The sequence below is a fragment of the Streptomyces sp. NPDC096046 genome, from assembly GCF_040303285.1.
Taxonomy (GTDB): Bacteria; Actinomycetota; Actinomycetes; order Streptomycetales; family Streptomycetaceae; genus Streptomyces.
In genome coordinates this window covers 1-56,210 of the sequence record NZ_JBEOSZ010000020.1, presented here as the reverse complement: position 1 = coordinate 56,210, position 56,210 = coordinate 1, and the positions used below count along the sequence as shown (strand labels likewise).

Annotated in this window: 50 protein-coding genes and 1 tRNA gene; 26 read left to right on the top strand and 25 right to left on the bottom strand. The window is 71.0% G+C overall.

Annotated elements, in window-relative coordinates; translation table 11 throughout:
• Positions 1-372: 372 nt before the first annotated feature.
• From ABTX62_RS19205 to ABTX62_RS19195, 3 genes are all read left to right on the top strand, one after another.
• A tRNA-Leu gene (locus ABTX62_RS19205) sits at positions 373-459 on the top strand.
• A gap of 133 nt (positions 460-592) precedes the next feature.
• Positions 593-1,819, top strand: a complete 1,227-nt coding sequence (locus tag ABTX62_RS19200; RefSeq protein WP_352117266.1) for a 4-hydroxybenzoate 3-monooxygenase — start codon at positions 593-595, stop codon at positions 1,817-1,819.
• 156 nt (positions 1,820-1,975) lie between these two features.
• Complete coding sequence (locus tag ABTX62_RS19195) at positions 1,976-2,884, top strand: Bax inhibitor-1/YccA family protein (RefSeq protein ID WP_352117265.1); 909 nt, start codon at positions 1,976-1,978, stop codon at positions 2,882-2,884.
• Between the two features lie 70 nt (positions 2,885-2,954).
• On the opposite strand, the gene ABTX62_RS19190 is transcribed toward ABTX62_RS19195, so the two are convergent.
• Positions 2,955-3,185 (bottom strand): DUF4287 domain-containing protein, encoded by a 231-nt coding sequence (locus ABTX62_RS19190; protein WP_030844794.1) that lies wholly within the window; start codon positions 3,183-3,185, stop codon positions 2,955-2,957.
• A 101-nt stretch (positions 3,186-3,286) separates the two neighbouring features.
• Between ABTX62_RS19190 and ABTX62_RS19185 the strand changes: the two genes are divergently transcribed.
• A complete protein-coding gene (locus ABTX62_RS19185) occupies positions 3,287-3,598 on the top strand; it encodes a hypothetical protein (protein WP_352117264.1) in 312 nt (103 codons plus the stop codon).
• Between the two features lie 96 nt (positions 3,599-3,694).
• Here the strand turns inward: ABTX62_RS19185 and ABTX62_RS19180 are convergent, their stop codons facing one another.
• From ABTX62_RS19180 to ABTX62_RS19170, 3 genes are all read right to left on the bottom strand, one after another.
• Entirely contained in the window at positions 3,695-4,477 is a 783-nt protein-coding gene (locus tag ABTX62_RS19180; RefSeq protein WP_283974290.1) for a hypothetical protein, read from the bottom strand.
• 273 nt (positions 4,478-4,750) lie between these two features.
• A complete protein-coding gene (locus ABTX62_RS19175) occupies positions 4,751-5,968 on the bottom strand; it encodes an acetyl-CoA C-acetyltransferase (protein ID WP_352117263.1) in 1,218 nt (405 codons plus the stop codon).
• Between the two features lie 131 nt (positions 5,969-6,099).
• Positions 6,100-7,125, bottom strand: coding sequence for an SGNH/GDSL hydrolase family protein (locus ABTX62_RS19170; protein ID WP_352117262.1), 1,026 nt, complete (start codon positions 7,123-7,125; stop codon positions 6,100-6,102).
• Positions 7,126-7,284: 159 nt separating this feature from the next.
• On the opposite strand from ABTX62_RS19170, the gene ABTX62_RS19165 reads away from it, so the two are divergent.
• On the top strand, positions 7,285-8,673 hold the full coding sequence (locus ABTX62_RS19165) for a cystathionine beta-synthase (RefSeq protein WP_352117261.1): 1,389 nt from the start codon (positions 7,285-7,287) through the stop codon (positions 8,671-8,673).
• A gap of 361 nt (positions 8,674-9,034) precedes the next feature.
• On the opposite strand, the gene ABTX62_RS19160 is transcribed toward ABTX62_RS19165, so the two are convergent.
• Both ABTX62_RS19160 and ABTX62_RS19155 read right to left on the bottom strand, forming a co-directional pair.
• Positions 9,035-9,397: an MmyB family transcriptional regulator gene (locus ABTX62_RS19160; RefSeq protein WP_352117260.1), complete on the bottom strand. Its 363-nt coding sequence runs from the start codon at positions 9,395-9,397 to the stop codon at positions 9,035-9,037.
• 142 nt (positions 9,398-9,539) lie between these two features.
• On the bottom strand, positions 9,540-9,962 hold the full coding sequence (locus ABTX62_RS19155) for a hypothetical protein (protein WP_352117324.1): 423 nt from the start codon (positions 9,960-9,962) through the stop codon (positions 9,540-9,542).
• A 175-nt stretch (positions 9,963-10,137) separates the two neighbouring features.
• On the opposite strand from ABTX62_RS19155, the gene ABTX62_RS19150 reads away from it, so the two are divergent.
• Both ABTX62_RS19150 and ABTX62_RS19145 read left to right on the top strand, forming a co-directional pair.
• Positions 10,138-10,980, top strand: coding sequence for a MurR/RpiR family transcriptional regulator (locus ABTX62_RS19150; protein WP_352117259.1), 843 nt, complete (start codon positions 10,138-10,140; stop codon positions 10,978-10,980).
• 90 nt (positions 10,981-11,070) lie between these two features.
• The gene (locus tag ABTX62_RS19145; RefSeq protein WP_352117258.1) at positions 11,071-11,655 is read left to right on the top strand and encodes a hypothetical protein; all 585 of its coding nucleotides are present in this window, start codon (positions 11,071-11,073) and stop codon (positions 11,653-11,655) included.
• Between the two features lie 488 nt (positions 11,656-12,143).
• Here the strand turns inward: ABTX62_RS19145 and ABTX62_RS19140 are convergent, their stop codons facing one another.
• A complete protein-coding gene (locus tag ABTX62_RS19140) occupies positions 12,144-13,517 on the bottom strand; it encodes a type III PLP-dependent enzyme domain-containing protein (RefSeq protein WP_352117257.1) in 1,374 nt (457 codons plus the stop codon).
• A gap of 127 nt (positions 13,518-13,644) precedes the next feature.
• Between ABTX62_RS19140 and hutU the strand changes: the two genes are divergently transcribed.
• Genes hutU through hutI form a run of 4 tightly spaced genes read left to right on the top strand, consistent with a single transcriptional unit; the run spans position 13,645 to position 19,215 of the window.
• Entirely contained in the window at positions 13,645-15,324 is a 1,680-nt protein-coding gene (gene hutU, locus ABTX62_RS19135; RefSeq protein WP_352117256.1) for a urocanate hydratase, read from the top strand.
• A complete protein-coding gene (locus ABTX62_RS19130) occupies positions 15,321-16,538 on the top strand; it encodes an allantoate amidohydrolase (RefSeq protein WP_352117255.1) in 1,218 nt (405 codons plus the stop codon). Before hutU ends, ABTX62_RS19130 begins: the two co-directional genes overlap by 4 nt.
• On the top strand, positions 16,529-17,920 hold the full coding sequence (locus tag ABTX62_RS19125) for a formimidoylglutamate deiminase (protein WP_502997978.1): 1,392 nt from the start codon (positions 16,529-16,531) through the stop codon (positions 17,918-17,920). The genes ABTX62_RS19130 and ABTX62_RS19125 overlap by 10 nt, the downstream gene beginning before the upstream one ends.
• Positions 17,917-19,215, top strand: a complete 1,299-nt coding sequence (gene hutI / locus ABTX62_RS19120; RefSeq protein WP_352117254.1) for an imidazolonepropionase — start codon at positions 17,917-17,919, stop codon at positions 19,213-19,215. Before ABTX62_RS19125 ends, hutI begins: the two co-directional genes overlap by 4 nt.
• A gap of 107 nt (positions 19,216-19,322) precedes the next feature.
• Here the strand turns inward: hutI and ABTX62_RS19115 are convergent, their stop codons facing one another.
• A complete protein-coding gene (locus tag ABTX62_RS19115) occupies positions 19,323-20,249 on the bottom strand; it encodes an RNA polymerase sigma factor SigF (protein ID WP_352117253.1) in 927 nt (308 codons plus the stop codon).
• 239 nt (positions 20,250-20,488) lie between these two features.
• Here ABTX62_RS19115 and ABTX62_RS19110 point away from each other — a divergent pair, with 239 nt between their 5' ends.
• The 4 genes from ABTX62_RS19110 (at position 20,489) to ABTX62_RS19095 (ending at position 24,304) form a co-directional block, all read left to right on the top strand.
• The gene (locus tag ABTX62_RS19110; protein WP_031102780.1) at positions 20,489-20,866 is read left to right on the top strand and encodes an STAS domain-containing protein; all 378 of its coding nucleotides are present in this window, start codon (positions 20,489-20,491) and stop codon (positions 20,864-20,866) included.
• A 243-nt stretch (positions 20,867-21,109) separates the two neighbouring features.
• Positions 21,110-21,661: an ATP-binding protein gene (locus tag ABTX62_RS19105; RefSeq protein WP_283974302.1), complete on the top strand. Its 552-nt coding sequence runs from the start codon at positions 21,110-21,112 to the stop codon at positions 21,659-21,661.
• 737 nt (positions 21,662-22,398) lie between these two features.
• Positions 22,399-23,100 carry an LPXTG cell wall anchor domain-containing protein gene (locus ABTX62_RS19100; RefSeq protein ID WP_352117252.1) on the top strand — a complete coding sequence of 234 codons (702 nt, stop codon included), beginning with the start codon at positions 22,399-22,401 and terminating at the stop codon, positions 23,098-23,100.
• 214 nt (positions 23,101-23,314) lie between these two features.
• Positions 23,315-24,304, top strand: a complete 990-nt coding sequence (locus ABTX62_RS19095) for a hypothetical protein (RefSeq protein ID WP_352117251.1) — start codon at positions 23,315-23,317, stop codon at positions 24,302-24,304.
• 61 nt (positions 24,305-24,365) lie between these two features.
• Here the strand turns inward: ABTX62_RS19095 and ABTX62_RS19090 are convergent, their stop codons facing one another.
• On the bottom strand, positions 24,366-25,871 hold the full coding sequence (locus ABTX62_RS19090; RefSeq protein WP_352117250.1) for a peptide MFS transporter: 1,506 nt from the start codon (positions 25,869-25,871) through the stop codon (positions 24,366-24,368).
• Positions 25,872-26,385: 514 nt separating this feature from the next.
• On the opposite strand from ABTX62_RS19090, the gene ABTX62_RS19085 reads away from it, so the two are divergent.
• Together ABTX62_RS19085 and ABTX62_RS19080 are read left to right on the top strand one after the other, a co-directional pair.
• A complete protein-coding gene (locus ABTX62_RS19085; RefSeq protein WP_352117249.1) occupies positions 26,386-27,063 on the top strand; it encodes a response regulator transcription factor in 678 nt (225 codons plus the stop codon).
• Between the two features lie 29 nt (positions 27,064-27,092).
• Entirely contained in the window at positions 27,093-28,367 is a 1,275-nt protein-coding gene (locus ABTX62_RS19080; protein WP_352117248.1) for a sensor histidine kinase, read from the top strand.
• Between the two features lie 211 nt (positions 28,368-28,578).
• On the opposite strand, the gene ABTX62_RS19075 is transcribed toward ABTX62_RS19080, so the two are convergent.
• Positions 28,579-29,082 carry a GtrA family protein gene (locus ABTX62_RS19075; RefSeq protein WP_352117322.1) on the bottom strand — a complete coding sequence of 168 codons (504 nt, stop codon included), beginning with the start codon at positions 29,080-29,082 and terminating at the stop codon, positions 28,579-28,581.
• 163 nt (positions 29,083-29,245) lie between these two features.
• Here ABTX62_RS19075 and ABTX62_RS19070 point away from each other — a divergent pair, with 163 nt between their 5' ends.
• The 4 genes from ABTX62_RS19070 (at position 29,246) to ABTX62_RS19055 (ending at position 33,454) form a co-directional block, all read left to right on the top strand.
• Positions 29,246-30,385 (top strand): 5-(carboxyamino)imidazole ribonucleotide synthase, encoded by a 1,140-nt coding sequence (locus ABTX62_RS19070; protein ID WP_352117247.1) that lies wholly within the window; start codon positions 29,246-29,248, stop codon positions 30,383-30,385.
• Positions 30,386-30,405: 20 nt separating this feature from the next.
• The gene (gene purE, locus ABTX62_RS19065; protein ID WP_451521478.1) at positions 30,406-30,909 is read left to right on the top strand and encodes a 5-(carboxyamino)imidazole ribonucleotide mutase; all 504 of its coding nucleotides are present in this window, start codon (positions 30,406-30,408) and stop codon (positions 30,907-30,909) included.
• A gap of 5 nt (positions 30,910-30,914) precedes the next feature.
• Positions 30,915-32,102: a dipeptidase gene (locus ABTX62_RS19060; protein ID WP_352117246.1), complete on the top strand. Its 1,188-nt coding sequence runs from the start codon at positions 30,915-30,917 to the stop codon at positions 32,100-32,102.
• A 215-nt stretch (positions 32,103-32,317) separates the two neighbouring features.
• A complete protein-coding gene (locus ABTX62_RS19055; RefSeq protein ID WP_352117245.1) occupies positions 32,318-33,454 on the top strand; it encodes a dipeptidase in 1,137 nt (378 codons plus the stop codon).
• A 129-nt stretch (positions 33,455-33,583) separates the two neighbouring features.
• Here the strand turns inward: ABTX62_RS19055 and ABTX62_RS19050 are convergent, their stop codons facing one another.
• Both ABTX62_RS19050 and ABTX62_RS19045 read right to left on the bottom strand, forming a co-directional pair.
• Positions 33,584-33,976, bottom strand: coding sequence for a VOC family protein (locus ABTX62_RS19050; RefSeq protein ID WP_352117244.1), 393 nt, complete (start codon positions 33,974-33,976; stop codon positions 33,584-33,586).
• Positions 33,977-33,990: 14 nt separating this feature from the next.
• Positions 33,991-34,362, bottom strand: a complete 372-nt coding sequence (locus ABTX62_RS19045; RefSeq protein ID WP_352117243.1) for a VOC family protein — start codon at positions 34,360-34,362, stop codon at positions 33,991-33,993.
• Positions 34,363-34,478: 116 nt separating this feature from the next.
• Here ABTX62_RS19045 and ABTX62_RS19040 point away from each other — a divergent pair, with 116 nt between their 5' ends.
• Positions 34,479-35,009: a CGNR zinc finger domain-containing protein gene (locus tag ABTX62_RS19040; protein ID WP_352117242.1), complete on the top strand. Its 531-nt coding sequence runs from the start codon at positions 34,479-34,481 to the stop codon at positions 35,007-35,009.
• A 147-nt stretch (positions 35,010-35,156) separates the two neighbouring features.
• Here the strand turns inward: ABTX62_RS19040 and ABTX62_RS19035 are convergent, their stop codons facing one another.
• Positions 35,157-36,500, bottom strand: coding sequence for a UDP-glucose dehydrogenase family protein (locus ABTX62_RS19035; protein ID WP_283974628.1), 1,344 nt, complete (start codon positions 36,498-36,500; stop codon positions 35,157-35,159).
• Positions 36,501-36,688: 188 nt separating this feature from the next.
• Between ABTX62_RS19035 and ABTX62_RS19030 the strand changes: the two genes are divergently transcribed.
• Positions 36,689-37,846 (top strand): acyl-CoA dehydrogenase, encoded by a 1,158-nt coding sequence (locus ABTX62_RS19030; RefSeq protein WP_352117241.1) that lies wholly within the window; start codon positions 36,689-36,691, stop codon positions 37,844-37,846.
• 555 nt (positions 37,847-38,401) lie between these two features.
• On the top strand, positions 38,402-39,001 hold the full coding sequence (locus tag ABTX62_RS19025) for a hypothetical protein (RefSeq protein WP_352117240.1): 600 nt from the start codon (positions 38,402-38,404) through the stop codon (positions 38,999-39,001).
• Here ABTX62_RS19025 and ABTX62_RS19020 read toward each other — a convergent pair.
• From ABTX62_RS19020 to ABTX62_RS18990, 7 genes are all read right to left on the bottom strand, one after another.
• Positions 38,998-39,522 carry a hypothetical protein gene (locus tag ABTX62_RS19020; RefSeq protein WP_352117239.1) on the bottom strand — a complete coding sequence of 175 codons (525 nt, stop codon included), beginning with the start codon at positions 39,520-39,522 and terminating at the stop codon, positions 38,998-39,000. The two genes, ABTX62_RS19025 and ABTX62_RS19020, sit on opposite strands and share 4 nt — an antisense overlap.
• A gap of 96 nt (positions 39,523-39,618) precedes the next feature.
• The gene (locus tag ABTX62_RS19015) at positions 39,619-39,843 is read right to left on the bottom strand and encodes a DUF397 domain-containing protein (protein ID WP_352117238.1); all 225 of its coding nucleotides are present in this window, start codon (positions 39,841-39,843) and stop codon (positions 39,619-39,621) included.
• Between the two features lie 534 nt (positions 39,844-40,377).
• On the bottom strand, positions 40,378-41,208 hold the full coding sequence (locus ABTX62_RS19010; RefSeq protein WP_352117237.1) for a helix-turn-helix domain-containing protein: 831 nt from the start codon (positions 41,206-41,208) through the stop codon (positions 40,378-40,380).
• Positions 41,205-41,729, bottom strand: a complete 525-nt coding sequence (locus ABTX62_RS19005) for a DUF6879 family protein (RefSeq protein ID WP_352117236.1) — start codon at positions 41,727-41,729, stop codon at positions 41,205-41,207. The genes ABTX62_RS19010 and ABTX62_RS19005 overlap by 4 nt, the downstream gene beginning before the upstream one ends.
• Positions 41,713-41,904, bottom strand: coding sequence for a hypothetical protein (locus tag ABTX62_RS19000; protein ID WP_352117235.1), 192 nt, complete (start codon positions 41,902-41,904; stop codon positions 41,713-41,715). Before ABTX62_RS19000 ends, ABTX62_RS19005 begins: the two co-directional genes overlap by 17 nt.
• Positions 41,905-42,277: 373 nt before the next feature.
• Positions 42,278-43,483 carry a phospholipase D-like domain-containing protein gene (locus ABTX62_RS18995; protein ID WP_352117234.1) on the bottom strand — a complete coding sequence of 402 codons (1,206 nt, stop codon included), beginning with the start codon at positions 43,481-43,483 and terminating at the stop codon, positions 42,278-42,280.
• A gap of 282 nt (positions 43,484-43,765) precedes the next feature.
• Positions 43,766-45,076, bottom strand: a complete 1,311-nt coding sequence (locus ABTX62_RS18990; RefSeq protein WP_352117233.1) for an LCP family protein — start codon at positions 45,074-45,076, stop codon at positions 43,766-43,768.
• 92 nt (positions 45,077-45,168) lie between these two features.
• Here ABTX62_RS18990 and ABTX62_RS18985 point away from each other — a divergent pair, with 92 nt between their 5' ends.
• Positions 45,169-45,753 carry an acyl-CoA thioesterase gene (locus ABTX62_RS18985; RefSeq protein ID WP_352117232.1) on the top strand — a complete coding sequence of 195 codons (585 nt, stop codon included), beginning with the start codon at positions 45,169-45,171 and terminating at the stop codon, positions 45,751-45,753.
• Positions 45,754-45,760: 7 nt separating this feature from the next.
• On the opposite strand, the gene ABTX62_RS18980 is transcribed toward ABTX62_RS18985, so the two are convergent.
• A complete protein-coding gene (locus tag ABTX62_RS18980; RefSeq protein WP_352117231.1) occupies positions 45,761-47,242 on the bottom strand; it encodes an LCP family protein in 1,482 nt (493 codons plus the stop codon).
• A gap of 127 nt (positions 47,243-47,369) precedes the next feature.
• Between ABTX62_RS18980 and ABTX62_RS18975 the strand changes: the two genes are divergently transcribed.
• On the top strand, positions 47,370-48,407 hold the full coding sequence (locus ABTX62_RS18975; protein ID WP_352117230.1) for a glycosyltransferase family 2 protein: 1,038 nt from the start codon (positions 47,370-47,372) through the stop codon (positions 48,405-48,407).
• Positions 48,408-48,505: 98 nt separating this feature from the next.
• Here the strand turns inward: ABTX62_RS18975 and ABTX62_RS18970 are convergent, their stop codons facing one another.
• From ABTX62_RS18970 to ABTX62_RS18955, 4 genes are all read right to left on the bottom strand, one after another.
• On the bottom strand, positions 48,506-50,161 hold the full coding sequence (locus ABTX62_RS18970) for an LCP family protein (protein ID WP_352117229.1): 1,656 nt from the start codon (positions 50,159-50,161) through the stop codon (positions 48,506-48,508).
• 226 nt (positions 50,162-50,387) lie between these two features.
• A complete protein-coding gene (locus ABTX62_RS18965) occupies positions 50,388-52,139 on the bottom strand; it encodes an LCP family protein (RefSeq protein WP_352117228.1) in 1,752 nt (583 codons plus the stop codon).
• A 233-nt stretch (positions 52,140-52,372) separates the two neighbouring features.
• Positions 52,373-54,115, bottom strand: coding sequence for an LCP family protein (locus ABTX62_RS18960; protein ID WP_352117227.1), 1,743 nt, complete (start codon positions 54,113-54,115; stop codon positions 52,373-52,375).
• Between the two features lie 241 nt (positions 54,116-54,356).
• A complete protein-coding gene (locus ABTX62_RS18955; protein WP_352117226.1) occupies positions 54,357-55,571 on the bottom strand; it encodes an LCP family protein in 1,215 nt (404 codons plus the stop codon).
• Positions 55,572-56,210: the final 639 nt, after the last annotated feature.

Genomic DNA, 56,210 nt, shown 5'->3' with positions numbered 1-56,210 from the left:
TTCCATCGTCCGGGTCCCGCGCCGCCGTGTAGTCACCCGTTGTTCCCGTTTCGGAGGCCGCCTCCAGTCGGACCGCGCGGGGCAGTGTCATACCTGGGGATGACGAACACCCTTCAGGGACCCGGGTGTCGGGAACCGATGGTTCCGGGTGTCGAGAACAGGTGGAGTGCCCTCGTTCGGGCGGTGAAATTCCGTCATTCCGCATACGCGGACGGGCGCCGCACGTAAGGCTATTGGCAAGTGCGGATGGCGTGTTCCGTGTGCTGATGCACCCTCAGACGTCAATAAAATAAGACAACATCGGTCCACGCTTCCGCTGTTCGGGGGACCCGTCCCGATAGTCTCGGGCACTCGATGCGGAGCCCACGGCCTGCCCGGATGGTGGAATGCAGACACGGCGAGCTTAAACCTCGCTGCCCCTTCGCGGGCGTGCCGGTTCGAGTCCGGCTCCGGGCACCATCCGATCCCTGCGTGGTCCATTGAAGAGTTCACGGCGCGCCCGTTGACAGCGGCCGCATGCCGTCGGAGACTCACAGGATATTGGTGAAGAAGATTTCACCTGACGAACGCAGATGGGAAAGAGGGTCGTCCGATGCGCACCACCGTCGGCATCATCGGAGCGGGTCCCGCCGGCCTCCTCCTGGCCCGGCTGCTGCACAACGCCGGCATCGACGCGGTCGTCCTGGAGAGCCGCGACCGCTCCTACGTCGAGCGGCGGCAGCGCGCCGGGATCCTGGAGCAGGGCACGGCGGACGTGTTGCGCGCGGCCGGTGCCGGGGAGCGCATGGACCGCGAGGGGCTGCGCCACGACGGCATCGAACTGCGCTTCGGCGGCAGACGCCACCGCGTCGACTTCCCCGCCCTCACCGGCGGCAGGTCCGTGACCGTCTACGCCCAGACCGAGGTCTGCAAGGACCTCATCGCCCTCCAGCTCCAGGAGGGCGGGCCCCTGCTCTTCGAGGCCGAAGCGCTGGCCGTGGAGGACGCCGACACCGACACCCCGCGCATCCGCTTCCGGCACGAGGGCCGCGAGGGCGTCCTGGAGTGCGCCTACGTCGTCGGCTGCGACGGCTTCTGGGGTGTGGCCCGCAAGGCGATCCCCACCGCACTCACCCAAGCCTTCGAACGTACGTACCCCTTCGGCTGGCTCGGCATCCTCGCCGACGTGCCGCCCTCGCACGACGAGCTGGTCTACGCCCGCCACGACCGCGGCTTCGCCCTGCTGTCCATGCGCCCGCCCGTCACCCTCCACCACCCTTCCGGGGAAGCCCCTTCGCTCACCGTCGGATCCTTCGTCTCCCGCCTCTACCTCCAGGTGCCCGACGGCACCGACGCCGGTGCGTGGAGCGACGAGGAGATCTGGGACGAACTGGAACGCCGGTTCGAGACCACCGACGACTGGCACCTCGCGCGCGGCCCGATCACCCAGAAGTCGGTCACCCCCATGCGTTCCTACGTCCACGAACCCATGCGGCACGGCCGCCTCTTCCTCGCCGGTGACGCGGCACACATCGTCCCGCCGACCGGGGCCAAGGGCCTCAACCTCGCCGTCGGCGACGTCGTGACCTTCGCGCGGGCCCTGACCCACCGACAGCAGACCGGATCCCCGGCCCTGCTCGACGCCTACTCCGCGACCTGCCTGCGCCGGGTCTGGCAGGCCGAACGGTTCTCCTACGACATGACGACCCTCCTGCACCGCGCGCCCGGCGCGACCCCCTTCGAGGACCGGCTCCAGCTCGCCCGGCTGGAGCGGATCGCGACCTCCCGCGCCGCCGAGACCGACCTGGCCGAGGCGTACACGGGATTCCCTATCGGGTGAGCCGGGAGTGGCCCCCGTGGTGAGGGGAATCGCGAAGCCACGTAGCGTGTTGGGCAGCACGACGAGGGAAAGATCCTCCCCAAGCAGTAGGGTCATTCCTTTGCCTACCTATTACTCTTGAGCCAAGGCCACGCCTGGTGGCCATGGAGGAGTGAAATGAGGAGCAGAAACCCGGTCTTCTCGCGACGGGGGTTCAGCCGCGACAACGGCTACGCGGGCTTCAACACCGCGCCGCAGGCCGGGGGTCCCGCTGTCGCCACCCAGGGCAACCCGTACGCGCAGCCGACAGGCGACCAGTACGCGCAGAACCCGTACGCGCAGAACCCTTACGCCCAGCAGGACCAGCAGTACGGCGCGCCGCCGCAGGCTCCGGCCACCACCGGCCGGATGACCATCGACGACGTCGTCCTGCGCACGGCGAGCACGCTCGGTGTGCTCATCCTCACCGCGGCGCTCTCCTGGGCCCTGCTGCCGATCGACGACGCCAACATCGGCCGTACCTACGGCATCGGTATCGGCGCCGCGCTGATCGGCATGGTCCTGGCGTTCGTGCAGGCCTTCAAGCGCAAGGCCTCGCCCGCGCTGATCCTGACGTACGCCGCGTTCGAGGGTGTCTTCCTCGGCGTCGTGTCCAACATCGTCGACAACCGCATCGCCGACGGCGCGGCCATGCAGGCAGTGATCGGCACCATGGCGGTCTTCGCCGGTGTGCTGATCGCCTACAAGGCCGGCTGGATCCGCGTCAACCGCCGCTTCTACGGCTTCGTGATGGCGGCCGCGCTCGGCTTCATCCTGCTGATGGTCGTGAACCTGCTGTTCGCGGTGTTCGGCGGCGGTGACGGCCTCGGCTTCCGCAGCGGTCCCCTCGGCATCGTCTTCGGTGTCGTCGGCATCATCCTCGGTGCCTGCTTCCTCGCCCTGGACTTCAAGCAGGTCGAGGACGGCGTCGCCTACGGCGCCCCGCGCGAGGAGGCGTGGCTCGCGGCCTTCGGCCTCACGCTGACGCTCGTGTGGATCTACCTGGAGTTCCTGAGGCTCATCTCGATCCTCAACAGCAGCGACTAGTTCCGACGGTCGTCGCGCGAAGGGCCCCGGCTCCGGCCGGGGCCCTTCGTCGTCTGCGGGACGGTGCGCGCTAGCGGAGTTTGCGCGCGGCCCTCCTCAGGTCGTACTCGTGGATGATCGCCTTGGCGTGGCCGTACGCGAGGTTGTGTTCGTGCCGGAGCCAGCTGACCTTTTCCTCGAAGCGGAAGAGCGCCGGGCCGTCTTCGACGGTGCGCAACCAGTCGGAGATCTCACGACCGGTGCAGTGCGGAATGCGGGCGAGCATGTTGCGGTGGGTCTCTTCGGAGAAGACTTGGGACATCGGCGCCTCCGGACGCTGGGATGTAAGCCGGTCCTTCAGGTCACCGTGCCTGAGTGTTCGCCCGTTGGCAACAGTCCGGGTGCGACGCGTACGCTCGCGGCGTGGTTGATACGACGCCTTTGACCCGTGCGGTGGAGCACTTCGCCGATCGTTTGAGGGCCGCGCCCCAGAGCCGGCTGCAGCGTGGTGCTGCCGCGGAGGCTCTCGGGCTGGCCCGGGAGTTGGCCCGCAGGGCGCAGCGGCTGGAGGCCCCGGACACGGAGCCTCGGGAGATGCCGGATGCGGGGATGTTTGCGGCAGCAGATCAGATCACCGTCGCCGGGAATGATTTGGCGGTGGTGATTCCCGCCGACGCCGATGTCGACGACGCCGTGCGGGTGGTGGAGGAGGCGCAGAAGCGGGCAGGGGTCTGAGCGTCGTACGCGGGTGCCGCCGGTCCGTGGGCGCCCGCGCCCGAGCGGCGGAGCCGCATGTCGACACCGACCCCGCGCCCCTGGCCGGGCGCTTCCCTACAGGGACGCGATGACCCGGTCCGCCAGGATGTAGACGTTCTCCTCGCCGCACTCGAACGTCAGCGTGTAGGCGCCGGAGACGCCGGAGCCGCCCAGCAGGGTCGGTGTCACACCCGTGCGCAGGGCGGTGGCGAGGCGTTCGGCGGTCTCGCGGTGGCCCGGCGTCATGCACAGGGTCGTGCCGTCGGCGAAGACGTAGACGTCCAGGGTGCCCAGCGGGCCGGGACGGACGTCCGTCAGCTCGACGCGGGAGGAGGCCAGCCCCTCCAAGGTGGCGACGGTGCGCTCGTGGTCGTTCACGACCGGCGACTGCGTCGGTACGAAGTCCGGGTGGGAGGGATGGCGGCGGCGGGCCGCGGCCAGCTCCGGGGACTCGCCGACCGGCTCCTCGGCATCCGCGCCGGGCTCGGACACCGGCTCCAGACCCGCGAAGTCGGCCTGCCGGGGCAGGAACAGATCGGTCTCGGGCAGACCCAGCAGGGAGGGGGCGTCGGAGGCGTCACGGGCCTCCTGGGCGGCCCAGAACGCCCGCGCCTCGGCCAGCTCCCGCTCCCGTTCCTCGGCGAGCGCCGCCGCGACGGCGGCACGTATCTCATCGGTGTCGGCAGCGGTGCGGGCCGCGGGCAGCAGCGCACGGGTGGTGGCGGCCCGGTTCTCGGCCAGCGCGGTGTGCAGGGCCGCGACCTGACGGCGCAGCTGCAGGACGGTGCGCAGGACGGCGACGCCCACGGCGCCCGTGGCGGCCGTGGTGACCAGCAATGCGATCGGCATGGCGCTCACTGACGTACTCCCGGTTCAAAGTCGACCCCCGACTTCCTACATCAGCTTGAAGGGCGGACTAACCACCTGTCAGTGCGTAACGTCACGAAACGGACAGAGCTTCGGTCCCGGGGGAGAGGGTGGGACTGCTGTGACCTGGGCTCCTCTTCAAGGAGAGGGAGATAGGTCACATCCTGAGGGAGATTGGATCACAAAACAGCCCAGAACTCCGGAGTTTCCGGAGTTCTGGGCCAATGCCTCACAGAGCGTGCTATGGCGGCTACCGTACGGCGATCAGCTGAGGCGCTCGATGACCATGGCCATGCCCTGGCCACCGCCGACGCACATCGTCTCCAGGCCGAACTGCTTGTCGTGGAACTGGAGGGAGTTGATGAGCGTGGTGGTGACGCGGGCGCCGGTCATGCCGAAGGGGTGGCCGACGGCGATGGCACCGCCGTTGACGTTCAGCTTCTCCAGCGGGATGCCCAGGTCGCGGTAGGAGGGGATCACCTGGGCGGCGAACGCCTCGTTGATCTCGACCAGGTCGATGTCGTCGATGGTCAGCCCGGCCCGACGCAGGGCCTGGTTGCTGGCCTCCACCGGGCCGAGGCCCATGATCTCGGGCGACAGGCCGGAGACGCCGGTCGACACGATCCGGGCGAGCGGGGTGAGGCCGAGCTCGCGGGCCTTGGTGTCGGACATGATCACGAGGGCGGCGGCGCCGTCGTTGAGCGGGCAGCAGTTGCCGGCGGTGACCATGCCGTCGGGGCGGAAGACCGGCTTGAGGCCCTGCACGCCCTCCAGGGTGACGCCGGCGCGGGGGCCGTCGTCCTTGGCGACGACCGTGCCGTCGGGGAGGGTCACCGGGGTGATCTCGCGCTCCCAGAACCCGTTCTTGATGGCTTCCTCGGCGAGGTTCTGCGAGCGGACGCCGAACTCGTCCATGTCCTGGCGGGTGACGCCCTTGGCGCGGGCCAGGTTCTCGGCGGTCTGGCCCATCGCGATGTACGGGTCGGGCAGCAGGCCGTCCTCGCGCGGGTCGTGCCAGGTCGAGCCCTCGGACTGGGCGGTGGCGACGGTCCGGGCCTCGGCGTCGGCGAAGAGCGGGTTGTGTGTGCCGGGCATGTCCGAGCTGCCGAAGGCGTACCGGGAGACCATCTCCACGCCGGCCGAGACGAAGACGTCGCCCTCGCCGGCCTTGATGGCGTGCAGGGCCATGCGGGAGGTCTGCAGGGACGAGGAGCAGTACCGGGTGACGGTGCAGCCGGGCAGGTGGTCCATGCCCATCTGCACGGCCACGATCCGGCCGAGGTTGTGGCCCTGCTCGCCGCCGGGCAGGCCGCAGCCGAGCATCAGGTCGTCGATGTCCTTCGGGTCCAGCTCCGGGACCTTGGCCAGGGCGGCCTGGACGATCGTGGCGGCCAGGTCGTCCGGGCGGAGGTCCTTGAGGGAGCCCTTGACGGCGCGGCCGATGGGGGAGCGGGCGGCTGAGACGATCACGGCTTCGGGCATCACGGCTCCATTGACGTACCGGGTGGTCTGGCAGGGCTGTGTGGGAAGTTACCCGTACGTATGGCCTGGGTCACGGGTGTCGCGGTGTGACTCTGACCGCAGTTTCCAAGCGCTTGCTTTTTCTGGCCTCCTCAGTTCGAGGGCGTCGCGGGGGCCGGCTCCTGCTCGGGTACCCGCCTGCGCCGCCGGCGCTTCAGCAGGGCCCACGGGCCGCGCGGCCCGCTCGGCATCGCCGCCGCGACCTCCGTGCCCGCCTCCGACGCGGCCTCCGCCGCCGCCCGCGCCACCGGCAGGAAGCCCTCGCGGCGAGAGGCGTCCGGGCGCTCCTCCTCGGCGGGCCACAGGCCCAGGCAGGCGCACACGGTCGGCAGGACCGCCATCGCCGCCGTCGCGTAGCCCTCGGCGGAGGGGTGGTAGCTGTCCGGGCCGAACAGCTCGCGCGGGTTCTGGGCGAACTCGGGCCCCAGGAGGTCGCCCAGCGACACGGTGCGGCCACCCTGTTCGACGACTCCGATCGTCTGGGCGGCCGCCAGCTGGCGTGAGGCCCGCCGGGCCAGCCAGCGCAAGGGCTGGCGGACCGGCTCGATCGTGCCGAGGTCGGGGCAGGTGCCCACCACGACCTCCGCACCGGCCGTGCGCAGCCGGCGGACCGCCGAGGACAGGTGGCGGACCGAGCGGGTCGCGGGCATGCGGTGGGTGACGTCGTTCGCGCCGACCATGATCACGCAGATGTCGGGCACCGGGTCGGGATCGGCCAGCAGCAGCGCCACCTGGCGGTCCAGGTCGTCCGAGCAGGCCCCGGGGGTGGCCACCGTGCGCAGGATCACCGGGCGCTCCGCCAGCGCGGCGAGCCCCGACGCCAGCAGCGCCCCGGGGGTCTGCCCACCCCGGTGCACGCCCTGGCCCGCGGCCGTGGAGTCACCCAGCATCGTCAGCCTCAGCGGTACCTCGGCCGGAACGGCGTACGTACGGCCGTACAGCCCGTCCGCGTGCGGCACGTGCGGCGACGTGCCGTTGCCGACCCGTCGCCGTGCCAGCTGCATCTCGGCCAGCACGAGACCCACGGTGGCCGCACCGGCCAGACCGATCCCGCCGCCGCCGTACGCCGCGCCGGCCGCGATCCGCCGGGCCACCCTCGCCCTCGACATGCTCGTCATGTGCTGCCGCCACCTCCTCGAACCCGTACACCCAGTGCTTGCCCCGTACAGCGGGTCGCCCAATCTCGACGGGCGGTGATCGACCGTCACGGACCACGGGCAGGCCATAGGCTGACGGCACCACTACAACCACTTCTTTCGCGGCATCCGGAGACAACGGTGCAATACCACGACTCGATGATCAGCCTCGTCGGCAACACCCCGCTGGTGAGGCTCAACAGCGTGACCAAGGGCATCAGGGCGACCGTCCTGGCCAAGGTGGAGTACTTCAACCCCGGCGGCTCGGTGAAGGACCGGATCGCCCTGCGCATGATCGAGGCGGCGGAGGAGAGCGGCGCGCTCAAGCCCGGCGGCACGATCGTCGAGCCGACCAGCGGCAACACCGGCGTCGGGCTCGCCATCGTCGCCCAGCAGAAGGGGTACAAGTGCATCTTCGTGTGCCCCGACAAGGTGAGCACCGACAAGATCAACGTGTTGCGCGCCTACGGCGCAGAGGTCGTCGTCTGCCCGACGGCCGTCGACCCCGAGCACCCGGACTCGTACTACAACGTCTCCGACCGGCTGGTCCGTGAGACGCCCGGAGCCTGGAAGCCCGACCAGTACTCCAACCCCCACAACCCGCTCTCCCACTACCACTCGACCGGCCCCGAGCTGTGGGAGCAGACGGAGGGCAGGATCACCCACTTCGTGACGGGCGTGGGTACCGGCGGCACCATCTCCGGTACCGGCCGCTATCTGAAGGAGGTCAGCGGCGGTTCGGTGAAGGTCGTCGGCGCCGACCCCGAGGGCTCCGTCTACTCCGGCGGCTCCGGACGGCCCTACCTCGTCGAGGGCGTCGGTGAGGACTTCTGGCCGACCGCCTACGACCGGAGCGTCGCGGACGAGATCGTCGCCGTGTCCGACAAGGACTCCTTCCAGATGACCCGTCGTCTCGCCAAGGAGGAGGGCCTGCTCGTCGGCGGCTCCTGCGGCATGGCGGTCGTGGCCGCCCTGGAGGTCGCCGAGCGGCTCGGCCCGGACGACGTCGTGGTGGTCCTTCTCCCGGACAGCGGCCGCGGCTACCTCAGCAAGATCTTCAACGACGAGTGGATGGCCGACTACGGCTTCCTGGAGGACGCCGGCCCCAGCGCCCGCGTCGGCGACGTCCTGAACGACAAGGAGGGCGACCGCATGCCCTCCCTCGTCCACATGCACCCCGAGGAGACGGTCGGCCAGGCCATCGAGGTGCTGCGCGAGTACGGCGTCTCGCAGATGCCGGTCGTCAAGCCGGGCGCCGGCCACCCCGACGTGATGGCCGCCGAGGTCGTCGGCTCGGTCGTGGAACGCGAGCTGCTGGACGCGCTGTTCAGCAAGAATGCCTCGCTCGACGACCCGCTGGAGAAGCACATGTCCGGCCCGCTGCCCCAGGTCGGCTCCGGCGAGCCCGTCGCCGACCTGATGGCCGTGCTGGGCGAGGCCGACGCGGCGATCGTCCTCGTCGAGGGCAAGCCGACCGGTGTGGTCAGCCGGCAGGACCTGCTGACCTTCCTGGCCCGCACGGGGAAGTGACGGCCAGCGTCCGGTGAACCGCCCGTGAACCGGGTGAACTTGCGGCGTCCGTGACCTTCGCCGACTTCGCGGAACCGGTACGCGGGTGTCACGTCCGCGCAGCACCCGCTTAACACGGGTCCGGCACCTTGGTGGGTGTCGGCAGGGGCGATGGGGGTACCTCCCAGGCGTTCAGCACTGGGGGAGGCTCCCCGTCCAGGCCGGCACCGAGCGGCGTCGAAGGACCTCCGGAGCGGCTCCCGGACCTCCATGGACGCCCTGGACGCGACGGCCCGGCCTGACCGGACCCGCGTCCTTCGCGGGGACCGCCGTCGTCCCGCCCCCCGTTCACGGGGGTGCGGCGGTCCCCGCGCACTCACCCTCACGCGACGTCGGCCCGCGTGGCCGGCCGCCCGGCTCCCCGGCAACGCCGGGCGCTCCGCCGTCTCCGAGCCCGGTTCGGGCGTGTAGGCATCGTCCGCTCCGGTGCCGCCGGGATCGTGAAGGTCTCGTAGGGCAGGGTCGGCAGACCCGCGAGCGGGTGCCGCAGGAGCTTCACCCCGTGGTCGCAGGGCTTGACCAGGTGGTCGGCCCACAGGTGGCGGAACTCCGCACCCGCCCGCGTCAGTTGGCGGTGTGAGCCGCCCCGTGACCGGGTCACCGGGATGGCGGCCCGCCGGCAGGCGCAGGTGCGCGACCGTCTGGGCGGCGGTCTCCGCCGCGGTTCACACCGGTCTCTCCGCATCCTCGCGACAGTACGGCCCGTTCACGGTGGCCGACGTGGGCAGCCCGAACGGCACCTACGCGCTCGGGGTGGAGCTCGTGCGAGGCGGGGTCGTCGCGCTGCCGACCCCGCCAGGTCTGACCCGGACCGGGGGCCTTGGCGCTCAGTCCTCCCAGTCACCGTCCCGGGAGGACTTGCGGCGGCCGAACAGACCCGGGTTGGTGCGGGCGGCCTGGACGACGTTGACGCCGACGATGCCCGCCCAGGCGGTGAGCAGGCCGGGCAGATGGGCCACGCCCCCGCCGATCGCGGACAGCGGCACCGCCAGGATCAGGGAGACGATCCCGAACCCGAACCGCTCGCCCCAGGAGTCCGTGGCCCTCGGCGACCGCGAGTCCCGGGCCGTCTGCATCTGCTGTTCGGCGAACTGCCGGCGCACCCGGCGCTCCACCGCGCCGTCGATCCGCTGGTCGACCTTCTCCAGGAAGGAGTCGACCAGCGCCGACTCGTACTCCTCGCCCAGATCCCTGCGTGCGTGCAGGGTGGCGTCGAGTTCCCTCTTCAGGTCGGTGTCCCGCGCGTCCATTCCCGTCATGCCGTCCACGGTAGAAAGGGGCGGTGCCGCCCGCACTGGGATTAGCCCCCCTGTCCGGCAGGGGTTTTCCCGTCCCGGAGCCCCGGCGGCCCTCCCGTCCGGCTTGCCGCTCTGCATATGCTCATGCAGAATCCTCAGCTACTGAATAGGCGAGGGGGAGCACGTCATGAGCGTGACCGACAGCCCTGCCGCGCGGTTGCAGGCGCTCTTCGAGGGGCACCGGCTCACGCCGACCCAGCGGCGCATCGCGCACAGCATGGTGCGGCGCGCCGCCGACGTGCCGTTCCTGTCGAGCGTGGAGCTCGCCGAGCTGGCCGGGGTCAGCCAGCCGTCCGTGACCCGCTTCGCCGTCGCCCTCGGCTTCGACGGTTATCCCGCCCTGCGTCGGCATCTGCGCGAGGTCGCGCCCGTCGAACCCGCCGCGGAGGCCGGTACCCACAACGAGTACCAGCAGGCCGTCGAGGCCGAGATCGAGAACCTGCGGCACCTGGCGGAGGCCCTGGCCGACCCCGCTCCCGTGCAGCGCGCGGGGCGGCTCCTCGCCGGCTCCCGCCCGCTCCTCGTCCTCGGCCTGCGGGCCGCCGCCGCCCAGGCGCACGGCTTCGCCTACTTCGCCGCCAAGGTCCACCCCGACGTCCGGCTGCTCGGCGAGGGCGGCACGATGCTCCAGGACCGCATCGACGCCGCCGTCGGGGCCGGTGCGACCGCGCTGCTCTGCTTCGCGCTGCCCCGGCACCCCCGCGAGGTCGTCGACACCCTCGCCTACGCCAAGGAGGCCGGGCTGAGCGTCGTCACGGTGGCCGACTCCGCCTTCGCGCCCGTCGCCAAGGTGTCCGACCTGCTGCTGCCCGCCGCGGTCGGGACCGGCCTCGCCTTCGACACGGCCTGTGCGCCGATGCTGCTCGGCCGGGTGCTGCTGGAGGCCATGTGCGACGACCTGCCCCGCGCCCAGTCCCGCCTGGAGGAGTTCGACGCGAAGGCGGCGGCGCGGGGCCTGTTCGTCGACTGACGGCACTCGCGGTGTCTTCTCAGATTCGTCTCACGATGCGTCGCTAACGTACGTCTTCCAAAGGCTTCGGAGACCGAACGGAGGCTGGAGATGACGCGTGGAGGACAGGGGCTGGCCCGGGTGGCCGTCGTCGTACGGGCGGGGGCGGCCCCGCTGTGGTGGCTGGGCGTACTCGCGGCGGGTATCGGCTCGCTCGCACCGGGCCTGACCGGGCGCCGTATCGGCGTCCTGGCCGGGGCGGCGCTCTTCGTTCTGGCTGCGGCCGTCGTGGCCGGCAGCCGCCGCAAGCGCTATACGGCCCTGGCCGCCTCGGCGGCCCGCGCGGGCAAGCACGACGTGCTGCAGGACCGCGCGGTCACGGTGCGCAACTGGCGTCGGGGCAACCGCTGGTGGCTCCTCCTCGCCTTCCTCGCCGCCCTGGGCAGCGCCTTCGCCGTCCCGGCGGCCGGGGGCATGGTCCTGGCCGGGTGCGGCGTGGGCCTGTGGCTCAAGTCGGCCTGGCTGGGCCGCCGGGAGCGCGACGGTGAGGCACTGCTGTGGGTCCGCGTGGACTGGCTGCGCGGGGGCGCGGCGCACCCGGCCGGCAAGCGGGTGAAGGCGTACCGCAGCACGGGCATCGCGGCGGGCGACGCGGCCCCGGGAGGCGCACGAAAGAAGTCACCGGCACTGGTGTGACGCCCCCGGGTCCACGGGCCTGTATCGCCGCGCGGCCCCGCCACGGGGGCGCGCCGAGCCATGACAGGCCCACGGCCGGGGAGTTGCGCAGCCTGCAGCCTGCAGCCTGCCGTGCCGCATCCGCGGCGTGCGGGGCGGGGGCGGCTCGTCGTCATGCGCCCATGGCCCGGGGACTGTGCGGCCCGTCGTGATGCGTCCAGGGCCCGGGGGCCTGCGCGGCCTTCATGGTGCGTCCGTGGCGCGGGGGCACTGTCCGTCGAGTTGCGGCACGTCCGCGGTCCTCGGGGTGCTGTGCGCCGAGTGATGATGCGCCTGTGGCGCGAGGGCTCGCGGCCCGTCACGACGGGCCTGCGACCGCGGGGCACTGTCCGTCCCGTTGCGGCGCGTTTGCGGTCCTCGGGCCGCTGCGCGTCGGGCCGTGACGTGTGCGCCTGCGGTGCGGGGGCTGCGTGGCCCGTTACCGGGCGTCCACGGCCCGGTGCCCGGGGCTACGCAGGTCCGAACGGTGGCTGTGTCAACGCGTTCACCTGCGCCCCACCGGACTCGGCGACGACCTCCCGCACGGTCTGCGCCCGCCGCACCACCGCGAAGCTCCCCTGCGGCCCGAACCCGTACACCCCGGGCCGCACCAGCGAGTTGTAGCCGTAGTGATGCGCGAAGTAGTACGCCCCGGTGTCCAGAGCCGCCGCGTAATCGCCCTGCTCCAGCAGGGGCAGGGACCGCCCCTCGGCCAGCAGGTCCCCCGCGAAACAGGCCGGCCCCGCCACGTCCTGCACCACCACCGGCCCGCCCTTCGGCCGTCCCTTCGCGTCGTAGGCGGAGATTCGCAAGGGCCAGCTCCCCGGTGCGTAGACCGTCCGCGCGGCCACCTGCACCCCGGCATGGGTGACCGCCACCGCCCGGCCGCCGGAGACCTTCGCGTACTCGACCCGTGCCACCACCGTCCCGTGCTTCGCCAGCAGCGATCGGCCGAACTCGGTGACCAGCCCGTACCGCCCGTCGAACAGCCCCGGCACCTCCTCGGCGAGCAGCCGCGCGTACTGCGCGTAGGTCGGGGTCGTCGCGTCCGAGGCGAAGTTCACCGGCAGGCCGCCGCCGATGTCGAGCGTGTCGATCTGGTGCCGTCCGGCCCGCAGATTGATCTCCTCCGCCAGTGCGTACGTCTCCGCCACGCCCCGCGCCATCAGGGCCGGCGGGATGCCCTGGGACCCGGTGTGCGTGTGCAGCCGCGTCAGCCACGGCCGGTCCAGAAACGCCTGGACGACCCACTCCCGGGCTCCCTCGTCGCGCAGGGCCACCCCGAACTTCGAGGTGGCCGTCGCTGTGGACAGCGCCTCGATGGAACCCCCGCCGACCTGTGGATTCACCCGGATTCCGAAGGGTGAGCGGCTCGCCGCCGTCTGCGTCAGGGTGTCGATGCGGGCCAGCTCCTGCGGGTTGTCCGCGTTGACGGCGATGCCCAGGGACAGCGCCTCGCGCAGTTCGGCCGGGGTCTTCGCGGGGGAGTCGAGCACCGTCGCCTCCGCCGGCATGCCCGCCGCCCGCGCCAGGGCCAGCTCACCGGGGCTCGCGACCTCCGCGCCGAGGCCCTCCTCGCGCAGCAGCCGCAGCACCGGCACCAGCGGGGTCGCCTTCACCGCGAAGGCGTGCAGCACGGGCGTGCCCGGTGCCGCCACCGCGTCGAACGCCGCCCGCAGCGCGGCCGCCGACTCCCGGATGCCGGTGACGTCCAGCAGCCCGACGATGGGGCTGTCGGGCCCGAGCAGCCCTTGCTCCACGGCGGCCCGCACCGCCTCGTCCCGCCGGACCGTCCGACCGGCCCCGGTGTCGTCCGCTTCTTCCGCCTCGATGTGCGCGCCCATGCATCCAGCCAAACATCCACGGCTTCGTCGCGCCGACCCCCGACGTGTTGACTAGCTCTATTCATGAGGTCAGGATGTGAATAGACGCAGCAACATTCCGCCGGGAGCACCCACCAGGAGGCAGACCATGTCAGGACCCCGCACCGTCCGAGCGCCGCGCGGCACGGAACCGAGCGCCCTGGGATGGCAGCAGGAGGCCGCCCTGCGGATGCTGCAGAACAACCTCGACCCGGAGGTCGCCGAGCACCCCGACCAGCTCGTCGTCTACGGCGGCACCGGCAAGGCGGCGCGCGACTGGCGCTCCTTCGACGCGATGGTGCGCACCCTCGAGGGGCTGAAGCAGGACGAGACCATGCTGGTCCAGTCCGGCCGCCCCGTCGGGGTCATGCAGACCCACGAGTGGGCCCCGCGCGTTCTCATCGCCAACTCCAACCTCGTCGGCGACTGGGCCACCTGGGAGGAGTTCCGCCGCCTCGAACAGCTCGGCCTGACCATGTACGGGCAGATGACCGCCGGCTCCTGGATCTACATCGGCACCCAGGGCATCCTCCAGGGCACCTACGAGACCTTCGCCGCCGTCGCCGCGAAGAAGTTCGGCGGGACGCTGGCCGGCACCATCACCCTGACCGCCGGTCTCGGCGGCATGGGCGGTGCCCAGCCGCTCGCCGTGACGATGAACGACGGTGTGGCGATCTGCGTCGACTGCGACCCGCGCGCCATCGAGCGGCGCATCGAGCACCGGTACCTCGATGTGCGGGCCGACTCCCTGGACCACGCCCTCCGGCTGGCGACCGAGGCGCGCGACGCCCGCCGCCCCCTGTCCATCGGCGTCCTCGGCAACGCGGCCGAGCTGCTGCCGCAGCTCCTCGCCATGGGCGCGCCCATCGACATCGTGACGGACCAGACCTCGGCCCACGACCCGCTGGCCTACCTGCCGCTGGGCACCGCCTTCGAGGACATGGCCGACGCCGCCGCCAAGGACCCGGCCGGTTTCACCACCAGGGCCCGCGAATCCATGGCCCGGCACGTGGAGGCCATGGTCGGCTTCATGGACGCCGGCGCCGAGGTCTTCGACTACGGCAACTCCATCCGCGGCGAGGCCCGACTGGCGGGATACGACCGGGCCTTCGCCTTCCCGGGCTTCGTGCCCGCCTACATCCGCCCGCTGTTCTGCGAGGGCAAGGGCCCCTTCCGCTGGGCCGCCCTGTCCGGCGAGGCCTCCGACATCGCCAAGACCGACAAGGCGATCCTGGACCTCTTCCCGGAGGCTGAGTCCATTCAGAACGCGTCCCTCGCCCGCTGGATCAAGATGGCCGGCGAACGCGTCCACTTCCAGGGCCTGCCCGCCCGGATCTGCTGGCTCGGCTACGGCGAGCGGGACAAGGCCGGTGAGCGGTTCAACGACATGGTCGCGAGCGGGGAGCTGGCCGCGCCGGTCGTCATCGGCCGCGACCACCTCGACTGCGGTTCCGTCGCGTCCCCCTACCGTGAGACCGAGGCCATGCTCGACGGGTCCGACGCGATCGCCGACTGGCCGCTGCTGAACGCCATGGTGAACGTGGCGTCCGGGGCCTCCTGGGTGTCGATCCACCACGGCGGCGGCGTCGGGATGGGCCGGTCGATCCACGCGGGGCAGGTGACCGTGGCCGACGGCACGGCGCTCGCGGGCGAGAAGATCCGCCGGGTGCTCACGAACGACCCCGGCATGGGCGTCATCCGGCACGTCGACGCCGGGTACGACATCGCGGAGTCGGTCGCGGGGGAGCGGGGCGTGCGGGTCCCGATGCGCGAGGGTGACGACGCGTGAGCTTCCACAGCATGTGGGCGGAGCTGCTGCCGGTCGGCCGCAGTTCCGCCTCCGGCGGCTACCGACGCTTCGCCTGGACGGATGCCGACGCGGACTGCCGGGCCTGGTTCGAGGACCAGGCCCGCTCGCGCGGCCTCACCCACGAGGTCGACCGCAACGGCAACCAGTGGGCCTGGCTCGGGGACCCCGCCGCCGGGGACGCCGTCGTCACCGGGTCGCACCTCGACTCCGTGCCGGACGGCGGTGCCTTCGACGGCCCCCTCGGAGTCGTGTCCGCCTTCGCCGCGCTGGACGAACTGCGCGCCAGGGACGCCCGCCTCACCCGGCCCCTCGGCATCGTGAACTTCGGCGACGAGGAGGGCGCCCGCTTCGGACTCGCCTGCGTGGGGTCCCGGCTCACCGCCGGGCAGCTCACCCGTGACCAGGCCCACCTGCTCACCGACGGCGACGGCGTGTCGCTGCCGCACGCCATGGAGGCCGCCGGACACGACCCCGACGCCATCGGCGCCGACCCCGAACGGCTCGCCCGCATCGGCGCCTTCGTCGAACTGCACGTCGAGCAGGGCCGGGCCCTGGACCTGTCCGGCGACCGGGTCGGCATCGCCAGCGCGATCTGGCCGCACGGCCGGTGGCGGTTCGACTTCCGGGGCGAGGCCAACCACGCCGGCACCACCCGGCTCGCCGACCGGCACGACCCCATGCTGTCCTACGCCGAGACCGTCCTCGCCGCCCGGCGCGAGGCGGAACTCGCCGGAGCCGTCGCCACCTTCGGCAAGATCGCCGTGGAGCCCAACGGCGTCAACGCGATCCCCTCCCTCGTGCGCGGCTGGCTCGACTCCCGCGCCGAGGACCAGAGGAGCCTGGACACCGTGGTCGGCGGCATCGAGAAGGCGGCCCGGAGTCACGCGGACGCGCACGGCGTCGACCTCGACATCGTCCGCGAGTCGTTCACCCCCGTCGTCGAGTTCGACCACGCCCTGCGTGACGAGCTCGCCCGCATCCTCGGCACGGACACCGGCCTCACGGTCCCCGTCCTCGGCACCGGCGCGGGACACGACGCCGGGATCCTGTCCGGCAGCATCCCGACCGCCATGCTGTTCGTGCGCAATCCCACCGGCGTCTCCCACTCCCCGGCCGAGTCCGCGAGCGAGGACGACTGCGTGGCCGGGGTACTCGCACTCACCGACGTACTGGAAGGACTGGCGTGCAGGTGACGACAGCAGCCCCGCGGACGTACTGGCTGGAGCACGCCTGGCTCGGCACCCTCCCCGAAGCTCCCGGCTCCGCTCGAACAGGGGAGACCGCCATCGAGCCGGGCGTCGCCCTCGACGTCCAAGACGGCCGCATCACCGCCGTTCGCACCGGCACCCCCGCCCCGCCGCCCGGCGCCGAGGTGCTGCGCGGCCTCACCCTCCCCGGCCTGGCCAACGCCCACAGCCACGCCTTCCACCGGGCCCTGCGCGGCACCGTCCAGGTCGGCTCCGGCACCTTCTGGACCTGGCGCGAGGTCATGTACGCCACGGCCGCCCGGCTCACTCCGGACAGCTACCACGCCCTCGCCCGCGCCGTGTACGCCGAGATGGCCCTGGCCGGCGTCACGGCGGTCGGCGAGTTCCACTACGTCCACCACGCCCCCGGCGGCACCCCCTACGCCGATCCCAACGCCATGGGGGAGGCCCTCATCGCGGCCGCCGCCGAAGCCGGGATCCGCATCACCCTCCTCGACACCGCCTACCTCTCCTCCGGCTTCGGGCAGCCGCCCACCGAGCCCCAGCTCCGCTTCTCCGACGGCACCGCGGACGCCTGGGCCGAACGCTGTTCAGTTCTCAAGGAACGGGATCACGCGCGGATCGGGGCGGCGATCCACTCCGTACGGGCCGTGCCCGCCGACCAGTTGGCGACCGTCGCGCGGTGGGCCGGGGAGCGGCGGGCCCCGCTCCACGTGCACCTGTCGGAGCAGACCGCCGAGAACGACGCCTGCCGGGAGGCCCACGGCCGCACCCCGACGCGGCTGCTCGCCGACCACGGGGTGCTCGGGCCGCGCACCACCGGCGTCCACAACACCCACCTCACCGACGAGGACATCGCCCTCCTCGGCGGCAGCGGCACCGGCACCTGCATGTGCCCGACCACCGAGCGGGACCTCGCCGACGGCATCGGACCCGCCGTCGCCCTCCAGGGCGCCGGCTCGCCGCTCAGTCTCGGCTCCGACAGCCACGCCGTGATCGACCTGCTCGAAGAGGCGCGGGCCATGGAACTGAACGAACGGCTGCGCACCCGCATCCGGGGTCACTGGACGGCGGCGGCCCTCCTGCGGGCGGCCTCGGCCGACGGCCATGCCGCCCTCGGCTGGGCGGACGCGGGCGCCCTGGAGACCGGAGCGCTCGCCGACTTCACCACCATCGCGCTGGACTCGGTCAGGACGGCAGGGCCGCTTCCGCGGCTCGGGGCCGAGACGGCCGTATTCGCCGCGTCGGCAGCGGACGTGTCGCATACGGTCGTGGCAGGTCGGCACGTCGTGCGGGACGGGGTCCACCGCCTCGTGCCGGACGTGCCGCGAGCCCTCGCGGACGCCGTCGCAGCCCTGCGCGGATGACCCCGGGCCACCCGCCCGCGCGGCCCGGCTCCGCCCCCGCACCCGATCCCACCGCCGACCAGGCCACCAAGGACGCCATGAGCAACGCGACGACCGTCAGCCCCGCCCACTCCGCGAGCACCGCAAGCACGCTCATCACGAACATCGCCAGCCTGGTCACCAACGACCCCTCCCTCGAACGAGGAGGATCTCCCCTCGGATTGATCCAGGACGCAGCGGTCGTCATCGAAGGCGACCGCGTCGTGTGGACCGGTGATCGAAGCAAAGCACCCGCCACTGACAACCGGGTCGACGCGGGCGGCCGGGCCGTCCTGCCCGGCTTCGTGGACTCCCACTCCCACCTCGTCTTCGCGGGCGACCGGACGCAGGAGTTCAACGCCCGGATGTCCGGGCGGCCGTACAGCGCGGGCGGCATCCGCACCACCGTCGCGGCCACCCGGGCGGCGAGCGACGAGGAACTCGAGGCCAACGTCACCCGTTACCTCCACGAGGCCCTGCGCCAGGGCACCACCACGTTCGAGACGAAGTCCGGCTACGGCCTGACCGTCGAGGACGAGGCCCGGGCCCTGCGCATCGCCGCCGCCCACACCGACGAGGTCACCTACCTCGGCGCCCACATCGTGCCGCCGGACCACGCCGAGGACCCGGCCGGCTATGTCGCCCTGGTCACCGGCGAGATGCTCGACGCCTGCGCCCCGCACGCCCGCTGGATCGACGTCTTCTGCGAGAAGGGCGCCTTCGACGGCGACCAGGCCCGCGCGATCCTCACCGCCGGAAAGGCGCGCGGCCTGCACCCCCGTATCCACGCCAACCAGCTCTCGTACGGCCCGGGCGTGCGGCTCGCCGTCGAACTCGACGCGGCCAGCGCCGACCACTGCACCCACCTCACGGACGCGGACGTGGACGCCCTGGCCAACAGCCGTACCGTCGCGACCCTGCTGCCGGGCGCCGAGTTCTCCACGCGGGCCGAGTGGCCGGACGCACGGCGCCTGCTGGACGCGGGTGTCACGGTCGCGCTCTCCACGGACTGCAACCCCGGCTCGTCCTTCACCTCGTCCGTCCCGTTCTGCGTCGCCCTGGCCGTACGGGACATGGGGATGACCCCGGACGAGGCCGTGTGGTCGGCCACGGCGGGCGGCGCGGCGGCCCTCCGGCGCACCGACATCGGCCGCCTCACTCCGGGCGCGTACGCCGACCTGACGCTCCTCGACGCCCCGAGCCACGTCCACCTGGCCTACCGGCCCGGCGTGCCGCTGGTCAGCGGGGTGTGGCGGCGCGGAGTGCGCGTCGTGTGACCACCGGGCCCGCGATAGTGCGATGCCGTGCCGACGGACGGCCGGCACGCGCCCGGGGGCGGGCCGTCAGGCCCGCCCCCCGAGGACACGTTCACCCGTGTCGAGGATCACTCCTCGACGGTCAGCCCCTTGCGCAGCCGCACCAGCGTCCGCGACAGCAGCCGCGAGACGTGCATCTGCGAGATGCCGAGTTCTTCACCGATCTCCGACTGGGTCATGCCCGCGACGAACCGCAGGGACAGGATCTTCCGGTCGCGCTGCGGGAGTTCGGCTATCAGCGGCTTCAACGACTCGACGTACTCGATGCCTTCGAGCCCGTGGTCCTCGTAGCCGATGCGGTCCGCGAGCGCGCCCTCGGAGTCGTCCTCCTCCGGCTGGGCGTCCAGCGAGGAGGCGGTGTAGGCGTTCGAGGCGGCCATGCCCTCGACGACCTCGTCGTCGGAGAGGCCGAGGCGCTCGGCCAGTTCGGCCACCGTCGGGGCGCGGTCCAGCTTCTGGGCCAGCTCGTCACCGGCCTTGGCCAGATCCAGGCGCAGCTCCTGGAGCCGTCGCGGAACGCGCACGGACCACGAGGTGTCGCGGAAGAAGCGCTTGATCTCGCCGATGATGGTCGGCATCGCGAACGTGGGGAACTCCACGCCGCGGGACAGCTCGAACCGGTCGATCGCCTTGATCAGGCCGATGGTGCCGACCTGGATGATGTCCTCCATCGGCTCGCTGCGGGAGCGGAACCGGGAGGCGGCGAACTTGACCAGCGCGAGGTTCAGTTCGACGAGCGTGTTGCGGACGTACGAGTAGTCCTGGGTCCCTTCCTCCAGCGTCTCCAGACGCTCGAAGAGGGTCTTCGACAGGGCCCGTGCGTCGACCGCGTCGACTTCCGCGTACGGGGGGATGTCCGGAAGTCCGGCGAGAAGTCCGTCCTGTGTGACGAGCATCTCGTCCTGCTCGATGGGATCCGGATGTTCCGGAGAGAGTGCCGACGTCGCTTTGGGGGTACGCGATGCGTCGAGCCGGGGTGACATGATGTCCTCCATCGTTCTCGGCATATGGCTGCCGGAGCCGTAAGGTGCACTGCGGTGTGCGGCGCCTCCAAAGCCGGCCGTGTCGGGTACGTGTCCTTACTAGGCCTACCCGCTTTCCCGAGCCCACCGCAAGTGCGTTCTGTGGGCATATGTCCGTTTGTGTGTAGTTGTTCGGGTGTCGAAGCATGCGGGGAAGGCGTAGTGTTCGAGGGCGTCAGCAACCAGACTCGACGTCGGGAGAGAGAGACGGCATGGACCGCGGGACGGTCGGCAGCGCACAGTCTGGCCGGCTTCTGGTGGAGGTGCGGGAAGAGGGCTCTAGTGCCGTCGTGACCCCGGCGGGTGAGTTGGACCACCACACCGCCGATCTGTTGCGTGAGCCACTCGAGGACTGCCTCGCCAAGGGATTCAAGCGCCTGGTCATCGATTGCGCGCGCCTGGAGTTCTGTGACTCCACGGGCCTCAACGTGCTCCTCGGGGCGCGGCTGAAGGCGGAGGCGGCCGGTGGCGGCGTCTCGCTCGCCGGCATGCAGCCGGTGGTGGCCCGCGTGTTCGAGATCACAGGCGCGGACGCGGTCTTCAGCGTCCATGACTCGCTCGAGGCGGCCCTGGCCGACGAGTCGGGCTGATCGGCGGTGCGTCGGTGTGCGGTGCCTCGGCCATCCCCCTGTGACCGGTGTCCCGGTCCTGTCGCGCGTTTGGTGCGGAATACATGGGTGTTCCCTCGGTCCGCCAGGGCAAGAGACATCCTGAACGTGTCGGTCGCCAGGGTGGCGGGGGCGCCGCGAAGCCGACGCGCCGCGCGCTGCGCGACTGACGGTGTAGTGAACTTTTTGAATTGTGAACTGGTGAATCGGTGAGGTGAAGCGCTGATGAGCACCACCCGGCCTTACCCGCCGGGCGACCGCGGGCCGGAGCCCAGCGGCGCTTCCGGGGCGTCCGAGGGTGGCGTGGCGGCGACCGGTACGTCCGGCGAGGGTGTGGGCACGCCGTCCGGGACGGCATCGCCGGGGGGCCGGCAGGTGCGTCGGCTGAGTTTCGAGGGCGAGAGTGGTGTGGTGCCGCTGGCCCGCGACTTCACCCGCCAGGCGCTGTACGCGTGGGGCTGGCTGCCGGCCGCCTCCGCGGACCGGCGCGCCGCGGCCGAGGATGTGCTGCTGGTCGTCTCCGAGCTGGTCACCAATGCCTGCCTGCACGCCGAAGGGCCGGACCAGCTGCGGATCACCTGCGACAACAAGGTGATCCGTGTCGAGGTCGCCGACCGCGGCACCGGCCAGCCCGCACCCCGCACCCCGCACCGCGCGGGACGCCCGGGCGGCCATGGCATGTTCATCGTCCAGCGGCTGTGCCTGGACTGGGGCGTCGTCCGCGCACCGGGCGCCTCCGGCAAGACGGTGTGGGCGGAACTGGGCGCTCCGGCCTGATCTCGGGCGTCCTCGCCTGATCTGTGCCGCGCCCGCCTCATCCCGGACTCCTTCGCCTGGTCGTGCCGCTCCCGCCTGATCCCGGATGCCCCTCGCCTGGTCCGTGCCGCGTCTGCCTGTCCCCGGGTGCCCCTCGCCTGGTCCGTGCCGCGTCTGCCTGTCCCCGGACGTCTGCGCCTGGTCCGTGACGCGGTGGCGCTCCGGCCTGATCTCGGGTGCCCCTCGCCTGGTCCGTGCCGCGTCTGTCTGTCCCCGGACGCCTGCGCCTGGTCCGTGGGCGCCCCGCTGTTCCCGGGCGCCTTCGCCTGATCCGTGCCGCGTCGGCATGATCCTGAAGGCCCTTGCCTGGTCCTTAATGCGCCCCGTCGGCCCCGGGCGCCCGCACCTGACCCGTGTCCACAGGCGCGCCCCTGATCGCTGTCCCGAAGCAAGCCGGTGGGACCAGGGCCGACGCGCGTGCCCGTGATCGCGAGTTCACCTGCCCGGTTTCGGGCAGGTGTGCCACACCTCGGGCAGCCTCGACCCCTTCAGAGGCGTTTGACCGATCCTGCGCTTACCTGCCAGATCCTGTGCGTATCCGTCGGGTTCGTCGCTCAAGTGAGCGCTCCGGATGCGCCCGAACGGGTGATCGCCCCGTGTGGATCCGGCACGCCCTGTGTCTTCCTTCCTCAAGGCCCCGGGCGTACCTTGACGGCCCTATCTGATACGCCGTCAGGAACAGGAAGGGGGGCGGCACCGTGTCGTACCGGAAACGAACCGCCGCACTCGCGTCCGCCGCGGCCCTGGCCGGCTCGGTGGTGTGGATGGCCGCCCCCGCCGCCCGGGCCGAGGTCGTCGACGTCAACTACCAGTGCAAGACGCCGATCGGCGACAAGAGCGCCGTCTCGCCCATCGACATCAAGGCCGTCGAGAGCGGCGGCGGCTACCGGGTCACCATGTCCTGGCAGAAGGGCGTCTCCTCCAGCCCGGTCGAACTGGGCAAGGGTGCCATGACGCCCAGCGCCACCATCACCCTGGGCGGCGCCGACAGCGGCACCCTCTCGGTGGCCGGCCCCGCCAACGATGCCCCGATCCCGGCCAACACGCCCATCAAGATCAGCGACCTGAGCGGCACGTACACACCGGAGAAGAGCGGCGAGGTCACCTTCACGGCGGGTGTGCTCACCATCAAGGCGCTCGGTACGACCACCACGTGCACCCCGACGAACGACCCGGGCCCGTCCCTCACCCTCGACGTCACGGCCGCGAGCGGTGGCGGTACCACCGGCTCCGCCCAGGGGTCCGGTTCCGGCCCGGACACCGGTGCCGGGCTTCCGCGGACCGGGCCGGAGGACTCGGCCGTCGCCCTCGGCACCCTCGGTGGCACGGTCCTGCTGGTCGGCGCAGCGGGGGCCCTGTGGCTGACGAGGCGTCACCAGGGGGCCCGGGCAGGGCGCTGAGCCCGCGTCCGCGCCCCTCCCGACAGGCGCCGATGTCCCGGTCCGCTTCGGAACGCCGATGTGACGCCTGCCCCGACGCCGCCCCCACCCCCGACCCCGACGCCGCCCCCAACCCCCGACCCCGACGCCGCCCCCGACCCCGACGCCGTCCCCACCCCCGACCCCGACCCCGACGCCGTACGCCCGCACCGTACGACCGCCGCTGGAGCCGCCGATGCCGCCCGCCGTCCGTCCTCCGAACGGGGCGCTGCCCCTGCTGCTGGCGCTGCTGCTGGTCCTGGCGGGCGCCGGCCCCGGCGCGGCGGCGGACCGGCCCGTCGTCGAGCTGTCCGAGTCCGAGGCGGGGACGGGCGGTTCGGTCACCGTCACCGGCAGCGGGTGGCGGCCGCGTGCCCTGCTGACGCTGCTGGTGTGCGGGCAGGCCGAGCCGGAGCGGGGCGTGACCGGCGGGACCAACTCCTGTGCCAACGGCGACGGCCGGGCCGTCACCACCGGCGCCGACGGCCGCTTCCGCCGCGAACTGCCCGTCGTGGAGCCGCCGGTGCCGTGCCCCTGCGTGGTACACGTGGCGAGCGTGACGGGAGCCGGGGCCGAGGCCGACGCGGCTCTCCGGGTCGCCGGGCACGCCGTCGAGCCGATGCCCGCCGAAGCGGCCGGCGGACGGCTGTCCCTGCTCGCCGACGCCCGCCTGCGCGGCTCCGGCGGGCTGCTCACCTGGTTCGGCTCCCCGCCCTCGCGGACCCTCGTGGTCACCGTCGGCAACGCCGGCACCTCCCCCGTGAAGAACCCGGTCTTCCAGGTCGGCACCTCACACGGCGTGTTCGCCCCCGAGTGGCGGGACCAGCGATGGCGCGGCACGATCCGGCCGGGCGGGAAGGCCCGCATCGAACTGCCCGTGGAACTCGCGGCCGGGGCGCACGGCGACTACACCGTGTCGCTGAAGTACGGCGGCAAGGTGCTGGCCGAACACCCCTGGGGCGTGGGGCGTCCCTGGGGCGTGACCCTGTTCTGGGTCCTCGTCCTGCTGGTCGTGCCGGCGGCCCTGTTCCGTGCGGCCCTGGCCGTGATCGACCATGTACGGCCACGCCGTCCCGGCCACGCCGCCCGCCCGGCCCGCCGCCTGCGGCCGTCGGCACCCCGCCGGGCCGCGACCCGGCCCTGGTTCGCCCCCGATGCCGACCGGCCGGGGCCGGGAAGGCCATGAAGAAGGGCCGCCGCGCCCTCCGGGGGTGCGACGGCCCGACGTCAGGGTCCGGGGGCCGGCGTCAGCGGACCTCACCCATCATGGCCTTGACCTTCTTGCGGTACATGTACACCGCGAAGCCGGCGACCACGGCGAGCGCCGCCTCCATCGCCACGAAGCCCGCCCTGTCGAGGTTGACCCCGCCGACGGCCGGGTTGGACAGCAGCGCGGTGACGGAGTCGCCCGCGGTGACGGCGAGGAACCAGACGCCCATCATCTGCGACGCGTACTTCGCGGGCGCCATCTTCGTCGTCACGGACAGACCCACCGGCGACAGCGTCAGCTCACCCACGGTCTGTACGAAGTAGATCGCGACCAGCCACATCGCCGCGGCCTTGTGACCGCCCTCGGCGATCGACAGCGGGGCGAGGAAGAGGAAGAAGGACGCACCCACCAGCACCAGGCCGGAGGCGAACTTCACGATGGTGCTCGGCTCCTTGCCGCGCCGGTTCAGCCACAGCCACAGCCAGGCGAAGACCGGCGCCAGCGCCATGATCAGGACCGGGTTGACCGACTGGTACCAGGAGACCGGGAACTCCCAGCCGAAGATCGTGTTGTCGGCCTTCTCCTTGGCGAACAGCGACAGGGTCGAGCCGCCCTGGTCGTAGATCATCCAGAAGACGGCGGCCGCGACGAAGAACCAGATGTACGCCGACACCTTCGAGCGCTCGCCGGAGTCCAGGTCCTTGTCGCGCATGATGCGGGAGATGACCAGGATCGGCACGATCAGGCCGAGGAGGGTGAGCGGGATCAGCGCCCAGTTCAGGGTGAAGTGGCCGGTGCCGCCGACCAGACCGTAGAAGACCACGGCGACGGCCAGCCAGATCAGGCCCTTGCGCAGGGTGGACGCCTTCTCCGCGGGCGTCAGCGGGGTCGGGACCTCGCTGCTGCGGGCGTTCAGGTGGCGGCTGCCGAGCAGGAACTGCACGAGACCCAGCGCCATGCCGAGCGCGGCCAGCGCGAAGCCCAGGTGCCAGTTGACACTCTCACCGACGGTGCCGATGACCAGCGGCGCGATGAACGCGCCGAGGTTGATGCCGATGTAGAAGACCGTGAAGCCACCGTCGCGGCGCGGGTCGTCCGGGCCGTCGTAGAGGTGGCCGACCATCGTCGAGATGTTGGCCTTCAGCAGACCGGAACCGACGGCCACGAGACCCAGGCCGACATAGAAGCTCGCCGCCGCGGGCAGCGCCAGGCACAGGTGGCCGAGCATGATGACCACGCCCGCGACGGCGACCGTCTTGCGGGGGCCGAGCACACGGTCGGCGAACCAGCCGCCGGGCAGGGTGAGCAGGTACACGAGCGACAGGTAGACGGCGTAGATGGCCGTCGCCGTGCCCGCGCTCAGGTGCAGGCCACCCGGGGCCACCAGGTACAGCGGGAGCAGAGCCCTCATGCCGTAGTAGGAGAAGCGCTCCCACATCTCGGTCATGAACAGAGTGGCCAGTCCGCGGGGGTGGCCGAAGAAGGTCTTCTCGGCACCGGGGGTGCCCGGTCGGGCCGAGTCCTTCGTCAGGCTGGACGCCATGGTCGTTCCTTGCTGCTCGGGACGCGCCCCGCGGCAGCGGTGGTGCGCCCGGTGGGGGCTGCCGGCACCGGTGGGTACGGCCGTCCGTCCGACGCCTACGGGGGCCGCTCCGGGTCACGAAGCGGTGGGCGGTCGCCACCGGGATCCACGCCTTCGCGCGCGTCACCGCACTACGAGGCCCGGCCACAGGTCGTTTCACGTGGAGGGCCGGCGGAAACCGGCCCGCACACAAAAGAGACCCTCAGGGCAAACAGCCTCCGAAGGTCGCCATGGTGCTACAGGCGTTGAATCACCATACGGCAGGACACCGCCGGATATGAAAGAGCTTGAGACACGAATCACAGGTTTCGGGCGAACCGTGCTCCCTGTTTCCAAGGTCTTTACCAGGATCGCACCCCACAGGCAGAGGTTCGGGCGGCTACCCCCGGAACGTAAGAACCGCGTATGCCCACGGTAAGAATCAAGGATTCCGGTCACACCCCAGCTCAGGGCGTCGCAGGTCTACCATCACCTCATGACCCGTGTACTGCTCGCCGAGGACGACGCGTCCATCTCGGAGCCCCTGGCCCGCGCGCTGCGCCGGGAGGGCTACGAGGTCGAGGTCCGCGAGGACGGACCTTCCGCTCTCGACGCCGGACTGCAGGGCTGCGTCGACCTGGTCGTGCTCGACCTCGGTCTGCCCGGCATGGACGGTCTGGAAGTGGCCCGGCGCCTGCGCGGCGAAGGCCATGCCATCCCGATCCTCATCCTGACCGCGCGCGCCGACGAGGTGGACACCGTCGTCGGGCTCGACGCGGGCGCCGACGACTACGTCACCAAGCCGTTCCGGCTCGCCGAACTGCTCGCCCGGGTGCGGGCCCTGCTCCGGCGCGGCGCCTCCGAGCCGCAGCAGCCGCCCGCCACGCACGGCGTGCGCATCGACGTCGAGTCGCACCGCGCCTGGATGGGCGAGGAGGAGCTCCAGCTCACCGCGAAGGAGTTCGACCTGCTGCGGGTGCTGGTGCGGGACGCGGGCCGGGTCGTCACCCGCGACCAGCTGATGCGGGAGGTCTGGGACACGACCTGGTGGTCGTCGACCAAGACCCTCGACATGCACATCTCCTGGCTGCGCAAGAAGCTCGGCGACGACGCCGCCAACCCCCGCTACATCGCCACCGTGCGCGGTGTGGGCTTCCGTTTCGAGAAGAGCTGAGCCGCGGGGCCGGGCTCGGGTGACAGGACATGCGCCGCCGACTGATCCAGTCCACGCTCGCCGTGGTACTCGTCGTGATCGCCGTCTTCGGCGTCTCCCTCGTCATCGTCGAGACCCGGACGATCAGCAACAGTGCCCAGGAGAGGGTGGAGTCCGAGGCGGTCCGGCTGGCCAGCATCGTCGACAGCCGGCTCTTCGGGGCGCAGCAGGTCGACGCGGAGGTGCTGCGCAAGCAGGTCACCCAGGGCCGCTACTACGCGGTGATCCGCATCCCCGGGGAGTCGCCCATCGAGGTCGGCACCAAGCCCGTCGGGGACGTCATCAGCGCCACAGCGCCCGGTGAGGAGGGCGAGACGGTCACCGTTCAGGAGCCGCGCTCCTCGGTGACCCGCGAGGTCGGCCGGACCCTGCTGATCATCGCACTGGTCGCGCTGCTGGCGGTGGTGGCCGCGGTGCTGCTGGCGGTCCGCCAGGCGAACCGGCTGGCCTCGCCGCTGACCGACCTCGCGGAGACGGCCGAGCGGCTCGGCTCGGGCGATCCGCGGCCCCGGCACAAGCGGTACGGGGTGCCCGAGCTGGACCGGGTGGCGGACGTGCTGGACGGCTCCGCCGAGCGCATCGCCCGCATGCTGACCGCCGAACGCCGACTGGCCGCGGACGCCTCCCACCAGCTGCGCACGCCGCTCACGGCGCTGTCGATGCGGCTGGAGGAGATCACCCTCACCGACGACCCGGAGACGGTGAAGGAGGAGGCGACGATCGCGCTGGCGCAGGTCGAGCGGCTCACGGACGTCGTGGAACGGCTGCTGACGAACTCCCGCGACCCGCGCACCGGCTCCGCCGTCTCCTTCGACCTCGACGACGTCATCCAGCAGCAGCTCGCCGAGTGGCGGCCGGCGTACCGCAGCGCGGGACGGGCGATCGTCAGCTCCGGCAAACGGCATCTGCGCGCGGTGGGCACGCCGGGCGCGGTCGCGCAGGTCCTGGCCGCGCTGATCGAGAACTCCCTCATGCACGGCGGCGGCACGGTGGCCCTGCGCACCCGGGTCACCGGCAACCAGGCGGTGATCGAGGTCACGGACGAGGGCCCCGGCGTCCCCGCCGAACTCGGCGCCCGGATCTTCGAACGGGCGATCAGCGGCCGCAACTCCACCGGCATCGGCCTGGCGGTCGCTCGCGACCTCGCGGAAGCCGACGGAGGCCGCCTGGAGATGCTGCAGACCAAACCCCCGGTCTTCGGCCTGTTCCTCTCCCGCACCCCCCTGAGCAAGTCCCTGGACGACGAGGAACCGATGGTCCGCTAGTGCCGCGGCAGGCAACGTTCGCCCCGTCGCGACGCCCGGCACGCACTCTCGTCGCACCGGGCGCAAGCCCAAGTACACCCAGTACGAGGGCTTGCACCCGGCACGCCGAGAGCACGCACCGGACGCCGCTCCTTGACGGGCAAACGTTGCCTGCCGCGGCACTAGCACCCACCGCACCCCGCCGGCTCTGTCGGGCCGGGCGCCCGCAGGACTACGGCACCTGCTGCTTCGGTTTCGGGGGGCTGGGCGGCTCGTCGCGCAGGAGCGGCCCCGCGGGCACCGGCGTCTGGGTGGGAAGCGCGCGGAAGACCCAGGAGCGGTAGGACCAGAACCGGAACAGCGTCGCGATGCCGATGCCCAGGAACTTGAAGATGTTGTTCTGCAGCGGGGTGTCCCAGCCGAAGCCGTATGTCGCCGTGTACAGGACGCCGTTCTCGATGATCAGGCCGATCGCGCTGAAGAGCAGGAACAGGGTCATCTCACGGGTGCGGCGGCTCTTGTCGCGGTCGCGGTACGTGAAGTAGCGGAAGCCGACGTAGTTGAAGACGATCGCCACGACGGTCGCGATGACGCTCGCCCGCACCACCGGGAGGTCGGTGGTGTGCCGGACCAGGTTGAAGACGACGAGGTTGACCAGCACCCCGGCCCCGCCCACCGCGCCGAATTTGGCGACCTCGTGAACGGTCCGCCGGAACCGAGAGGCACCATGTCCCATGGTCATGCGGGCCCCCGTCCGTTCGTCGGCGTCAACCCAGCCATGCTAACCACCCGACCGCGCGATCTTCCTGCGGACGCCGGTGGACGGCCGCAGACGCTCCGGGCACGGCCGGGGAGGGGCGGGAAACCGGCCACTGCGGCGCGGCCGATACCCTGGGGGAGTGACGTTCCCGGTAGTCGGCATGGTCGGCGGTGGCCAGCTCGCTCGTATGACACACGAGGCGGGCATCCCGCTGGGCATCAGGTTCAAGCTCCTCAGTGACACCCCGCAGGACTCCGCTGCGCAGGTCGTGAGCGATGTCGTCGTCGGCGACTATCGCGACCTCGACACGCTGCGCGAGTTCGCCCGCGGGTGCGATGTGATCACCTTCGATCACGAACACGTGCCCACCGAGCACCTCAGGGCCCTGGAGGCGGACGGCATCCCCGTGCGCCCCGGCCCCGACGCGCTCGTGCACGCCCAGGACAAGGGGGTGATGCGCGCGAAGCTCGACGCGATCGGTGTGCCGTGCCCACGGCACCGGATCGTGAGCGACCCGCGGGACGTGGCCGCCTTCGCCGCTGAGGGCGAGGGTTTCCCCGTCGTCCTCAAGACCGTCCGCGGCGGCTACGACGGCAAGGGCGTGTGGGTCGTCGACTCCGCCGAGGAGGCCGCCGAGCCGTTCAAGGCCGGTGTCCCCGTGCTCGCCGAGGAGAAGGTCGACTTCCTGCGCGAGCTGGCCGCCAACGTCGTGCGCTCTCCGCACGGCCAGGCCGTGGCCTACCCGGTGGTGGAGTCCCGTCAGGTCAACGGCGTCTGCGACACGGTCATCGCCCCGGCGCCCGACCTCGACGAGGCCCTCGCCCTGGAAGCCTCGGAGATGGCGCTGAACATCGCCAAGGAGCTCGACGTCGTCGGGCACCTCGCCGTCGAGCTGTTCCAGACCCGCGACGGCCGCATCCTCGTCAACGAGCTCGCGATGCGCCCGCACAACTCCGGTCACTGGTCCATGGACGGCGCCGTCACCAGCCAGTTCGCCAACCATGTGCGAGCCGTCCTGGACCTGCCCCTCGGCGACCCGCGCCCGCGCGCCCGGTGGACGGTCATGGTCAACGTCCTCGGCGGTGACTACCCGGACATGTACTCCGCGTACCTGCACTGCATGGCCCGCGACCCCCAGCTGAAGATCCATATGTACGGCAAGGACGTGAAGCCCGGCCGCAAGGTGGGCCACGTCAACACCTACGGCGACGACCTGGACGACGTGCTGGAGCGCGCCCGTCACGCTGCCGGCTACCTGAGAGGCACCATCACCGAATGAGCCCTGTTGTTGGCATCGTCATGGGGTCGGACTCCGACTGGCCCGTCATGGAGGCCGCCGCCCAGGCCCTGGACGAGTTCGAGATCGCCTACGAGGTCGACGTGGTCTCCGCGCACCGCATGCCGCGCGAGATGGTCGCCTACGGCGAGCAGGCCGACGCCCGCGGGCTCAAGGTGATCATCGCCGGGGCGGGCGGCGCCGCCCACCTGCCCGGCATGCTGGCCTCCGTCACCCCGCTGCCGGTCATCGGCGTGCCCGTGCCGCTGAAGTACCTCGACGGCATGGACAGCCTCCTGTCCATCGTGCAGATGCCGGCCGGCGTCCCGGTCGCCACGGTCTCCGTCGCCGGGGCCCGCAACGCCGGTCTGCTCGCGGCCCGCATCCTCGCCGCGCACGACGAGGAGCTGCGCGTCCGTATGCGCGAGTTCCAGCAGGAGCTCAACGACCAGGCCACCGAGAAGGGCAAGCGCCTGCGCTCCAAGGTCGAGGGTGCGGCCGGCTTCGGCTTCGGCGCGGGGAAGTGACGACGGTGAACTCCCAGGAGGCGGCCCGGGAACTCCTGCGTGAGTTCCCGGTCGCCGACGGCCACAACGACCTGCCCTGGGCCCTGCGCGCGCAGGTCCGCTACGACCTCGACGCCCGCGACATCGCCGCCGACCAGAGCGCCCATCTGCATACCGACATCCCGCGGCTGCGCGCGGGCGGGGTCGGCGCGCAGTACTGGTCGGTCTACGTCCGCACCGACTCACCCTCCCCGGTCGCGGACACACTCGAACAGATCGACTGCGTACGGCAGTTGCTGACCAGGCACCCCGAGGACCTGCGTCCCGCGCTGACCGCCGCCGACATGGAGGCCGCGCGCGGGGAGGGCCGTATCGCCTCCCTCATGGGCGCGGAGGGCGGCCACTTGATCGCCAACTCCCTGGGCACGCTGCGCGGCTTGTACGAGCTCGGCGTGCGCTACCTGACGCTCACCCACAACGACAACGTCGACTGGGCCGACTCGGCGACCGACGAGCCCAAGGCCGGTGGCCTCACCGCGTTCGGCCGCGAGGTCGTCCGCGAGATGAACCGGCTCGGCATGCTCGTGGACCTCTCCCACGTCGCCGCGACGACCATGCGGGACGCGCTGGACGCCAGCTCCGCCCCGGTGATCTTCTCCCACTCCTCCGCGCGGGCCGTCTGCGACCACCCGCGCAACATCCCGGACGACGTGCTGGAGCGGCTGCCCGCCAACGGCGGTGTCGCGATGGTGACGTTCGTGCCGAAGTTCGTGCTCCAGGCGGCCGTGGACTGGACGGCCGCGGCCGACGAGAACATGCGGGCCCACGGCTTCCACCCCCTCGACACGACCGCGCCGGCCATGGAGGTGCACCGCGCCTTCGAGGAGCGCCGTCCGCGCCCGGTCGCCACGGCGTCGACGGTCGCCGACCACCTGGACCACATGCGGGAGACGGCCGGCATCGACCACCTCGGCATCGGCGGTGACTACGACGGCACGGCCTTCACCCCCGACGGACTCGCCGACGTCGCCGGCTACCCGAACCTCCTCGCGGAACTGCTCGACCGCGGCTGGTCCAAGGCCGATCTGGCCAAGCTGACCTGGAAGAACGCGGTCCGGGTCCTGGACGCGGCGGAGGGCGTGGCCCGAGGGCTTCGGGCGACGCGCTCGCCGTCCAACGCCACGATCGAGTCGCTGGACGCGCCCGCCGGCTGAGTGGGGCGGGCGGGGTGGCCGGGGAACCGGTCGCCCCGCCCCCGCCACGAGCACCGGACCCGCCTCCCGCTCAGCGGCGCCCCGGTCCGCTGCCGCGCCACGAGGACGCCCGCGCACAAGGCCGGCGTCGTACTCCGAACGACCCGCCCACCAGGAACCGCTCTGCGCTCCGTGCGACGGTGACCGTACCTCACGAACGAGCGTACGGAGCCGCCATGGCAGACCTCCAGGACGACCTGCGCCCCACCGCCGCGGCCGCCGACGAGTTCGACGAGCCGGCCGAGCCGTACCCCGATGAGGGCCTGGTCACGGCGGAGTCCTACGAGCCCGTCTCCGACCCGGACGACGCGCCCATGACCCGGGCCCACGCCATCCTCGCCGCGCACCCGGTGGCCGACGGCTGCAACGGGCTGCCCTGGGCGCTCAAGCGCCTGTCCTGGTACGACCTGGAGGAGGGCGAGAGCACCGTCGACACGGACGTGCCCCGGCTGCGCGGCGGCCACGTGGGCGCGCTGTTCTGGTCGTTGCACCTGCCCGAGGGCCTCGACGGCGACCGGGCCGTCGGCGCCACCCTGGAGCAACTGGACCTGGCGAAGATCGTCGCCCGGACCTGCGAGGAGGGCCTGCGGCCGGTCTGCACGGCCGGACAGGTCGCGGACGCCCGCAACAGCGGCCGGGTCGCCGTGCTCTTCGGCCCCGCCGGGGCGCCCGCCCTGGGCGACTCGCTGGGCATCCTGCGTCAGCTGCACCTGCTCGGCCTGCGTGCCCTGACGCTGACCGGTGTGTCCTGGGCGAGTGACGCGGGGCTGACCCGGTTCGGCGAGGCGGTCGTGCGGGAGATGAACCGGCTCGGCGTGATCGTGGACCTCTCCGGCGCGTCCGCCCCGACCGTCCGCCGTGTCCTGAGTCTGTCCCGGGCGCCCGTGCTGTGCAGCCGCTCCGCCGCCCGGGCCCTGCGCCCCCACCCCCTCAACCTCCCCGACGACCTGCTGGCTGAGCTGGGCGCGGCCAAGGGACTGTGTCTGGTGCCGCTGACGGCCGAGCAGACCGGACCGACCGTCCGCGATGTCGCCGACCACCTCGACCACATCCGGGCCGTGGCCGGAGCGCACTGCGTCGGACTGTCCGGCACGTACGACACCGGGGCCGCCCACCCGCAGGAGCTCGGCGACACGTCCTGCTACCCAAGACTCGTCGCCGAACTGCTGCGACGCGGCTGGGAGGAGGCGGACCTGGCCCTGCTGACCTGGGGCAACGTCCAGCGGCTCCTGCGGGGTGCCGACTTCACCGCCCGCGCCGCCCAGCAGCGCCGTGAACCCTCGACGGCGACGATCTCGGAGCTGGACGGCTAGGGGCCTAGGGTCTGCCGTTCGGCAGGTCGGCCGTGAGGTGTGGTTCTCCTCAGCCGCCCCGAGCGGGCCGGGCACTGGGGCGCCGGAATCCGAAGGACAGACCCTGGCGGCCCCGCCCACCCGGCCGGATCAGGCCTGCTCGATCCGGCACAGGCAGAACGGATGCCCCACCGGGTCGGCGTAGACGCGGAAGTCCTTCTTCTCGTCGTCCTCCTTGTCCAGCACCCGCGCGCCCAGGGCCAGCACCCGCTCCTCGGCCGCGTCGATCTCGTCCCAGGTCGACCCGGCGTCGAAGTCGAGGTGGAACTGCTGGGCGTTGCGGTCGGCGCGCGGCCACTCCGGGGCGGTGTAGCCGGGGGAGCGCTGGAAGGCGAGCCGGGGCCCGTCGGGGACGCGCAGCACCACCCAGTCGGGGTCGTCGCCCTCCGGCGTACCGCCGCCGACCTGTGCGTAGAAGCGGGCCAGCTCGCGGGGGTCGGGGCAGTCGAGGACCACGGAACGGAAACGTGCCACGGCGGACATGGGGCCTCCAGACGTCAGCAGGCGCAGAGACAGAACGGGTGCCCGGCCGGGTCGGCGTAAACGCGGAAGGTCCGCTGCCGGTCCTCGGCGTCCAGCGGCTTCGCGCCGAGGGCCAGCACGCCCTTCTCGGCCGCGTCCAGGTCGTCCACCACCAGGTCGAGGTGGAACTGCTGCGAGTGGTCGGGGGACGGCCACCGCGGTGGCACGAACCCGGGAGCGGCCTGGAAGGCCAGTGGTGTCCCGCCCGGCACCTTCAGGTCGACCCACTCGCCCTCCCCGTCGGTCTCCACCGTCGGCGTGCCGCCGAGCACCTCGGCGTAGAAACCGGCCAGGGCGCGCGGGTCGGGACAGTCCAGGACGACGACACCCGGTTTGGCGAGAGCCATGACTTCCTCCTCGAAGTGACTGTTACCCGCAGAGACGGGTAACCAGTAACCGTTACTGCATGCTCCCCCATAGACGGTAACCTCGCAAGGAGAATCGCGAGAGGTACGGTCCAGCCATGACGGAGAGATCGCCCGCGCCCGGCGGCCTGACCCTGGTCGAGGCCCTGGTGAACACGCTGGACATCGAGTCCGGCGCCGACGCGCTGGACACGCCCGAGGGCCGGGCGCGCCTCGGCATCACCCCGGAGGAGACGGACCGGGCCCGCACCCTGCGCGAGTCGCTGCGCGCGACCCTGCTCGCCCACGCCGGCCACCCGCCCCACCGGGAGGTCACCCCCCTCGGTGACCTCCTGGCCGAAGCCCCGCTGCTCGTCGCGGTCGACGCGGCGGACGGTTCGGCCGCCCTGACCCCCGCCGACGACCGCTCCCTGCTCGCGCGCGTGGCCGCCGCCGTCGCCGAGGCCCTGGTCGCCGGCACCTGGACCCGCCTCAAGGCGTGCGAGGCCGCCGACTGCCACTGGGCTTACTACGACCGCAGCCCGGCCGGCCGCGGCCGCTGGTGTTCCATGCAGGTCTGCGGGGCCCGCGTCAAGATGCGCCGCTACCGGGCCAAGGATGTCGCCAAGGACGCCGCCAAGGACGCCTAGGGCCGCCCTGAACCCCGTTGCCGCCCCGCCTCACGGCCGGGTGGTGCAGAATGCACGAAGACGCCGGTTCGGCCGACTGAGCCTCGGCCGAACCGGCGTCACCTGTTTCGTGTCCGTTGTCTGCGCGTCCGCGTCTCCGCCTCGCGATCAGGCCTTCGGGCGCCCCATCGCCCGATACGTCCAGCCGGCCTTGCGCCAGCGCTCCGGGTCGAGGGCGTTGCGGCCGTCCAGGATCACCCGCGCCGCCGCGACCTCGCCGAGGGCCTCCTCGTCCAGCTCGCGGAACTCCCGCCACTCCGTCAGGTGCAGCACGATGTCGGCTCCGCGCACGGCGTCCAGTGCCGAGTCGGCGTAGCCGAGCGTCGGGAAGACACCGCGGGCGTTGTCCATGCCCTTCGGGTCGTAGACCGTGACCTGGCCGCCCTGGAGGTGGATCTGCCCGGCCACGTTGAGCGCGGGGGAGTCGCGTACGTCGTCCGAGTCGGGCTTGAAGGTCGCGCCCAACACCGCCACCCGCTTGCCCAGGAACGGCCCGCCGCCCAGCGCCTGCCGGGCCAGCTCCACCATCTGCCCGCGCTGGCGCATGTTGATCGAGTCGATCTCCCGCAGGAACGTCAGCGCCTGGTCGGCGCCCAGCTCACCGGCGCGCGCCATGAACGCCCGGATGTCCTTCGGCAGACACCCGCCGCCGAAGCCGATCCCGGCCCGCAGGAACTTCCGCCCGATCCGGTCGTCGTACCCGATGGCCTCCGCCAGCTTGGCCACGTCACCACCCGCGGCCTCGCACACCTCCGCCATCGCGTTGATGAACGAGATCTTCGTGGCCAGGAAGGAGTTCGCGGAGGTCTTCACCAGCTCGGAGGTCGGGAAGTCCGTGACCACGAACGGCGAGCCCTCGGCGATCGGCGTGGCGTACACCTCCCGCAGCAGCTTCTCCGCGCGCTCGCTGCGCACACCCACCACGAGCCGGTCGGGGTGCAGCGTGTCGTCGACGGCGAAGCCCTCGCGCAGGAACTCCGGGTTCCACGCGAGTTCGGCGTCCTGTCCGGCGGGCGCGTGCGCGGTCAGGTAGGCGGCGAGGCGGTCCGCCGAGCCGACCGGCACGGTCGACTTGCCGACGACCAGCGCCGGGCCGTGCAGATGCGGGGCGAGCGAGGCGATCGCGGAGTCGACGTAGCTCATGTCGCAGGCGTACTCGCCGTGCCGCTGCGGGGTGTTCACGCAGACGAAGTGCACATCGCCGAAGGCGCCGATCTCCGCCCAGTCCTGGGTGAAGCGCAGCCGGCCGCTGGAGCCCTCGATGCCGGCGACGTGCTTGCGCAGCAGCTCTTCCAGCCCCGGCTCGTACATCGGGGCCTCGGCGCGCTCCAGCTTCTCGATCTTCTCGCGCACGACGTCCAGGGCGAGCACCTCGAAGCCCAGCTCGGCCATGGCCGCCGCGTGTGTCGCGCCGAGATAACCGGTGCCGATCACGGTGATCTTCAGGGCCATGGGTGCTCCAGAGGTCTGCGGCATGTGGTGCGCGGCCGAGCATATCCGGGGCATGGCCCCTCGCTTCACCGGGCAACTTCTCCGCTGTCGCCTAGCTCACGTATCACTCCGGTGGGCGACCCCATAAACTTTTGATTACTTAACGGTAGTTAGCGTCACCATGGCAGCGTTTTGGAGCGTGAGAGACCTTGGCCGGATCGGCTGACTTCGACCTGTACCGCCCGTCCGAGGAGCACGACATGCTCCGTGACGCCGTCCGCTCGCTGGCCGAGGCGAAGATCGCGCCGCACGCCGCCGCGGTGGACGAGGAGGCCCGCTTCCCGCGCGAGGCCCTCGACGCGCTGGTGGCGAACGACCTGCACGCGGTGCACGTGCCCGAGGAGTACGGCGGCTCCGGCGCGGACGCGCTGGCCACCGTCATCGTGATCGAAGAGGTCGCCCGCGTGTGCGCCTCCTCCTCCCTCATCCCGGCCGTGAACAAGCTGGGCTCCCTGCCGGTGATCCTCTCCGGCTCCGAGGACCTGAAGAAGCGGTACATGACCCCGCTCGCCAAGGGCGACGGCATGTTCTCGTACTGCCTCTCCGAGCCCGACGCCGGTTCCGACGCCGCCGGCATGAAGACGAAGGCCGTCCGCGACGGCGACCACTACGTCCTCGACGGCGTGAAGCGCTGGATCACCAACGCCGGCGAGTCCGAGTTCTACACGGTGATGGCCGTCACCGACCCGGCCAAGCGCTCCAAGGGCATCTCGGCCTTCGTCGTCGAGAAGTCCGACGAGGGCGTCTCCTTCGGCGCTCCCGAGAAGAAGCTCGGCATCAAGGGCTCCCCGACCCGCGAGGTCTACCTCGACAACGTCCGCATCCCCGCCGACCGCATGATCGGTGAGGAGGGCACCGGCTTCGCCACGGCGATGAAGACCCTCGACCACACCCGCATCACCATCGCCGCCCAGGCCCTCGGCATCGCCCAGGGCGCCCTCGACTACGCCAAGGGCTACGTCCAGGAGCGCAAGCAGTTCGGCAAGCCGATCGCCGACTTCCAGGGCATCCAGTTCATGCTCGCCGACATGGCCATGAAGATCTCGGCCGCCCGCGCCCTGACCTACCAGGCCGCCGCCGCCTCCCAGCGCGTCGACGCCGACCTCACCTACCTGGGCGCCGCGGCCAAGTGCTTCGCCTCGGACGTGGCGATGGAGGTCACCACGGACGCGGTCCAGCTCCTCGGCGGCTACGGCTACACGCGGGACTACCCGGTCGAGCGCATGATGCGCGACGCCAAGATCACTCAGATTTATGAAGGCACGAACCAAGTTCAGCGGATAGTGATGGCGAGGAACCTTCCCTAGCAGGGTTTTAGCAGGTCAGAGGCTGTTTCGAACGTCCGGAGGGACCCCCTCGGCCTTCTGCCCGTTGCGGCCCGATCAAGGCCGTTCCTGGGCGTCATGCTGGGGGATTCCTGGGCAGATGCCGGGCTGAAAACAGCCACTGACCTGCACAAACAACACAGCCCCCGGCATGACGCCGGGGGCTGTTGTCGTATGCGGATCAAGCGACCTCTGACGCCTCCGTGGGGTCGTGGAAGAGGCGCAGGAAGTACGCGACCCCGCCATGGTTCTGCACTGCCACGTCACGCCCTCCGACTGGAGCAAGTACGTGGGCGAATCGGAAGCGGCCGGAGGTTCGTACAACCGCATCCTCCCCTTCCTCCTCGGGTCGGTCCCCATGCTGGACGACGACCGGGTCAGCCTGCCGAAGGTGGACGGTTCAGAACTGTCGGACGCTTACGGGTGGGCGACCGCCCGGCCCCGAGTGATCACGCTTGCGGAGGATGCCCGGCCACTGTGGCGGATCGTGCGCCGCTACGCCCGCATCCTGGGTGAGACCCTGCCCGAGGGCAGGCGGTGTTCATCGAGCGCACGGCGGAACAGACGCTCCGGGTTGCGGCCTGTCTGGCTGCCTCGGAGTGCTCCGAGCACATCACGGAAGAGATGCTGTCGGCCGCATTCACGCTCGTACGCCGCTCTGTCCAGGACGCCGTCCGGATCACCAAGGGGGCGACTTCCCCGAAGATGAAGCGACAGCCGCTCAGCCTTGAGGACAAGATCCGAGCCCGGATCGAAAGGCACGGCGGACGGGCCACGTCCTCTCAGGTACTCCCTTACGTGGGAGCGACCGCAGCAGAGGTCAAGGCACTGCCCGGAATCGTCGTCACTGTCGAACGGGCGGGGAAGACCGGCCGACCGGCCACCATTTTCACACTCCCCGGTGACAGTTCCGGTGACGCTCTGCCGCAGCCGGCCGACACGGACAGCGACAGAAACCGGGACCCTTCCCGTCACGCAGAGCCGCAGCCGGCCAGCGCGGAGCGTAAGCAGAACCGCACAACGGTCGTCCGCCTGGACGCCTACCGCCCGGAACCGAAGCAGGCCCCCGAGCGCGCGCCCGAACCGCAGCGCTCGGAGCGGCTCGCGGGCTCCAACCCCTTCCGCGCACTGCTCTAACCAGCCAAAGGGCAGCCCCGGCCACTGGCCGGGGCTTCTTTGTTGCTTCGACTACTGGGCAGGACACGCGCCAGTTCAGGCTTTGAGCGATTCGGGGAACACGTCACCACCGCCAGGGACAGGTACGAGGGCCGTTCGAGGTAGAACCCGAGCGACACATCAGCCCCGGAACCCAACTGCTCAGCAGCGGAGTTGACGAGCACGGCCAGACGAGTGGTGTCACGGTCCCTCTCCGAGGCGACCCGGGGCGCGTACTCCGCCAACCGCTCCCCGAGCCAGGCCGCCGCTTCCTTCGCCTCATCCCACGTGCCACGAACTAACGAACGCGGCTTGACCAGCCAATACGCAGTTTCCAGCGGCGGCAGATCAACGGTTGGAAACTCCGCCGCCACTTCCCGGTAGCGCTGGATGAGTTCCGGTTTGCTTCCGGCCGGGGGCGGCTCGGGATGTGGGGGCCGCCGTAGCGCTTCCTGGTCGAAACGCTGTTTCGGGCCGGTCCACAGATAGCCGTGATGGTGCACCAGTCGTTCCCGTTCAGTTCTCTTGAGGGCGAAGGGCCAGCCGGTCCCTACCCGATGGAGGGGTGGGCCGGGGACCGACTGGCAGAGGGGGGAGGGTCAGACGTTCAGGCCGAACCGCGCCGGGTCGATACCGGCCGCGTCCAGCTCCTCCGTGGTGAACCTCAGCGGCTCGGCGCCCGGCCGCTTGCTGTCACCCAGGGCCCATGCGTCGTCGCCGATGCGGGCCAGGGTCACGCACCCCTCGGTGCAAGGGCCGCCGCACGCCTTCACGAACGAGGCCCCGTCGATGTCGAGCGCGTACAGGTCGGTTCCGTTCAGCATCACTGCCCCTTCCTGCTCAACTGATCGCGGCCATGGTTGACCGCCGCCGCCCATGTCGGGCGGGAGTTCATAAAGGAGAGGGAGAGACTTCAGCGCCTGGAACCTTGGCCGCGTTCCGTGCAGCGCCAGCACTCGCATGGTGGCCAAGCGCTTGTGAGCAGCGGCGGAAGATCGTCCGTCGTGGCCACGGCTTGCTCCGGCCCCCAGGTCTGCCCTGAGTCGCGAGAGACCCGCATGGTCATCAGTGGGCGGTCGGCGAAGAGCCTTGAGCCCGTTCCCTTGCTCATGACGCGTGCGCCTCTGCGTGGTGCTGGCGCATCCGTACGTTGGCGTCGGATACGGCGCTGTAGTCGAACGTGGAGCGGGCGTTCTCGCGGGCTACCGATATGGACAGGCAGTCAGCGCAACCGGGTTTGGGTGACGGCTCGCGAGGTGGCTCCGGCAGGCACGTCCGTGCTGTCGTGTGGGTTCCAGGATCGGAAGTTCTCTCTTCGCTCTCCATGGCGCCATCTTCGGCGGGCCACGGATGCGGCTCTAGCCTGTTTCCTGTTCCCGCAAAAAGTCGTCGCGGATACCTTCGACCAGGCCCCGCATGTGGTCACCAGACAATGCCACTCGTTCGAATCCCTCGAACTTCTCGAGGTAGAGACCAATGTCCCTTGGATCTGTTACGACTACTTCAGCGTGGACGGTCTCAACCGTGACCATTCGGTCGTCGCGGATGACGAACGCATGATTTGCAATGTCGCGCTGCTGAATCCGCAACGGGACTATGCGGATGTCCACATGAGACAGGCGGGAAATGGAAACGATTCGGTCGAGCTGTGCCGCCATCATCTGTGGCGGGACAATGCGCCACCACAGGACAGGCTCTGTGATTATGAACCGCAGCGACTTGGCGTTGTCGTAGAGGACCGCTTGACGTTCAAGCCTGCCGTTGATCGTCCGGGAGAGAGAGTCCTCACTCAGATTGTGTCGTTGGAGAACGGCACGGATGTACTCCGGCGTCTGGAGCAAGCCCGGCACCAGGGCCGGTTGGAACAGCCGAAGCGTGGACATCTGGGCTTCAAGGGCCTTGGCGGCTTGATGGCCCTTGTGGACTCCGATGCGCTTCAACAGGCGCCATGCCGTTGCCTCCGTTGCCGATGCCCGCGCAGCCTCGGTGTACTCCGCCTTGACCTCATCCGAGACACCGATGGCGGTCAGGATGCGCTCTACGTCCGTCGCGCTGGCCGCGAGCTTCGCGTTTTCAATCTTGGACAGTTTGGACGGAGACATGAGGGCGCTGCGGGCCACCGCTTTGGCCTCCTTGCCGGAAGCTACTCGCAGGGCCCGCAGCGCGGCCCCAAGCTGTGCTCTGTTCACGCCCTGTACTTGGCCCACCATTCCGTGAACGGCTCCGCGTTGGCGAGTGCCGCGTCACGGTGCCCGGAGAATTCCGCTACTCGTCCCGGTGGCAGGACTTCCGAGCCCAGGTATTTTCCGGCGCCGTCGTAGTTCATTACGGCCACGGACTCGGAGTCGAAGAGCCAGAAGTCAGGTACGTTCTCCAGGGGGTTCGGCCTTTCGGTGATGTCCAGAATGAAGAACTCCTCACCCCCGGACATGTTCTTCTGGTACCCCCACCCGAGTTCGAACCTAAGATAGTCCGTGAGCGGACGGCGCAGAATGTGAACCCGGTAGACTCGTTTCCCTTTTCCGGTGTGTGAGCGCAGTTCTTCGACCCATCCCGCGTTGTAGTCGTCCGGCTGCGGCTCCCCGGCCAGGAACGCGTCATAGGCATCGACGTTCCCCGACTTGCTGTAGTCGTCAAGGGTTTCGAGTCGGAACGCCTCACGCTGGAACGTGTCGAAGAGGTCGCCGAGGGTCCTAGATGAGGTTGTCACGGATGGCCTTCTGGATCAGTTCCATCGGGATCTCGACCAGGGTTTCGTGAGCGGGAATCTGAAGCCTGTGGTCGGTCGGAGTCTCCCCCTGAACCAAGAGCGTGCCGCGATCCGTCGCGTAGATCGTCGGGCAGTCCTTGATGTCGCACGTGCTGACCAGCTTGGTGACCTTCATGGTCTGGGTTCCCCTCTCCCGTGCTGCTGTCAGTACCCCGCATCTGTGGTTGATGCTCCCGAGGCCGGGCCGCGCGGGTCAAGCGATCACGGTTGACGGAACGGGAAACCGCGTAACCTGCCCGGAGCCTGCCACTCCTCCGACCGGTCAGGGAGGCTGCCACCAGCACCGCCCCACCTGGGCAGACTGCTAACGATCACGGGGAAATGCTGGGGAGGGCCCCTGTAGGAGGGGTGTTCGCGCAGGTCAGCGCCGTGTGACCTGTAAAGCACGCAGATATACGAAGGCACGAACCAGGTCCAGCGCATCGTCATGGCGCGCAACCTGCCGTAGCCGCGTTCCGGGGGCCGGGAAGCTCCGGCCCCCGGCGCTCTCACAGGAAGCGGCGGATCGGGGTGACCGCGGCTTCGGCGAGGCGCTGGGGCAGGGGGCGCCGCTTCCAGCGGGTGGCGTCGATCGGTTCGCTGCGCTCCCGGTCGCCGTCGAAGTCGGCGTCCAGGCCCGCGGTGAAGTCCTCGTCGAGGACGGCCAGCACGACCTCCTCGTCGTGCTCCATGGAGCGGCGGTTGAAGTTCGTGGAGCCGATCAGGGAGCACACCCCGTCGACCGTGATGATCTTCGTGTGGAGCATGGTCGGCTGGTACTCCCGCACGTCCACACCCGCGTCGACGAGCGTCTGGTAGTGCTGCCGCCCGGCCAGCAGACACGCCCGCTGGTCGGTGTACGGGCCGGGCAGCAGGATCTCGACCCGGACCCCGCGGCGCGCCGCCGCGGCCAGGAGGTCGACGAAGTAGGTGTCGGGCGCGAAGTAGGCGGTGGCCACCCGCAGGCGCTCCTGCGCCGAGGTGATCAGGACCCGCAGCACCGTCTGCATGTCCTGCCAGCCGAAGGCGGCCGACCCCCGCACGACCTGGACCGTGGCGCGGCCCGGCTGCTCCTGGGCGGTGAAGCGGTCGTGGTCGTCGTAGAGGTCGTCGTGGCACTCGGCCCAGTTCTGGGCGAAGGCCGCGGCGATGCCGTCCACGGCGGGCCCGCGGACCTGTACATGGGTGTCGCGCCACTCGTCCGGATTCCGGGCGGCGCCGCACCACTCCTGCGCGATGCCCACGCCTCCGGTGAAGGCCGTGTGCTCGTCGGTGAGCAGCACCTTGCGGTGGCAGCGGTGGTTCTGCCGCAGGGGCGACAGACGCGTGGGCCTGCGGAACCAGGCGACCTGGACACCGGCCTCGTCCATCGCGTCCAGCAGGCCGGGCTCTATCTCCTTGGCCCCGAAGCCGTCCAGCAGCAGCCGCACCCGCACCCCCGCGCGGGCCCGCTCGGCCAGGGCGCCGGCGAACTCGTGGGCGACCTCGCCCCGCCAGTACACGAACGTCATCATGTCGACGGTGTGCTCCGCGGCGCGTATGGCGGCCAGCATCGCGGGGAAGATCTCGTCGCCGTTGCGCAGCGGCACGAGTTCGTTGCCCTCGGTCGCGGCGACGCCGATCAGCCGCTCCAGCCGTCTGCGCAGTCGCTGCTTCTGCCCCTCCGGCCCTCTCGTCTCCGGCACCCGCCGTTCGTCGTACGTCTGCTGCGTCATGTGTGGGTCTCCCCCCTGCACGGTTCGCTCGCCGCCCCCGGCCCGGCGACGCCGGGCCTCCGGCGTGCCTCGCACTCTCGTTTTGCCGCTGCCGGAGGATTCACGCAGACCCCGGTGAGTCGTGCCTCACAGGAGAGGACGGGCCGCACACGGGCGGTCCGTCCTGTGGTGCTCATCGGGCCGAGATGTGCCGCTCCATGTCGGCCGCCTTGATGTGAGGACCGCCGCACGGCGAGGGGGGCACCCGCCCGGGTGCCCCCCTCGCCGTGCCCGGCCGCTCGCTCAGTTGCCCGAGACGGTGACCGGCTCGTCGTTCTTCAGCTGGCTCACCAGCGTCTTCACCTTCGCGGTGTTCCACTGGAGGTTGCCGTTGGGGGCGTTGCCCGCGACCGGCATGTTCATCGACTTGCCGTCACCGCCGCTGACGCCCTTCATCGCCCAGAACATGGACGCCAGGTCGAACAGGCCCATGTCCTTGTCGACCACCAGGGAGTCCAGGCCCGCGCCCATGGTCGGGTACAGCTTGAACGGGTTCAGGACCGTGCCCGGGGTGGCGACCTGGTTGGCGAGAGCCGAGAGGAACTTCTGCTGGTTCTTCGTGCGGTCCAGGTCGGAGCCCCGGAGGGCGTAGCGGGTGCGGACGAAGGCGAGGGCCTGCTCGCCGTCGAGGGTCTGCTTGCCCTTCTTCAGGTCGGCACCGGACTTGGTGTCCTTGATGTCCTGTGGGATGTCCATCTCGACGCCGCCGACCGCGTCCACGATGCTCGCGAAGCCGGCGAAGCCGATCTCCACGTAGTGGTCGATGCGCAGGCCCGTGTTGGCCTCCACCGTGCGCACCAGCAACTCCGGGCCGTCCTCGGAGTAGGCCGCGTTCAGCTTCGTCTGACGACCCGTGGCCGCGTAGAACTTCCCGGAGTCGGACCCCTTGAAGGACGGGATCGTGACGTTCGAGTCGCGCGGCAGCGAGATCAGTGTCGGGGCGCCGCCGCCGGTGTGCAGGATCATCATCGAGTCCGTGCGCTTGCCCTCGGCTGACCCGGTGTGCAGCTTCTTCTTCTCCTCGGCCGACATGCCCTTGCGGCTGTCGGAGCCGACGATCAGGTAGTTCGTGCCCTCGCCCGCCTCCGGCCGGTCGATGACCTTCGACAGGTCGACCTCGCGGTTGAGTTTGGAGTCGGCCCAGAAGTACGTGCCGACGCTCGTCACGACCAACAGCGTCACCACGGTGATGGCCGTCACCTTGATGCGGCGGCGCCAGTTCGGCGCGGGGCGCGGCTCGTACACGCCGTCGCCCGGACCGCCCGGACCGCCGGGGCCCCGGCCGCCCGAGGAGCCGTAGACCTGGCCGGTGTTGTAGCCGCTGTCGTAGCCGTCACTGGGGCCGTGGCCGCCGCCGTCGACGTAGGACGGCTGCTGCGGTACTCCGCCGCCGTACGGCGGGGCGCCGCCGTACGGCGCCTGCCCGGGCGATGCCGCCGGACCGCGGCGGACCTGCCGCATGACACGGGCGCTCTCGGGCCGCGCGCTCGAGCTGCCGCGTCCGTACCGGCTGCCGCGGTTGTCGCCGGAAAACCCCTCGGGCCAATCATTCATGCGGCCCAGTGTGCAGGTCCGCGTGGCAGGCCATACAAGAGTCGTCGGAAAATCAGAGCACGGCTGTGGCGAAGCTGACACAAATCCCCCTCATGCCGCCTCGGCATAGGGTGGGGGCCATGACAGACCAGGCCCCAGCTGCGGATTCCGGCAGTCCGGAAATCCCGGGCAAGCCGACTTCGGCGTCCCGCACCACCCTCAGCCACATCATGACCCACAACGACACGAACCTTCTGGGGACGGTGCACGGCGGGGTGATCATGAAGCTGGTCGACGACGCGGCGGGGGCCGTGGCCGGGCGGCACTCCGGCGGGCCGGCCGTCACCGCCTCCATGGACGAGATGGCGTTCCTGGAGCCGGTCCGCGTCGGCGACCTCGTGCACGTCAAGGCACAGGTCAACTGGACGGGCCGCACGTCGATGGAGGTCGGCGTCCGGGTCCTGGCCGAACGCTGGAACGAGTCCGCCCCGCCCACGCAGGTCGGCTCCGCCTACCTCGTCTTCGCCGCCGTCGACGCCGACGGCAAGCCCCGCCGGGTTCCGCCGGTTCTCCCGGAGACCGAACGCGACAAGCGCCGCTACCAGGAGGCCCAGATCCGGCGCACCCACCGCCTGGCCCGCCGCCGCGCGATCCTGGACCTGCGGGAGAAGCGAGCGGCAGAGGGCTTCGAGGACTGACGCGCGTCTACGAGCACGCCACCTCGTCCCCCCGCACCACCCCGACCTCGCCCCGGCCCGGGTCCTCGGCCCGCACCTTCCGCACGCGTTCGAAGTCCGCTCCGGCGATCACCTTCAGGGTCGGGCCCAGGCCCTTGACCGCCCGGAGCTCACTGCCCGGCAGAGCCGCCGCGAGGGACTGGGCGGAGCGGTCCCAGCGAGGGTCGTGGGCGATGACCGTGCGCCTGACGTCGCGGGCGGCGGAGTTCACCGGAGCCTTGGTCGTGCGGAAGCCGGTGGAGGCCAGGGCCGCGTCCACCCGGCGGCCCAGGCCGGCGGTGCGGGTGCCGTTCTCCACCTGGACGCGGATCTGCTGCGGGGCGACCGGGACGATCAGGGCCGCGCCGTGCGGCCGGTGCACCGACAGCGGCTGGTCCTGGCGCAGGGCCTGGAAGAGACGCTCCGACTTCACCGGGTCCCACTTCAGCGTCGACCCGACGCCCTTCACGGCGTAGCCCATCCGCGCGATCGGGACGGTCGTGAACTCCGAGGAGGACGGCGAGAAGTTCCGCATGGCCCGACCCAGGTCCAGCATCTCGTTGGTGCCGAAGCCCCTGTCGGCCCGTACCGAGCCGAGGACCGCCCGCGTCACGTCCCGGAACTTCATCGGGTTGAGGAGGATTCCGGACGAGGTGAGCCGGTCCACGAGTGCCGCCATGAAGCGCTGCTGCCGTTTCATGCGGCCCAGGTCGGAGGCGCCGTCGACATGGCGGGCGCGGACGAACTGGAGCGCCTGCCCGCCCGCGAGCGTGTGCCGTCCGGCCGGCAGGTTCAGGCCGGTGTAGCTGTCCTTCAGCGGCTCCGCGGTGCAGATCTGCACACCCCCCACCACGTCGACCGTCCTCATGAAGCTGGTGAAGTCGACCTCCAGGTAGTGGTCGATCTTCACCTTCGTCATGTCCTCCACCGTGCGCACGGTCAGCTGCGGCCCGCCCTCGGCGTACGCCGCGTTCAGCTTGACGGGGTGCCCCTGGTGCCTCTTGCCGCTCGTCCGGTCGGTGTGCGCGGGCGTCATCGCGTAGGAGTCGCGCGGCAGGCTCACCACGCTCGCCCGTTCCCGGTCCTCGGAGATGTGCACGATCATGATCGTGTCGGTGCAGTGGCAGGGGGCGCCGCCCAGCCGGTACTTGTGGCGCTCCTCTTCGCTGATCTTCTCCCGGCCGTCGGTGCCGACCAGCAGGACGTTCATGCCGTGGCCCGCCTGCGGCCGGTTCTTCATGTCCTTGAAGGGGTCGACCCGGGTGATGTCGGCGTCCAGGCTGGTCATCACCGCGTGCCCGATACCGGCGGAGGCGAGGACCACCACGGACAGGGTGGTGACCGCCCGCATGCCCCAGCGCGGTGTGCGCCGGACCGGGCCGGGGCGGCGCGGAGCGCGGCGGGGAGAGGGGGGCTGCGGGCGGCGCCGGGGTGCGGCGGTGGACCGAGGGGACCGCGGCGGCGTGGGCATGGGGACACCTCCGGACGACGGCCGTACGTGGGATCCGTGAAACCGTAGGCCGATACGATCTGCGGTCCGCGCCACCGCCCCGGCGGCGCGCACCGGTGTCCCCCGTTCGCGGTAACGTGAGGCCCCTATGAACGCCAATCCCGACGTGCGGCTCCCCGCCGTTTCCGTGATCATGCCCGTCCTCAACGAGGAGCGGCATCTGCGGGGAGCAGTCCAAGCGATCCTCGCGCAGGAGTACGCCGGCGAGATGGAGGTCGTGATCGCCCTCGGTCCGTCCACGGACCGCACGGACGAGATCGCCGCCGAGCTCGTGGCCGAAGACCCGCGCGTGCACACCGTCCCCAACCCCACCGGCCGTACGCCCGCGGCGCTGAACGCGGCGATCAGCGCCTCCCGGCACCCGATCGTCGTCCGCGTCGACGGCCACGGCATGCTCTCGCCGAACTACATCGCGACCGCCGTCCGGCTCCTGGAGGAGACCGGCGCGCAGAACGTCGGCGGCATCATGCACGCCGAGGGCGAGAACGACTGGGAGCACGCGGTCGCCGCCGCGATGACCTCGAAGATCGGGGTCGGCAACGCCGCCTTCCACACCGGCGGTCAGGCGGGTCCGGCCGAGACCGTGTACCTCGGGGTGTTCCGGCGCGAGGCGCTGGAGCAGCAGGGCGGCTACAACGTGGAGTTCATCCGCGCCCAGGACTGGGAACTGAACTTCCGCATCCGTGAGGCCGGCGGGCTGATCTGGTTCTCGCCCGAGCTGAAGGTGTCCTACCGGCCGCGGCCGAGCGTGAAGGCACTCGCCAAGCAGTACAAGGACTACGGGCGCTGGCGGCATGTGGTCGCCCGCTACCACGAGGGCTCGATCAACCTGCGCTACCTCGCCCCGCCGACCGCCGTGTGCGCGATCGCGGCCGGCCTGCTGGCCGGTGCCCTGCTGACGCCGTGGGGCTTCGTGGTGCCCGGCGGCTATTGCGCGGCGATCCTGCTCGGCTCGGTCCCGGCGGGCAAGGGCCTGCCGCTGAAGGCGCGGCTGCAGATCCCGGTGGCGCTGGCCACGATGCACATGTCGTGGGGCTGGGGCTTCCTGACCAGCCCGCGGGCGCTGGCGAAGAAGGTCATCGCCTCCCGGCGCCCCGCGGTGCGCACGGACGTCGCCGCGAGCTGACCCGGCCCGACGGCCGAGGCGCTGCGACGTCCACGGATGCGGAACGGGGCTCGCCGTCCTTCCGGACGGCGGGCCCCGTTCTCATGCCGTGCCCGCGGTCACCACCGGTAGGGCGGGTACACGTCCATGCACTCCTGCTGGTCGGCGGTCAGCGCGTCCGCGGACTCGGGCAGATCACCCGCCTCGGGAGCCTTCTGCTTCGGGTAGGCCGTCCCCTCCCGCCAGTCGCTGCCGATGGTCAGGGTGGTGGTGACGTCGTCCGTGGCCCGCACCTGACCGCTCGGGACGCCGACCGCCTCCGCCACCGACAGCGCGTTGGCCCGGCCCTGCTCCCCGGTGCTCTTCGGGTAGGTCACCTGCGTCCGGGCGTGCGGTTCCGGCCGGCCCGAGGCGACGGCCCGGGTGAAGCCCTTCTGCCGCAGCACGGCCACGATCGCGGCGGCGCGTTGCGCAACGGCGGCCTGCTCGTCGCTCGCCGTCCCGTTGACGACGGAGACCGACAGCCCCGCGGCCGGCGCGGCGGCCGGAGCCGTGGCCGTCCCCGACGCCGAGGACGGACCCGAGGCCGGGGACGGACCCGAGGTCGCTGCCGACCGCGCCTTGCCCGCCTTGTCGAAGGAGACGTCGTCGCGGAGCATCGCCCACATCGTGTCGGCGTCCTCCGGCTTGGGCACGAGGTGGTTGCGGTTCAGGGGGTCCTCGATCCACGGCATCGTCGTCATCGTGACGCGGTTCGTCGGGACCGACTTCAGTTGCATGCCCAGGTCGTACAGCTCCTTGACCGTGCCGATCTCCTCGGACACCTTCAGCGCCTTCGTGCCCGCCTCGGCCAGGCGCATGAGCCGGCCGGTGTCGGTGAAGGCGTTCTGCTCCTTCAGCGTCCGGATCATCGCGTTCATGTACATGTGCTGTGCCTTGGCGCGCAGCGGATCACTGCCCCAGGCGTGGCGGGTGCGCAGCCACTGCAGCGCCTGCTTGCCCTGCACCTTGTGCTCGCCGGCCTTCAGCTTCAGTCCGGAACCGCCGCGCTGACCGGACAGCGGCCGGTCCCACACGTTCTGGTTGACGCAGACCGGGACACCGCCGATGGCGTCCGCCATGTCCACCACCCCGGCGAAGTCGACCATCATCCAGTGGTCGATGTACACACCGGTCAGGTTCTGCCAGGTGGCGAGGGTGCAGCCCGGACCGCCGCGCTGGAGCGTCTCGTTGATGATCGTGTTCTTGGCCGGGTAGGTGTCCCCGGTGTCGGGGTCGACGCACTTGGGGATGTCCACCCGGGTGTCGCGCGGGATGCTCACCACGGACGCGCTCTCGCGGTCCGCCGAGACGTGCAGGAGCATCTGCACATCCGCCAGGGGCTTGCTGCCGACGTTGTCCCTGCCGCCGCCCAGCTTGACGTTCTCCGCCGAGTTCCGGCTGTCGGAGCCGATCAGCAGGATGTTGAGCGGGGTCTGGCCCGCCGCGTTGGGTCGGGTCTTCTCGACCTCGGTTTCGCCGCTGTTGCGTTTGCCCTTGTCGATGTTGCCGTTGAGATGGCGGTAGTAGAGGTATCCGGCGCCGGCCGTCCCGAGTATCAGTACCGACAGCACGATCGCGGACCAGCGCGATATCCGGCGTCGGCCGCGCCGTCGGCCGTGGCCACCGCCCCCCTCGCCGCCGCCGGCGGGCGCCTCCGCTCCCGGACGCTCATCCTGGGCCAGGCCGCCCGAATCGTGCCGCGTGCTGCCTCCGCGCACGTCACTCTGCGCCATACCCCTGCCTCCCCACCCCTACGGCCGACCCACGGGTCCGCCCCGTGTCGTGTTCGGATCACGGGCGACCCGTCTCCGTCCGGACCCGGGTATCCCCGGTGCTCCGCCGGAGCACGGTCGTCTCCGTTGCTGGTTGGACCACTGACATGCCCGGTCGGATGTACACCCGGCCGATTCGTCCGGGCATGCTCCGTCCACCTGTGAGACGCAGGAAAGGACGATCAGGTCACTTCGCGCACTCGACCTTGTCGGCCGTGGCCTTCTGCACGTCGTCCGGCACCTTCGCCGGAGTGGTGAGGGGCACTCCCGCCCCCTTGAAGTCCTTGCCCAGGGTCAGCGTCATCGCGGGGACCCCCTGGGAGTTGGTCACGCTCCTGCCCGGCTTCAGCGCGGCCCCGGACAGACCCATGATCTCGGCGAGCCGGCGCGCCTGGTCCGCCTGGTCGGGCGCGTACTCCAGCGTCGTCTTCGCCAGCGGCCGCTCCGCGTTGCCCGCGTTCTCGGACTTGGTGACGCCCGCCTGGACCTGCAGCCAGCTCAGCGTCTCCTGGGCGCTGCCCGCGACGGCACCGCCGTTGAGGATGCGCACCCGGACCTCCGAGGCCTCCGCCTTGGGGCCCTTGAGCCGGGCGGCCTCGGCGGCCTTCTCCTTCTTCTTCTCCTGCTTCACCTCGGTCAGCGACACGTCGTCCCGGACCATCGCGAACAGTTGCTGGGCCTGCGGCTGCTTCAGGACCACCGTCGCCTTGACCGCCTCCGAGGGGTTGTCGACGACGGGCACGGTCGCGAAGGTGAGGTTCTTCGTGTCGAACTTGCCCAGTTCCGCCCCGAGATCGGCCAGCTTCTTGATCGTGTTGATCTGGGAGTCGACGGTCAGCGCCTTGGTGCCCGCCTCCGCCAGTTTGATCATCTTCGAAGGGCTGGTGAGGGTGTCGTTGGACTTCAGCTTGCGCATCAGCGAGCCCAGGAACTGCTGTTGCAGCTCGATGCGGCTCAGGTCGCCGCCGAAGCCCACGGAGTGCCGGGTGCGGACGAAGGCCAGGGCGTCCTCGCCCTCGATGGTGTGCTCGCCCTTGGGCAGGTCGAGCTTGGAGTCCTTGTCCTTGATGTCCTTGGCCAGGCAGACGTCGACCCCGCCCACCGCGCTGGTCAGCGTCTTGACCGCGTTGAAGTCGGCCACCATGAAGTGGTCCATCTTCAGCCCGGTGAGCTCGGTGACCGTGCGCATGGTGCAGCTCGGCGTCCGGTCCTCCTGCCCGAGGCTGTTGTTGAAGCGGGTGCGCTGACTGCCCGGGATGATCTTCTCCGAGCCGTCCTCCTGCGTCGTCGGGCAGTCCGGGATGTCGGTGATCAGGTCGCGCGGGATGCTCAGCACCGTGGCGTTCGTACGGTCCTTGGAGACGTGCAGCACGAGCGTGGTGTCCGCGTGCCCGGAGCTGTTCTTGTCGCCGTAGCCCTCGTTGCCCTTGCCGGTGCGCTTGTCGGTGCCGATCAGCAGGATGTTGATCGCGCGGTCCTTGCTGAACCCACCGGTGCCCGCGCCGTCGTCGGAGACGGACGTGATGTTGTTGTTGAGGTGCTCGTAGTAGAGGTAGGCGGCCGCGCTCACCCCGACCAGGACGAAGGCCAGCGAGCCGCCGGTCCACGTCAGGACCTTCTTGCCCTTCGCCTTCTTCGGCACCGGGCGGCGTCCGCGACGCCCCGCGGCCGACTCGGCGGGGGCGTTGGCGCGTCTGCGCGGGGAGGCGGTCTCAGCGGCGGGCGCGGCCGTCTCGGGGCGCCGGGCGGAGGTCTGGCGGGCCCGTGCGGCGGCGCCTGTTCCGGTCCTGCCCCGGCCACCGGAACCGCGCGGGCCGGGGACGGGCGACTGCGCTGCGGAAGGGGCCAGTCGCAGTTCGTATTCGCCGGTGTCCGGGTTGAGTACCCACTGGTCTGCGGGGTCGATGTCGTCCGCCCGCCCACGGCTTTGCGCGTCCACGGTTGCCTGATTCCTCCGTCGGGCCACGCGGCGCCCTCCCCCGGAAGGCGCACGGTGCTGGTCGAGCAGTGCACGCCCCCAGGACGGACCTCATGGGTGAGAGCACTGGATCGCACACACTATCCGCACACTTCGCCGTCAAGCGACGCGGGTGACAAATTCCACGTTCTCACAACTGGGCAATTCGGCCCATTTGTTTGGGGGAGGTTCGGTGAAGGGGAAGGAATTCGCGGTTACTTGGCGCACTCCACCTTGTCGGCGGTGGACTTCTGCACCCCTTCCGGTGCCTTTGTGGGCGCCGTGAGGGGAACGCCCGCACCCTCGAAGTCCTTGCCGAGGGTCAGTGTCATGGCGGGCAGCCCCTGGGAGTTGGTCACGCTCTCGCCGGGCCTCATAGCCGATCCGGACAGTCCCATGATGTCCGCGAGGCGGCGGGCCTGTGCGGCCTGGCCGGGCGCGTACTCGAGCGTGGTCTTCGCCAGCGAGGCGGGCGCGTTGCCGGCGTTCTCCGACTTGGTGACGCCCTCCTCGTTCTGCAGCCAGCTCAGCGTCTCCTGGGCGCTGCCGGCGACGGCACCGCCGTTGAGGATCCGCACCCGCACCTCGGAGGCCGGGGCCTTGGTGCCCTTCAGTCGGGCGGCGACCGCGGCGGCCTCCTTCTTCTTCCGCTCCTTGACGGCGGTGAAGGAGACGTCGTTCCTGATCATCTCGAAGACCTGCGGGGCCGTGGACTCGTTGAGCACGACCGTGGACTTCACCGTCTCGACCGGGTTGTCGACGACCGGGACGGTGGTGAACGTCAGGTTCGCGGTGTCGAGCTTGCCCAGCTCCAGACCCAGGTCCTTCAGCTTGCCGATGCTGTCCAGCTGCGAGTCGACGGTCAGCGCCTTGGTGCCCGCCTCCGCCAGGTCGAGCATCTTCTGGGGGCTGGTGAGGGTGTCGTTGGACTTCAGCTTGCGCATCAGCGCGCTCAGGAACTGCTGCTGCAGCCCGATCCGGCTCAGGTCACCGCCGAAGCCGACGGCGTGCCGGGTCCGCACGAACGCCAGCGCCTGCTCGCCCTCGATGGTGTGGGTGCCCTTGGACAGCTTCAGGTGCGAGTCCGGGTCGTCGATGTCCTTGCCCAAACAGACCTCGACCCCGCCGACCGCGCTGGTCAGCGTCTTGACCGCGTTGAAGTCCGCGACCATGAAGTTGTCCGGCTTGACTCCGGTCAGCTCGGTCACGGTCCGCATCGTGCAGCTCGGCGTGCGGCCGTCCTGGCCGAGGCTCGTGTTGAAGCGGACCCGCTGGGTGCCGGGGATGACCTTCTGGGTGCCGTCCTCCTGCGTCGTCGGGCAGTCCGGCACGTCGACGATCAGGTCGCGCGGGATGCTCAGCGCGGTCGCGTTCGAACGGTCCTTGGAGACGTGCAGCAGGATCGTGGTGTCGGCGTGCCCGACACTGCCCGCGTCGCCGTACTTGTCGTTGCCCTTGCCGGTGCGCTTGTCGGTGCCGATCAGCAGGATGTTGATCGCGCGGTCCTTGCTGAACCCACCGGTGCCCGCGCCGTCGTCGGAGAGGGACGCGATGTTGCCGTTCAGGTGCTCTATGTAGACGTACCCGGCGCCCGCACCGGCGACCAGCACGAACGCCAGCGTGCCGCCGATCCACAGCAGGACCTTCCGGCCCTTCGAGGCCTTCTTCACCGGGCGCCGTCCGCGCCGCCCCGGCAGCGGCTCCTCCGGCGCTCCGCGCCGTCTGCGCGGCGGCGGCACCGTGCGCCCGGGCGTCTCGGGCCGTGGCCGGCCGGGTGTCTCCGTACGGCCGCGCGCCCGCGGGCCCGCGTCGGAGGGTCGCGGCCTGCGCGGAGCGGGGACGGGCGACTGCGCTGCGGAAGGGGCCAGTCGCAGTTCGTATTCGCCGGTGTCCGGGTTGAGTACCCACTGGTCTGCGGGGTCGATGTCGCCCGCCCGCCCACGGCCTTGCGCGTCCACGGTTGCCTTTTCCTCCGTCGGGGCACGCGGCGCCTTCCCCTCCAAGGCGCTCGGGTCTCGGTCACACAGTGCGCGACCTCAGGACCGTCCCTCAGAGCCGGGCGCACCGGGATCGCTCACACTAACCGTCCCTTTCGGTGCCGAGCGACGACGGTGACCCATTCCACGTCCCTACACCTGGGCAATTCGCCCATTTCCCAGGTGAAGAGTTCGTGGCCTTGGAGTGGCCTTGGTGCCCGCTTTACTCGCAGGTGTCCTCGGCTGCCGTGTTCCCCCGAAACGTCGGTGGAGGAGAAACGGCGACGGCGGGCGCCCGGAAAGAGCCCGGATGCGAATCCCCGAACGACGGGTCACGCGAATCGGCGGCTCTCGCCGGGGCGTGACGTCCTGGGCCGTTCCCCTCGACGACCACCGGTGTGTCCGTGCGCAGCCGCTCGAACAACAGGTCCGCCGCGGGCTCGGCGAGTTGGTCGCGATTGGCGTCGTACGCGTACGACTCCCGGGGAACGGTGAGGAATTGCACTTGTTCCATGGGGATGTCACGCAGACCGCGCACGAGTTCGTACAAACCACGCAGGCTTGCCAGATCCGGATCGGTGGTGAGGGACGAGGTGGCGGCGTCCAGCACGGGATACAGCTTCGCCGGATTCAGCAGGACGTCATTGCTGCGCACCTTGTTGACGAGCGCCCCGAGGAATCGTTGCTGCCGTTCCATCCGCTCGGTGTCGCTGCCGTCGCCGAGGGACTTGCGGGCGCGGACGTAGCCGAGGGCCTGCTCGCCGTTCAGCGTCACACGCCCGGCGGGCAGCCGCAGCTTGGCGGCCCGGTCGTCGATCGGCTCCCGCAGGCACACCTCGACGCCGTCGACCGCGTCGACCATCTTCTTGAAGCCGTGGAAGTCGACGACGACGTGATGGTCGACACGGATGTCGGTCAGCTTCTCCACCGTCCGGATGGTGCAGGCCGAACCGCCCAGCTGGAAGGCCTGGTTGAACATCGCGAACCTCGGAGCGCTGCGGGACCCGTCCGGGCGCCGGCAGCCCGGCAGGTCCACCATCAGGTCCCGGGGCAGGGAGACGGCGGTGGCGCTGCTCCGCCCCGCGGACAGGTGCAGCAGGATCGTGGTGTCGGACCGCTCGGTGCCGGAGTCCCGCCCGTAGCGGGCGTTGTCGCTCCCCTCGCGCGAGTCCGACCCGATCAGCAGGATGTTCCGGGCGTCCTTGACCAGCGAGGTGGGCCGCTCCTGGTCGTAGCGCCGGAGTTCGGCGGCGGCCGCCTCGTCGGGCGTGATGTTCCCGCTGAGCTTCGCGTACACGGCCCAGCCGACGCCGCCCGCCGCCACGAGGAGAGTCGTGACCCCGAACGCCGTGACGCGCACCCACCGCCGTCGGCGCCGCCGCAGCAGCCCCCGCCCGCTGGCGGATGCCCCCGAGCCCGGACCGACCCTGTAGCCCACGGCAGCAACCACCCCTCCTGACGTAGGAACGCCCCGCGCGCACCGCTCCTACGACCATGGCGCGGATGCGGGGCGGGGGAGGAGTGGGGATGGGCCGGACGGGGGAGGGGCCAGGGGGTGTCCGCGACGTCGCGTCGTCCGCCCGGAAGGACGGGCCCCGCGGCACCCTGGGGGTCCCCCTGCCCGAGCGGAGTCGAGAGCTTGGGGGAGGAACGCACTCTCGGGGTGCCGGGCGGGCGCCTGCGTGCGGGTCGTAGCCGGGTGGGTGTGCTTTCGGGGTGTCGGGCGGGCGCCTGCGTGCGGGTCGTAGCCGGGTGGGTGTGCTTTCGGGGTGTCGGGCGGGCGCCTGCGTGTGGGTCGTAGCCGGGTGGGTGTGCTTTCGGGGTGTCGGGCGGGCGCCTGCGTGTGGGTCGTAGCCGAGTGTTCGCCCGGTACTGCCGGTGGGCGCACCGCCTGCTCGCAGCGTGGACGGCGCCGCCGAGCCCCGGGCTTCGGGGAGCGTGCCGGGCGTCGCGGGGCAGTCGGGACTTCGCGGACAGCCTTAGCCCCTTCTGATGGATCTCCGCGGCGTCGCGACGCCCGGCACGCTCCCCCGCTCTCGGCTTCGCTCGAACGGGAGGGGCCCCACCGCCGCACCGC

What these genes read in the sequence shown, in the direction of transcription:
- ABTX62_RS19200 (WP_352117266.1), top strand. Translation starts at nt 593, where the DNA reads ATGCGCACCACCGTCGGCATCATCGGAGCGGGTCCCGCCGGCCTCCTC.
- ABTX62_RS19195 (WP_352117265.1), top strand. Translation starts at nt 1,976, where the DNA reads ATGAGGAGCAGAAACCCGGTCTTCTCGCGACGGGGGTTCAGCCGCGAC.
- ABTX62_RS19190 (WP_030844794.1), bottom strand. Translation starts at nt 3,185, where the DNA reads ATGTCCCAAGTCTTCTCCGAAGAGACCCACCGCAACATGCTCGCCCGC.
- ABTX62_RS19175 (WP_352117263.1), bottom strand. Translation starts at nt 5,968, where the DNA reads ATGCCCGAAGCCGTGATCGTCTCAGCCGCCCGCTCCCCCATCGGCCGC.
- ABTX62_RS19170 (WP_352117262.1), bottom strand. Translation starts at nt 7,125, where the DNA reads ATGACGAGCATGTCGAGGGCGAGGGTGGCCCGGCGGATCGCGGCCGGC.
- ABTX62_RS19160 (WP_352117260.1), bottom strand. Translation starts at nt 9,397, where the DNA reads ATGCGGAGAGACCGGTGTGAACCGCGGCGGAGACCGCCGCCCAGACGG.
- ABTX62_RS19155 (WP_352117324.1), bottom strand. Translation starts at nt 9,962, where the DNA reads ATGGACGCGCGGGACACCGACCTGAAGAGGGAACTCGACGCCACCCTG.
- ABTX62_RS19150 (WP_352117259.1), top strand. Translation starts at nt 10,138, where the DNA reads ATGAGCGTGACCGACAGCCCTGCCGCGCGGTTGCAGGCGCTCTTCGAG.
- ABTX62_RS19145 (WP_352117258.1), top strand. Translation starts at nt 11,071, where the DNA reads ATGACGCGTGGAGGACAGGGGCTGGCCCGGGTGGCCGTCGTCGTACGG.
- ABTX62_RS19140 (WP_352117257.1), bottom strand. Translation starts at nt 13,517, where the DNA reads ATGGGCGCGCACATCGAGGCGGAAGAAGCGGACGACACCGGGGCCGGT.
- hutU (WP_352117256.1), top strand. Translation starts at nt 13,645, where the DNA reads ATGTCAGGACCCCGCACCGTCCGAGCGCCGCGCGGCACGGAACCGAGC.
- hutI (WP_352117254.1), top strand. Translation starts at nt 17,917, where the DNA reads ATGACCCCGGGCCACCCGCCCGCGCGGCCCGGCTCCGCCCCCGCACCC.
- ABTX62_RS19115 (WP_352117253.1), bottom strand. Translation starts at nt 20,249, where the DNA reads ATGGAGGACATCATGTCACCCCGGCTCGACGCATCGCGTACCCCCAAA.
- ABTX62_RS19110 (WP_031102780.1), top strand. Translation starts at nt 20,489, where the DNA reads ATGGACCGCGGGACGGTCGGCAGCGCACAGTCTGGCCGGCTTCTGGTG.
- ABTX62_RS19105 (WP_283974302.1), top strand. Translation starts at nt 21,110, where the DNA reads ATGAGCACCACCCGGCCTTACCCGCCGGGCGACCGCGGGCCGGAGCCC.
- ABTX62_RS19095 (WP_352117251.1), top strand. Translation starts at nt 23,315, where the DNA reads ATGCCGCCCGCCGTCCGTCCTCCGAACGGGGCGCTGCCCCTGCTGCTG.
- ABTX62_RS19090 (WP_352117250.1), bottom strand. Translation starts at nt 25,871, where the DNA reads ATGGCGTCCAGCCTGACGAAGGACTCGGCCCGACCGGGCACCCCCGGT.
- ABTX62_RS19085 (WP_352117249.1), top strand. Translation starts at nt 26,386, where the DNA reads ATGACCCGTGTACTGCTCGCCGAGGACGACGCGTCCATCTCGGAGCCC.
- ABTX62_RS19080 (WP_352117248.1), top strand. Translation starts at nt 27,093, where the DNA reads ATGCGCCGCCGACTGATCCAGTCCACGCTCGCCGTGGTACTCGTCGTG.
- ABTX62_RS19075 (WP_352117322.1), bottom strand. Translation starts at nt 29,082, where the DNA reads ATGGGACATGGTGCCTCTCGGTTCCGGCGGACCGTTCACGAGGTCGCC.
- purE (WP_451521478.1), top strand. Translation starts at nt 30,406, where the DNA reads ATGGGGTCGGACTCCGACTGGCCCGTCATGGAGGCCGCCGCCCAGGCC.
- ABTX62_RS19055 (WP_352117245.1), top strand. Translation starts at nt 32,318, where the DNA reads ATGGCAGACCTCCAGGACGACCTGCGCCCCACCGCCGCGGCCGCCGAC.
- ABTX62_RS19050 (WP_352117244.1), bottom strand. Translation starts at nt 33,976, where the DNA reads ATGTCCGCCGTGGCACGTTTCCGTTCCGTGGTCCTCGACTGCCCCGAC.
- ABTX62_RS19045 (WP_352117243.1), bottom strand. Translation starts at nt 34,362, where the DNA reads ATGGCTCTCGCCAAACCGGGTGTCGTCGTCCTGGACTGTCCCGACCCG.
- ABTX62_RS19040 (WP_352117242.1), top strand. Translation starts at nt 34,479, where the DNA reads ATGACGGAGAGATCGCCCGCGCCCGGCGGCCTGACCCTGGTCGAGGCC.
- ABTX62_RS19035 (WP_283974628.1), bottom strand. Translation starts at nt 36,500, where the DNA reads ATGGCCCTGAAGATCACCGTGATCGGCACCGGTTATCTCGGCGCGACA.
- ABTX62_RS19015 (WP_352117238.1), bottom strand. Translation starts at nt 39,843, where the DNA reads ATGCTGAACGGAACCGACCTGTACGCGCTCGACATCGACGGGGCCTCG.
- ABTX62_RS19000 (WP_352117235.1), bottom strand. Translation starts at nt 41,904, where the DNA reads ATGAAGGTCACCAAGCTGGTCAGCACGTGCGACATCAAGGACTGCCCG.
- ABTX62_RS18995 (WP_352117234.1), bottom strand. Translation starts at nt 43,483, where the DNA reads ATGACGCAGCAGACGTACGACGAACGGCGGGTGCCGGAGACGAGAGGG.
- ABTX62_RS18990 (WP_352117233.1), bottom strand. Translation starts at nt 45,076, where the DNA reads ATGAATGATTGGCCCGAGGGGTTTTCCGGCGACAACCGCGGCAGCCGG.
- ABTX62_RS18985 (WP_352117232.1), top strand. Translation starts at nt 45,169, where the DNA reads ATGCCGCCTCGGCATAGGGTGGGGGCCATGACAGACCAGGCCCCAGCT.
- ABTX62_RS18980 (WP_352117231.1), bottom strand. Translation starts at nt 47,242, where the DNA reads ATGCCCACGCCGCCGCGGTCCCCTCGGTCCACCGCCGCACCCCGGCGC.
- ABTX62_RS18975 (WP_352117230.1), top strand. Translation starts at nt 47,370, where the DNA reads ATGAACGCCAATCCCGACGTGCGGCTCCCCGCCGTTTCCGTGATCATG.
- ABTX62_RS18970 (WP_352117229.1), bottom strand. Translation starts at nt 50,161, where the DNA reads ATGGCGCAGAGTGACGTGCGCGGAGGCAGCACGCGGCACGATTCGGGC.